General features: G+C 57.2%; 53 protein-coding genes, 2 tRNA genes and 1 riboswitch (1 of these 56 running past the window's edge). Of the genes, 21 read left to right on the plus strand and 34 right to left on the minus strand.

Going from position 1 to position 57515, the window contains the following annotated elements:
- Together BLP93_RS16610 and BLP93_RS06765 are read right to left on the minus strand one after the other, a co-directional pair.
- Positions 1-192, minus strand: a 192-nt coding sequence (locus BLP93_RS16610) for a transposase (RefSeq protein ID WP_482156188.1), incomplete at its 3' end; no start/stop codon positions are given.
- A gap of 258 nt (positions 193-450) precedes the next feature.
- A complete protein-coding gene (locus BLP93_RS06765; RefSeq protein ID WP_092119031.1) occupies positions 451-1425 on the minus strand; it encodes a BMP family lipoprotein in 975 nt (324 codons plus the stop codon).
- Positions 1426-1460: 35 nt separating this feature from the next.
- On the opposite strand from BLP93_RS06765, the gene BLP93_RS06770 reads away from it, so the two are divergent.
- Together BLP93_RS06770 and BLP93_RS16615 are read left to right on the plus strand one after the other, a co-directional pair.
- Complete coding sequence (locus tag BLP93_RS06770) at positions 1461-1829, plus strand: hypothetical protein (protein WP_092119034.1); 369 nt, start codon at positions 1461-1463, stop codon at positions 1827-1829.
- A gap of 927 nt (positions 1830-2756) precedes the next feature.
- Positions 2757-3062 (plus strand): hypothetical protein, encoded by a 306-nt coding sequence (locus BLP93_RS16615; RefSeq protein ID WP_139162940.1) that lies wholly within the window; start codon positions 2757-2759, stop codon positions 3060-3062.
- Between the two features lie 713 nt (positions 3063-3775).
- Here BLP93_RS16615 and BLP93_RS06780 read toward each other — a convergent pair.
- From BLP93_RS06780 to BLP93_RS06790, 4 genes are all read right to left on the minus strand, one after another.
- Positions 3776-4039, minus strand: coding sequence for a hypothetical protein (locus tag BLP93_RS06780; RefSeq protein ID WP_139162941.1), 264 nt, complete (start codon positions 4037-4039; stop codon positions 3776-3778).
- A gap of 16 nt (positions 4040-4055) precedes the next feature.
- Positions 4056-4415 (minus strand): hypothetical protein, encoded by a 360-nt coding sequence (locus BLP93_RS16620; protein WP_139162942.1) that lies wholly within the window; start codon positions 4413-4415, stop codon positions 4056-4058.
- 76 nt (positions 4416-4491) lie between these two features.
- Positions 4492-4848 carry a hypothetical protein gene (locus tag BLP93_RS06785; protein WP_139162943.1) on the minus strand — a complete coding sequence of 119 codons (357 nt, stop codon included), beginning with the start codon at positions 4846-4848 and terminating at the stop codon, positions 4492-4494.
- Between the two features lie 150 nt (positions 4849-4998).
- The gene (locus tag BLP93_RS06790; RefSeq protein ID WP_139162944.1) at positions 4999-5367 is read right to left on the minus strand and encodes a hypothetical protein; all 369 of its coding nucleotides are present in this window, start codon (positions 5365-5367) and stop codon (positions 4999-5001) included.
- 67 nt (positions 5368-5434) lie between these two features.
- Between BLP93_RS06790 and BLP93_RS17010 the strand changes: the two genes are divergently transcribed.
- Positions 5435-5740 (plus strand): hypothetical protein, encoded by a 306-nt coding sequence (locus tag BLP93_RS17010; protein ID WP_161946218.1) that lies wholly within the window; start codon positions 5435-5437, stop codon positions 5738-5740.
- 11 nt (positions 5741-5751) lie between these two features.
- On the opposite strand, the gene BLP93_RS06800 is transcribed toward BLP93_RS17010, so the two are convergent.
- The 5 genes from BLP93_RS06800 to BLP93_RS06820 form a co-directional block, all read right to left on the minus strand.
- The gene (locus tag BLP93_RS06800) at positions 5752-6942 is read right to left on the minus strand and encodes an ABC transporter permease (RefSeq protein ID WP_092119052.1); all 1191 of its coding nucleotides are present in this window, start codon (positions 6940-6942) and stop codon (positions 5752-5754) included.
- Complete coding sequence (locus tag BLP93_RS06805) at positions 6939-7637, minus strand: ABC transporter ATP-binding protein (RefSeq protein WP_244148669.1); 699 nt, start codon at positions 7635-7637, stop codon at positions 6939-6941. The genes BLP93_RS06800 and BLP93_RS06805 overlap by 4 nt, the downstream gene beginning before the upstream one ends.
- A 2-nt stretch (positions 7638-7639) precedes the next feature.
- Positions 7640-9385, minus strand: a complete 1746-nt coding sequence (locus tag BLP93_RS06810; protein ID WP_092119058.1) for a PAS domain S-box protein — start codon at positions 9383-9385, stop codon at positions 7640-7642.
- 332 nt (positions 9386-9717) lie between these two features.
- Positions 9718-11406, minus strand: coding sequence for a TolC family protein (locus BLP93_RS06815; RefSeq protein WP_092119062.1), 1689 nt, complete (start codon positions 11404-11406; stop codon positions 9718-9720).
- A gap of 774 nt (positions 11407-12180) precedes the next feature.
- Positions 12181-12269, minus strand: a tRNA-Leu gene (locus BLP93_RS06820).
- Positions 12270-12434: 165 nt separating this feature from the next.
- Between BLP93_RS06820 and fdhD the strand changes: the two genes are divergently transcribed.
- On the plus strand, positions 12435-13220 hold the full coding sequence (gene fdhD, locus BLP93_RS06825; protein WP_092119065.1) for a formate dehydrogenase accessory sulfurtransferase FdhD: 786 nt from the start codon (positions 12435-12437) through the stop codon (positions 13218-13220).
- 308 nt (positions 13221-13528) lie between these two features.
- Here fdhD and BLP93_RS06830 read toward each other — a convergent pair whose 3' ends face one another.
- From BLP93_RS06830 to lysS, 9 genes are all read right to left on the minus strand, one after another.
- The gene (locus BLP93_RS06830) at positions 13529-14347 is read right to left on the minus strand and encodes an LpxI family protein (RefSeq protein WP_244148670.1); all 819 of its coding nucleotides are present in this window, start codon (positions 14345-14347) and stop codon (positions 13529-13531) included.
- Positions 14348-14377: 30 nt separating this feature from the next.
- The gene (lpxA, locus tag BLP93_RS06835) at positions 14378-15199 is read right to left on the minus strand and encodes an acyl-ACP--UDP-N-acetylglucosamine O-acyltransferase (protein ID WP_092119070.1); all 822 of its coding nucleotides are present in this window, start codon (positions 15197-15199) and stop codon (positions 14378-14380) included.
- On the minus strand, positions 15199-15666 hold the full coding sequence (gene fabZ, locus BLP93_RS06840; RefSeq protein WP_092119074.1) for a 3-hydroxyacyl-ACP dehydratase FabZ: 468 nt from the start codon (positions 15664-15666) through the stop codon (positions 15199-15201). Before fabZ ends, lpxA begins: the two co-directional genes overlap by 1 nt.
- On the minus strand, positions 15653-16699 hold the full coding sequence (gene lpxD / locus BLP93_RS06845; RefSeq protein WP_092119077.1) for a UDP-3-O-(3-hydroxymyristoyl)glucosamine N-acyltransferase: 1047 nt from the start codon (positions 16697-16699) through the stop codon (positions 15653-15655). The genes fabZ and lpxD overlap by 14 nt, the downstream gene beginning before the upstream one ends.
- A gap of 7 nt (positions 16700-16706) precedes the next feature.
- A complete protein-coding gene (locus BLP93_RS06850) occupies positions 16707-17225 on the minus strand; it encodes an OmpH/Skp family outer membrane protein (RefSeq protein WP_092119080.1) in 519 nt (172 codons plus the stop codon).
- A gap of 170 nt (positions 17226-17395) precedes the next feature.
- Positions 17396-20083 carry an outer membrane protein assembly factor BamA gene (bamA, locus tag BLP93_RS06855; protein WP_092119083.1) on the minus strand — a complete coding sequence of 896 codons (2688 nt, stop codon included), beginning with the start codon at positions 20081-20083 and terminating at the stop codon, positions 17396-17398.
- A gap of 23 nt (positions 20084-20106) precedes the next feature.
- Positions 20107-20790, minus strand: a complete 684-nt coding sequence (locus BLP93_RS06860; RefSeq protein WP_092119086.1) for an ABC transporter ATP-binding protein — start codon at positions 20788-20790, stop codon at positions 20107-20109.
- Positions 20783-22012 carry a lipoprotein-releasing ABC transporter permease subunit gene (locus tag BLP93_RS06865; RefSeq protein ID WP_092119089.1) on the minus strand — a complete coding sequence of 410 codons (1230 nt, stop codon included), beginning with the start codon at positions 22010-22012 and terminating at the stop codon, positions 20783-20785. The genes BLP93_RS06860 and BLP93_RS06865 overlap by 8 nt, the downstream gene beginning before the upstream one ends.
- Positions 22009-23538, minus strand: a complete 1530-nt coding sequence (gene lysS, locus BLP93_RS06870) for a lysine--tRNA ligase (RefSeq protein WP_092119092.1) — start codon at positions 23536-23538, stop codon at positions 22009-22011. The genes BLP93_RS06865 and lysS overlap by 4 nt, the downstream gene beginning before the upstream one ends.
- Before the next feature lie 559 nt (positions 23539-24097).
- On the opposite strand from lysS, the gene upp reads away from it, so the two are divergent.
- The 4 genes from upp (at position 24098) to BLP93_RS06890 (ending at position 27278) form a co-directional block, all read left to right on the plus strand.
- Complete coding sequence (gene upp, locus BLP93_RS06875) at positions 24098-24724, plus strand: uracil phosphoribosyltransferase (RefSeq protein ID WP_092119486.1); 627 nt, start codon at positions 24098-24100, stop codon at positions 24722-24724.
- Positions 24725-25063: 339 nt separating this feature from the next.
- Complete coding sequence (locus BLP93_RS06880) at positions 25064-26305, plus strand: uracil-xanthine permease family protein (protein WP_092119095.1); 1242 nt, start codon at positions 25064-25066, stop codon at positions 26303-26305.
- 43 nt (positions 26306-26348) lie between these two features.
- A complete protein-coding gene (locus tag BLP93_RS06885) occupies positions 26349-27029 on the plus strand; it encodes a TorD/DmsD family molecular chaperone (RefSeq protein ID WP_092119098.1) in 681 nt (226 codons plus the stop codon).
- Positions 27030-27202: 173 nt separating this feature from the next.
- A tRNA-Asn gene (locus BLP93_RS06890) sits at positions 27203-27278 on the plus strand.
- A 70-nt stretch (positions 27279-27348) separates the two neighbouring features.
- Here the strand turns inward: BLP93_RS06890 and BLP93_RS06895 are convergent.
- The 5 genes from BLP93_RS06895 to thiS all read right to left on the minus strand — a co-directional run bounded on the left by BLP93_RS06895 (position 27349) and on the right by thiS (position 33452).
- The gene (locus BLP93_RS06895; protein ID WP_092119101.1) at positions 27349-30465 is read right to left on the minus strand and encodes a PAS domain S-box protein; all 3117 of its coding nucleotides are present in this window, start codon (positions 30463-30465) and stop codon (positions 27349-27351) included.
- Positions 30466-30716: 251 nt separating this feature from the next.
- Positions 30717-31334, minus strand: coding sequence for a sulfur carrier protein ThiS adenylyltransferase ThiF (thiF, locus tag BLP93_RS06900; protein WP_092119104.1), 618 nt, complete (start codon positions 31332-31334; stop codon positions 30717-30719).
- Entirely contained in the window at positions 31331-32449 is a 1119-nt protein-coding gene (thiH, locus tag BLP93_RS06905; protein ID WP_092119107.1) for a 2-iminoacetate synthase ThiH, read from the minus strand. The genes thiF and thiH overlap by 4 nt, the downstream gene beginning before the upstream one ends.
- Positions 32446-33252 (minus strand): thiazole synthase, encoded by an 807-nt coding sequence (locus tag BLP93_RS06910; RefSeq protein ID WP_092119110.1) that lies wholly within the window; start codon positions 33250-33252, stop codon positions 32446-32448. The genes thiH and BLP93_RS06910 overlap by 4 nt, the downstream gene beginning before the upstream one ends.
- Entirely contained in the window at positions 33252-33452 is a 201-nt protein-coding gene (gene thiS, locus BLP93_RS06915) for a sulfur carrier protein ThiS (protein ID WP_092119113.1), read from the minus strand. The genes BLP93_RS06910 and thiS overlap by 1 nt, the downstream gene beginning before the upstream one ends.
- A 309-nt stretch (positions 33453-33761) precedes the next feature.
- Positions 33762-33864: riboswitch (TPP riboswitch) on the minus strand.
- Between the two features lie 18 nt (positions 33865-33882).
- Between thiS and BLP93_RS16625 the strand changes: the two genes are divergently transcribed.
- The 13 genes from BLP93_RS16625 (at position 33883) to BLP93_RS06975 (ending at position 45879) form a co-directional block, all read left to right on the plus strand.
- A complete protein-coding gene (locus tag BLP93_RS16625; RefSeq protein ID WP_139162945.1) occupies positions 33883-34065 on the plus strand; it encodes a hypothetical protein in 183 nt (60 codons plus the stop codon).
- 165 nt (positions 34066-34230) lie between these two features.
- Positions 34231-35043, plus strand: a complete 813-nt coding sequence (rpsB, locus tag BLP93_RS06920) for a 30S ribosomal protein S2 (protein ID WP_092119116.1) — start codon at positions 34231-34233, stop codon at positions 35041-35043.
- Entirely contained in the window at positions 35044-35646 is a 603-nt protein-coding gene (gene tsf, locus BLP93_RS06925; RefSeq protein WP_092119119.1) for a translation elongation factor Ts, read from the plus strand.
- Positions 35647-35659: 13 nt separating this feature from the next.
- Positions 35660-36379 (plus strand): UMP kinase, encoded by a 720-nt coding sequence (gene pyrH, locus BLP93_RS06930; protein WP_092119122.1) that lies wholly within the window; start codon positions 35660-35662, stop codon positions 36377-36379.
- A gap of 2 nt (positions 36380-36381) precedes the next feature.
- Positions 36382-36936 (plus strand): ribosome recycling factor, encoded by a 555-nt coding sequence (frr, locus tag BLP93_RS06935; protein WP_092119125.1) that lies wholly within the window; start codon positions 36382-36384, stop codon positions 36934-36936.
- Between the two features lie 6 nt (positions 36937-36942).
- Entirely contained in the window at positions 36943-37668 is a 726-nt protein-coding gene (uppS, locus tag BLP93_RS06940; protein WP_092119128.1) for a polyprenyl diphosphate synthase, read from the plus strand.
- Positions 37665-38465: a phosphatidate cytidylyltransferase gene (locus BLP93_RS06945; RefSeq protein ID WP_092119131.1), complete on the plus strand. Its 801-nt coding sequence runs from the start codon at positions 37665-37667 to the stop codon at positions 38463-38465. Before uppS ends, BLP93_RS06945 begins: the two co-directional genes overlap by 4 nt.
- Positions 38466-38534: 69 nt before the next feature.
- Positions 38535-39764, plus strand: coding sequence for a 1-deoxy-D-xylulose-5-phosphate reductoisomerase (gene dxr / locus BLP93_RS06950; RefSeq protein WP_092119133.1), 1230 nt, complete (start codon positions 38535-38537; stop codon positions 39762-39764).
- A gap of 172 nt (positions 39765-39936) precedes the next feature.
- Complete coding sequence (rseP, locus tag BLP93_RS06955) at positions 39937-41001, plus strand: RIP metalloprotease RseP (protein WP_092119136.1); 1065 nt, start codon at positions 39937-39939, stop codon at positions 40999-41001.
- Between the two features lie 16 nt (positions 41002-41017).
- The gene (tsaB, locus tag BLP93_RS06960) at positions 41018-41791 is read left to right on the plus strand and encodes a tRNA (adenosine(37)-N6)-threonylcarbamoyltransferase complex dimerization subunit type 1 TsaB (protein ID WP_161946219.1); all 774 of its coding nucleotides are present in this window, start codon (positions 41018-41020) and stop codon (positions 41789-41791) included.
- Positions 41788-44025, plus strand: coding sequence for a DUF3536 domain-containing protein (locus BLP93_RS06965; protein WP_092119141.1), 2238 nt, complete (start codon positions 41788-41790; stop codon positions 44023-44025). Before tsaB ends, BLP93_RS06965 begins: the two co-directional genes overlap by 4 nt.
- Positions 44026-44036: 11 nt before the next feature.
- A complete protein-coding gene (locus tag BLP93_RS06970) occupies positions 44037-44525 on the plus strand; it encodes a hypothetical protein (protein ID WP_092119144.1) in 489 nt (162 codons plus the stop codon).
- A 265-nt stretch (positions 44526-44790) separates the two neighbouring features.
- Positions 44791-45879 (plus strand): FAD:protein FMN transferase, encoded by a 1089-nt coding sequence (locus BLP93_RS06975; RefSeq protein WP_092119147.1) that lies wholly within the window; start codon positions 44791-44793, stop codon positions 45877-45879.
- 649 nt (positions 45880-46528) lie between these two features.
- Here BLP93_RS06975 and BLP93_RS06980 read toward each other — a convergent pair.
- The 9 genes from BLP93_RS06980 to BLP93_RS07025 form a co-directional block, all read right to left on the minus strand.
- Complete coding sequence (locus tag BLP93_RS06980; protein WP_161946220.1) at positions 46529-47170, minus strand: PEP-CTERM sorting domain-containing protein; 642 nt, start codon at positions 47168-47170, stop codon at positions 46529-46531.
- 287 nt (positions 47171-47457) lie between these two features.
- A complete protein-coding gene (locus BLP93_RS06985; protein ID WP_139162946.1) occupies positions 47458-48033 on the minus strand; it encodes a PEP-CTERM sorting domain-containing protein in 576 nt (191 codons plus the stop codon).
- A 916-nt stretch (positions 48034-48949) separates the two neighbouring features.
- Positions 48950-49411 (minus strand): hypothetical protein, encoded by a 462-nt coding sequence (locus BLP93_RS06990; protein WP_092119157.1) that lies wholly within the window; start codon positions 49409-49411, stop codon positions 48950-48952.
- Positions 49412-49510: 99 nt separating this feature from the next.
- Positions 49511-51298 (minus strand): LytR C-terminal domain-containing protein, encoded by a 1788-nt coding sequence (locus BLP93_RS06995; RefSeq protein ID WP_161946221.1) that lies wholly within the window; start codon positions 51296-51298, stop codon positions 49511-49513.
- A gap of 637 nt (positions 51299-51935) precedes the next feature.
- The gene (locus BLP93_RS07005; RefSeq protein WP_092119165.1) at positions 51936-52835 is read right to left on the minus strand and encodes a tetratricopeptide repeat protein; all 900 of its coding nucleotides are present in this window, start codon (positions 52833-52835) and stop codon (positions 51936-51938) included.
- Positions 52836-53486: 651 nt separating this feature from the next.
- Entirely contained in the window at positions 53487-54371 is an 885-nt protein-coding gene (locus tag BLP93_RS07010) for a type II secretion system F family protein (protein ID WP_161946222.1), read from the minus strand.
- Positions 54372-54503: 132 nt separating this feature from the next.
- Complete coding sequence (locus BLP93_RS07015) at positions 54504-55484, minus strand: type II secretion system F family protein (protein WP_161946223.1); 981 nt, start codon at positions 55482-55484, stop codon at positions 54504-54506.
- Between the two features lie 277 nt (positions 55485-55761).
- Entirely contained in the window at positions 55762-57147 is a 1386-nt protein-coding gene (locus BLP93_RS07020) for a TadA family conjugal transfer-associated ATPase (protein ID WP_092119174.1), read from the minus strand.
- Between the two features lie 287 nt (positions 57148-57434).
- Positions 57435-57515 carry the 3' portion of a CpaE/TadZ family protein gene (locus BLP93_RS07025; RefSeq protein WP_092119177.1) on the minus strand. The gene runs 1071 nt beyond the window's last position, so the window shows 81 of its 1152 coding nt (coding positions 1072-1152); its start codon lies off the right edge, out of view; its stop codon occupies positions 57435-57437.

Below are 57515 nucleotides of genomic sequence, written 5' to 3' on the forward strand. Positions count from 1 at the left end.
CAACCCGACCATGAGCCGGATTGGTTTTGCTGGGCGCCCTTTCTCGCTGTAGTAAACCGTAAACTCATCATCGAAGTGCTGCCAAGGGATCTGTTTAGCCAGTTGAAGCAGAGAATGATGGGGATTGAGTTGTTTCAACAAATCCGGATAGAGGAAGTTGCCTTGATTACAATTTTTCTTTTTCGCCTTCATAGTCACTCCAAAATCAGTGATTTTTCGACCGGCTTATTACAGAAATACTGCAGTAACTGGTTGAAAATGTACTACGAAATAGAAAAAATGTCAAACAATTTTAAATAGTTGATCTATTTTCAGGGCAGACTAGTTACAAAATGACCAGCGAATGCTTCTTGCCGGTCCGGTAGATAAGGCCCCTGTCAATGAAATTGATTTCCTAAATGTTCTCTTGGTCCGCACCATGTTTCGATGTTTCGAAGCCGGGTGGAATAATTACCGGGTCGGATCAATGACGACGATCTCGCCGGAGATGATTTCCGCCTTGGCCGACTCCACGGCATCAAGCGCATCCTGGGGGATGATGTCGCGGGTGTATTGAAAATCCGAGGTGCCGACTCCGCCTTCGGCCACGCCGAAATGACGCTCTCCCGGCTGGAGATTCCCTTCCACCAGGCTTCGGATGGTTTCATAAACAGCCACGTCAACGCGCTTGACCATGCTGGTTAACACCGTGCCTGGAGCCAGATGGTCCTGCTCGGAATCCACCCCGACAGCATGGAATCCATTTTCCTGGGCAGCGGATATGACTCCAATTCCTGTTGCTCCACTGGCATGGTAGACGATATCGGCCCCACGTTCGTTCTGCGAGATGGCCAATTGTTTGCCCAATGCCGGGGCGCGAAAACTTCCCGCATAGTCAACCAGCACTCGAGCATCCGGATTGACGAAGCCGACTCCTTGTTCGAATCCGCTTTGAAATTTACGAATGAGCGGGACCTCCATTCCTCCGACAAAACCAACGATATTGCTATTTGTCATCTTTCCCGCGAGTACGCCCACCAGAAATGAGCCGTCGTGCTCCATGAAAGTCACTGAGCTGACATTCGGGGCAGATACCACGCTGTCGACAATGGCAAAGTTAATGTGTGGGAAATCTTGGGCAACCTGTGTCAAGGCAGCTTCATGTTGAAACCCGACTGCGAAAACCAGATCGTAATCTTCCATGGCAAATGCTTTCAGGTGGTCTTCCAAGTTTTCAACATCCTTGGGCTCGATAAACTGGAAGGAGATGCCCATGTCTTTCTTGGCCTTCTGCAATCCACGCAGAGCAGCATCATTAAATGTCAAATCGCCCAAACCTCCTGTGGAGAAGACGATCCCTACTCTTTGTTCAGCTGATGCGGTAAACGTCATGGTTAGCAATCCAAGCAGAACGAGAAACATCAAACAACCTGACCTCCGGAACATACAAGCCACCTTTGTGTTATTGCTGTTGAGTCACAATGTTTTTGCAAAGCCTGTCGAAGAACATATTTTCCCCGGCGTTACAAGCAATTCTCTTGGCCGACAAATTACATGGCGGTTGCCGCAAACAATCTGTCGGAAATTCCGACAGGTTCACGAATAGGAGCAACCTTCAGTTGTTGCAAAAATTGCAACAACTGCCATGGCTTGGAAAATCGTACAGAAAAAAGACAGCGGGAAGAAAAGCTGTGACTGACGAGACATCCGGCCTTCCTTCGCGCCGGAAGCGCTATGCCGACTGGCTGGCGAACGTCAAGGGGTGCATTGTCGCCGCACGCAACCGTGCGGCCTTGGAGGGACGATGCGGGCGGCAGTCTGCTGCCCAATTGCCGTGGTTCCACAGGTAGAGCTCAAGGCCATAGGTGAATTGGCGAACGAGTCCTGGGAATGGAATACTAAAGTCTGATTTCACAAGGGAACCGCTTGTTTCGCTCAGGACTCAAAGGTCGCCAAGAAATCTTTTGGTAAGCAGGAAAGAGCTGCTTTCCAAAAGATTTTCGCTCCCTGCCGGGAAATAGTGCCCTCAGGCATGAAACCTTTTGGCGGCTGCATCTTTCCAGCAGGAGCCAAAATTCGTTCTTCTTTGCGACCCCCGTGCCATGAGCGAAGCGGGCGGTTCACATCCAAGGTTCCTCTCTTCCAAATGTCGAAGTCTGATATCACAGAGTCAGGAGTGGGCCTGACTTGGCAATGCCTCCTTTCCTCCGTCATCCTCCTGCTCTCCTACGGACATGATCCAATGCAACGCATGCGACGAATCGCGGGTCAGGGCCAGCTTTGGTTGCATCCATTTCCAGCGTGGTCTAAGCGAATACCAGTCCTGATTCGATTGCCAGGACGGCAAATCGGAAATGTGGCGCAGCCACAGCCCGCAGGGGCCGGACACAGGACGTGTCCGGATAGTTCTGCGCCTTGTCATCAGGTTTTTTGAACAGCCTACGGATTCGGACTTTATCAACACGCAGCGACGCTTCTGCTTCTGAAAGACAGGAAGACCACCCGTGAAGTGTTCGGCACGTACATCCATACGGGTGTATCCGCTAGGAGCGGGAACAGCCGGTGCGATACATCAGCATCCAGAATGCTCTGACACTAAAGTTGGCAGTGCCAATAAAATTGGCACAACCACTAAGGCTTAATCTGGTTGGTACTGTTCTGTAACAATATTAAATCCTAGTGTTTTTCTCATGGTGTAAAATGTGCTAATTATGCTTCAAGGCAGGCACATCCATATTGATTTAAACCTGAAATCTGTTTCAAAAAAGGAGATTGCGATGCAAAAGATAATGGTGAATATTTTGGCCGCAGTTATCATTTTAAGTGTTTTTGTTGCATCAGCGACAGCTTCTACAGGACTGGAAGCGGCTTACAACAGATGTTTAGAAAACTGTGTCGAACTTGATAAGGCAGTTTGTGAGCAGTGTTGTGAAAAGGCTTTTGAGCCTGTAGTTATAAACTGTCGAATGAAATTCATAAACTGTTTGAAATATTGTAAAAATGACAAGAGGTGCGAGAATAATTGTTATTATAAAGTGCAATCTTGCGGAACCGGCGCAAAAGGCGAGCATGTCTGTCCGTAAAATGGGCAGGTACTTTACCTTGTTCTGTGAATTTTTACAAAAAGGCAAAGCAATGCGTAAACTGTTTTCGTCTGCGTTCCTTGGCTTGGCTTTGTCAATTCTGGCCTGTTCCTCATCTCACGCCAATAGCGGCACCTACATTGACTGCATCCATGGCTGTCCCATTTTAATCATTTGCAGTAATTGTTGCAACGAAACATTTAGTGATGTATTGACAAAATGTAATGCGAATCAAAATCGATGTGAAGCCTTGTGTCCGCCAAATACCTCAAAATGCCTTAACCCAAATGTCTTTGGGATCGAAACGTGTTTGCAGCAAGCTTCAAAAAATTTAAAATGCCCACAATGGAAAAGTGTAGCACGGCCACAGGCTGTGTTAACAAGATCTGCAGCCTCAGAATGCAGATTCTGCTACGAAGATGACAGATGAAAGTTTAGAAATCCAAAAATAATTGTCCATCAATAAAGCCTGTCGAATAACCGACAGGCTTTTTTGGTATCCAAAAACAAAATGAGATCCAAAGTTAATAGTTTGTATTCCAAGTCTCATTTCTTGATGTTCAAAATCTATTCTTTGAAATCCCAAATTTTGCCGATTAAAAAATATTGGATCGACATGGCATTGGAAAAGCCATTCAAAGTCACCAGATAAACTTCATTTTATTAATTCAGGCCAATGGTTGCGGATCGTTTTGTGGAATATCTCAAGTAGGTCAAGCGACACGCCAATCATTCGCATCGACTTGAGCATTTTTTTGCTGCATGTTCACCGACCATGCAGCCCACCACAGCTTGCGCACGGCAAAGGCCCAGCGGGGCATCGTCAAATCAGCGCCGCCCAGGGCGAAGGCCACGCCAGCCAGCAAAGGGCCGAGCAAGGTCGCAGCCGGGAACGAAGCCCAGTGCAACCCCACGGCCAACGCGACGGATCCAAGAAAAAAGGCGGCCCACAAGCCGACGGGGCTGAAGCGAAACATTACCGCTACATCACTGCTAATCATTGAGGCATAGCGGCAGGGAACTTCCGCTCATTTTGCCGCAGTTCCAGCCCGAATCCGGGTAATATCCGCACGAGTTTCCCGTAGTTACGTGACCGCTGACTCCCGGAGGAATATAGCTGGAGAGACCGTCACGGGAGATGTCCCTTGTCACCGCGCCTTTGCTGCCACCGACAAAACCGTTTCCGCAGTTGCCATATGAGGGTACGAACAGAATCCAGTATTTAATACCTTTACACCTACAGGCATAATTCTCGTCAGCCAATGCAGGCGTGACCGCTGTAAAGACCAGGGCGCAGACGATGATCAGCGCACAGGCAACTTTTTTTGGATCCGTTTTCCACATTGTACTCATGATCGTTCCTCTTTGGTTGGATGGTGAGATATTGACTTGATAATGAATGTTTCATGCCTTGCAAAAAACCATAATTTTAAAAGGGTACAATGCCGCTCGTTGTGCCGCCTGCCCTCATGCCTCCCATTTTCGTGCCAGAACTCTGACTCGGCATTGTATAGGTAACCATGACCATGCCATTATAGATACCGACAGTATTTATCGTGTAACCATAGCTTCTTAAACAGCCCGGAATCTCATAAGCAATATCAATGGTCGAGTTGGGTATTGTGTTTCTGTATCCCCAGGCATTCAGGTTGGTTCTCATGCAGCTCAGTCCGGAATCGGCATCGGCCTTTGGCACAGTGACCACACAGAACAGGACAATCGAGGCAAAGAGGACACCTGAAGCAAAACAAAAGATACCGTTAATCAGTTTTTTTTCTCCCATCATTTCCTCCGGTTCAGTGATTGAACCACCACTTCTGAATTGTTTGAATGCCCTGGGTAGCTCCCCAGGACTGAAACACGATGTCACGCCATGATGCTTCTCATTCGATCGCGAGGCGATGCCGGAGAATGTCTATCAAATATCGAAATGACTCTAACGGTCATCCTCATGACAAAACCTGCACTCTGATGTCTTCGTCAAACCCGGCTGCGGGCCGCCGGTCTTCCAGTGCGGGCAGTCGAAATCCCGGGAACCTTGCCCCAGGCAGTCATTCCTGTCGCGCATGCAGATGTTCAAGCAGTCCATGGCGCCCGGAGGGCACAGGGCCTCGCACTGGTCCCGTTTCGCGTCGCAGGCCCCCAGGATGCTCCTGAACGTCTCGTTGCAGCAGCTGGTGCAGACGATCAGGTCGGGGCAGCCGTGGATGCAGTCGATGTAGGTGCCGGTGGCGGCATGAAGGTTGGGCGTTGCCATAAACAACAGGGCCAGGGCCATGGAAGCGGTCAATGACAATTTTCGCATTTCCTCTCTCCTCGTGAACGTTAGGTATTGGATTTATGCCGATAAAATCCCTGATAGAGCACTATACATGCCAGAGAAGAACTTGCACTATTCCGGGATGTTGCCAAATTCGCCAACCGTCAAGGCGACATTTTGTCGCGCCAACTTTCCTGGCGCTGCCAATATTGGTGGCTGGCTTGAGGGATGTCAGGAAGAACCCCCGCAGGGCCGCACAAATAGGATCACGGCAGAGCAGGCCGCGGAAACCCTGGTGATCCTCCATGCTGAGAGAGGATCTGTGGCTGTCGGTAGGTTTGAAATTGTTCTGGCACAGTCCATCAAGGCACGTGTAGGATTAAAACTGGCACCCAATGAGGTACCCTTTTCGGACTAACGCCCACGTAGTTACTCGGCTCGCAAGGCCTGGATGGGATTGAGGGCCGCGGCCTGGCGGGCCGGGTAGTAGCCGAAGAAGATGCCCACGGCAGCGGAAACGCCGACGCCCAGGAGCAGGGCTCCGTGAACGAGTTCGAACTGCCATCCGGAGTAATGGGCGATGCCGTAGGAAGCGCCGACGCCGATGAGGATGCCGAGAATTCCGCCCACCAGAGAGAGCAGCACGGACTCGATCAGGAATTGCCACTGAATGTCCCGCTTCTGCGCGCCCAAAGCTCGGCGGATACCGATCTCCCGGCGGCGTTCGCTGACCGAGACCAGCATTACGTTCATCACGCCCACCCCGCCCACGACCAGGGAGATGCTGCCGATGGCGCCCAGGAGCAGGGTGAACATCCGGGACTGGCGCTCCATATGCTCAATGATCTGTTCCGGGCTGGTCACCCGAATCTGTTTCGGCCGGGCCAGACCGGCAAAGTACGCCTGCACTTCCGCTGTGGCCTGGCTGGCCGTGACGCCCGGTTCCAGCCGGGCCATGACCGTGCGGATGGCGTTTTGCGGTGAGATGCGCAGAACCGTGGTGATGGGCAGCATCAACCCCTCGCTGGCCTCGTAGGGCCGCATCGCGCCCATGGCCGCCGGGTGCAGGATTCCGGCAACGGTCAGTTTGCGATTGTCGAAATAGAGGTGTTCTCCCACATCCACGGCTATGCCCTGGCCCATCAGCCGTTGGGCGAGGTTTCCGCCGAGCACGGCATGGGACATGAGCACGTCCAGGTCCGAGATGAACCGGCCCTGGTCCAGTTCCAGCTTGTTCAGGTCGACAAAGGATTCTGTCACGCCCAGCAGCGGAATGGAAACCCGCTGGCCCTCCCGGCGCAGCTCGCCAAAGGCCGAAGCGTACGGAGCCACGGTCCGGATCGTCGTCAACCGCTCCGGCAAGGCCAGGGCCTCTTCCAAACTGAAGCCGGTCGGTTCTCCGCTCCGGTCTCCGCGTCCCTGCTCCATCTGGATGGAGATGATGTCCGTGCCCATTTCCATGAACTGACGCAGGGTTTCGCGTTGGGCCAGAGCTCCGGTGGAGACCAGGGCGATCACCGAGCCGATGCCGATGACAATGCCAAGCAGAGCCAGGATGGAGCGCTGCTTGGCGGCGATCAGGGACCGGGAGGCTTCCCGGAGGTTGGCTTTGAGCATCATGGCGTGGCCCTCGCGTGGGCGCCGCTTTCCGCGATCACCCCGTCCTTCATCCGAACCACCCGCCGGCACTGGGCCGCGATGTGCGGATCGTGAGTGATCAGGATCGTTGTAATGTTCCGGCTAGCGTTAAGATCCAGAAACAGGTTCATGATGTCCTGGCCCACCCTTGTATCCAGGGCTCCGGTGGGTTCGTCGGCCAGGATGATGGACGGCGATCCGGCCAGGGCTCGGGCAATTGCCACTCGCTGCTGCTGGCCGCCGGACAGCTCCGTTGGCTTGTGTCCGGCCCGCTCGGCCATTCCCACCCGCTCCAGCATTTCCCGGGCGATCCGCTTTTGCTCCCGCTCGCCCATGCCCCGGTAAATCAGGGGCAGACAGACGTTTTCCAGGGCGGTGAGCCGCCCCAGCAGATTGAACTGCTGAAAGACGAAGCCGATCTTTTGGTTGCGGATGGTGGACAGCTCCCGGTCCGACAGAGAGGAAGTTTCCCGACCTTCCATCAAATAGCGGCCCGAGGTAGGCTGATCCAGAAAGCCGATCACGTTCATCAGTGTGGATTTGCCGCACCCGGACGTGCCCATGATGGACACCAGCTCCCCGGCCCCGACCTCCAGGTCCACCCCCTTGAGCACCTCCACCTGCACAGGCCCCAGGGTGAAGGACTTGCGGATGTTTTCCAGCTTGAACAGGATCATGCTCACCACCCCACCAACCGGTCCTCAACCTGCAGTCCGGCGAGAATCTCCACGGCGTTCAGCGTGGTCATGCCGGTCTGGACTTCCCGTTCCTCAATCTGGTCGTCGTCCAGGAGCACCCGGACCAAAGACTGGCCGCGCTGGGGGCGAACCAGGTGCAGGGGCAGGAGCAGGGCAGCGGGGTTGTCGTGAACCAGAACCTCCAGGTCCGCGCTCATGCCCACGCGGATCACCTCTTCAGCTTCCGGCCCCAGTTCCGGGATGGTGATCTGGACGTCGAAAGTGGGCGCCTGATGCCCGCTGCCGCCTGTGGCCTGGGCCGAAATGTGGGCCACCAGGCCGGACAGGGTCAACCCCGGAAAAGCGTCGCCCCGGGCCGTGACCTTCTGGCCCGCGATGAGCTTGCCGATGTCCACCTCGTCCACCTTGGTCAGCACCCGCAGCCCGCTCAGATCGCCCAGGGCCAGCAGGGCGGCCCCGGCCGTGACCCGGGCTCCGCGGTCCAGGGAGAGCTTCTTGTCTTCCTCCACCGTGGGCCGGACCACCACGCCGGAGGCCGGAGCCAGCACCCGAGCCCGGGCCATCTGGTTTTCCAGCTCCGCAAGGCGCAACTCGGCGTTTTCCAGCTCCATGCGGGCGATCATCACGTTGTCCGAATTGGCCTTGTCCCGGGTGGAGGCCAGGTCTTCCCGGCTGGCAATCAGATCCGTGGTCGAGGACTGGACCTGCTGTCTGGTGGTGTCCAGTTCGTTGGCCGGAATCAGCCCCCGGGAAAAGAGCAGCTCGCTTTCTTCCAGCTTGCGGCGGTCGGTTTCCAGCTTGTTTTCGGCCCGTTCCACGCTGCGCCGAGCCCGAGCCATATCCTGGCCGCTGTCCCAGTCCCGCAGCTCGGCATACTTCTGCACGGCCTTGATCCGGGCGCCCCGGGCCTCGCGCAGCTTGACCTCCAGCTCGGATGCGTCCAGCACCAGCAACAGGTCGCCTTGGCGCACCCGCTGGCCGAAAATGAAGTGGTTTTCGAGAATCCGGGCGTCGAAGGGCGCGGTGACGACGATTTCCTCCACCGGCTGGAGCCGGCCTGACAGGGAAATGGTGGCCGTCAGGGGCTGGGTCCGCACCGTATGCACCTGGCGGGTCGGAGCGTTGGAGACAGAGGCCGAGGCGGTCAGTCCGGGCAGGGACTTGAGGGCGGTAAAACCCTGGAAATGAACAACCCCCAGGCTGACGAAAAAGAGGATCACGGCAAGGGTGGCCAGAATGCGCACCACATGGGCCCGTTTCAGGGCCTGGGTCAGCCGGGTATTGGATTCTTCCAGGTCGCCGTAGGCCAGGGCCAGCTTGCGGTTGTTTTCCCGTTCTTGTTCCTGGAGTGTCTTCAGGGCCGTGATGTCTGAGAAGACCAGGATCACGCCCCGGGCTTGGTCGTCCACTGCGCCGCACAGATAGGACGAGGTCAGGGAGAGGGTGGCCCGCGTCCCGCCGGGACGGATGAAGTCCACGGTCTCCCGCCGGCCCACGACCTTTTCGAAGATCGCGTCCAGCACGACCTGGTTGAACTCGTCGTTGGCCTCGTCCATACCCATAAAAACTTCGGCAAAGGTCCGGTCGCACACACGGTCCCGGTCCAGGTTGAGGATCTCAGCGGCAGCCGGGTTGAACAGGGTGATCCGGCCTTGAAAATCCAGGGCCATCACCCCGTCGCGCATGTTTTCCAGAATATTAAGGTGCAAATGGTCCGCGGGGTTCATGACGGATCCTTTTCAGGTTTAGAGACTCGGTAGATGCGGCACGACATTTCGAGCAATGTGGGAACGAATCAGCTCGCAGTACGCTTAAGTGAACCGCCCGCTTCGCTCAGGACGCAAAGGCCGCCAAGAAGAGATTTTTGCCTTCCACCGGAAAATGCGGAAGGCAAAAGGCTCACCGCCTAACGGCAATATTTGATCCCTCCCGCAGGGAGGAGACAATGTTTTGGAAAGCAGCTTCTTCCCCTGCTTTCCAAAAGTGTTTTCTTTGCGAACTTGGCGACTTAAGCGAAGCGGGCGGTTTACAATTTTAAAAGTCACGCTCCACCTTTCCGTTAGCGGTCCAGCAACCAGACCTTGCCGCCAAGATACTGTTCTTCCAAGTCGGCGCGCTCCGCGATAAAGGCGATGCCCCAGGTGTCCAGGGTCGTGGCCAGAAGAGCGTCCAGCTCGGTCAGGGAATTCTGGTAATTGATGATGGAGTCGTTGAGGCTGTTGCGGGCGTTGCGCAGCCGGTCCTGCTCGATGATGAAGCTGGTGTTGGACATCTGACCCAGCTGGTATTTCAGTTCGCTGAAATGATAGGTCTGTTCGGAGAGCTCGTAGGTGCGCCGGGCCAGCTCGACCTGCTTCAGACGTGATTCCACGGTAAGAACCCGCTGTCGCACCAAATTTTCCAGATTTTCCCGGTTGGTAACCAGCGCCATTTCCGCCCGGCGCAGGGCGATGCGCGCCGCGAGCAGGGGCTGTTCCCGGTCGTACTTGGGGTCGCCGTAGATGGGCAGGGGAATTTTTAGGGCTACGCCCACCCGCCATTCATCCTGGCGAAAATCCGGCTCCGGGTGCCGGCGGCGCCAGCCGTCGGTATAGGCGCCTTCCAGGTCCAGGTCCCAGCGCCGCTGGTTCAGAACGTCCTCCAGGTTCATCCGGGCCAACTCCAGGGCGTTGTGGGCGGAGAGGAATGCCTGGTTGCGCTCCAATGCCAGCTTCAGGCTGTTCTCGAAATCCGGGGTCACGACATGCAGTTCGATGGGTTCGGTCAGGGCGATGGCCGTGCCGCTGTCCAACTCCAGGCGGCGGACTAGGTTCAGTTGGGCGGTATCCAGCTCCTGCCGGGCTGTTTCCAAATCCAGCTCCTTCTGGGCCAGATCGGCTTCGGCCTGCAAGCTTTCGTTGGCCGCGCGGCGGCCGGCGGCGATAAGCACCCGGGTATCCTCCAGGTGCTTGTTGGCCTTGGCCAATGCGTCCTCGGCCAGTTCCAGGCGCTGCCTAGCCCGCATCATGGCCCGGTAATCCGTGATCACCCCGTTCACCGTGCCGATCAGTGTGTCCCGTAACGCACGAACGTCGTCTTCTTCCTGCATCGCGGCCCGGACCAGGGAAGCCGTGTTGTAGCGGATGCCGCCGCTTCTGAGCAGAGGCTGACGAAATCCCACGGACCAGCCCGTCAGGCCGGTCTCCCGGCTGCCGATGTCGCCGTAGCGATTCCGGGTCCCGGTGAACGTGTTGTCCCAGGCAAAGGACAGCTCAGCTCCGGTGGGCACTTTCTGGGTCACGGTGGTGACGACTCCGGCATCCACGGTTTCGGTCCGCGACCGTTCCGCATCCGGTCCGCCCGCGACGTACCGGCTGGAGGAGCCGACGATAGAGGCGTCCGCCTTGGGCTCTATTTTGAGATTCGGGTGGAACTTGGACAGATCTCTGCCCAAAGAGAATTTCTGGAGGATCCGGCCCAGATAGGCGCTTTCGATCTCCCGGTTCCGGCGCAGGGCCAGATGGACGGCCTCGGTCAGGTTCAGCTCCAGAACCTCGGGCAAACCGGGTTCCATGGTCAGCGGCAGGACGTATTCCGTACCCTGGTCCGGAGTCTGGTCTCCGGCCGCTTGCCGGGTTTGAAGCAGAGCCTTCAATTGGTCCTGGCCAGGCGACCGACTCCAGGCAGACGTCGCGCCAGCCCAGGTCCAAACAGCCAGGATGAACAGTACGAACGCAAGAACGGATTTACAAAGTGGTCGGTAAGGCATGCTCTTCACGCTTCATGCGTCAGTTTCATTCTCTGTTGTTATCTGCATATGCCCACGGAATTCAGCAGGCAATTCGTTTCATGGACGGTTCCCGTTGGAGACAGTATCTATTGCAAACTCTCCCACTATAGCAACACTTTTTGATACATAAGACGCCAAAAGATCCGTGGCGGAAGATGTTGATGAAGGAAAGACTTAGAAGTGTCACGCTCTAGAGCGTCAGGCTGGTGTACGAACCTGAGTAACCGGTATGTCCGCGAGCGTCCTGCTGAACCAATAGATAAACGGCTAAACAGCTCTTTCAGGCCTCGGTTGGCCTGGATTGTGCCCGCTATGCAAGCGCCGTGAAAGCAGTCAACTACAGACGGTCATATCTCAATGATAACTTGTGTTCTTATTTATTCGCAGAGCTAAAGACGTTCGCATGGAAAACGGGGAGCAGGGGGAGCTTGCTCTTGGTTAGGACGGACTGGGGTTGGGAGCAAAATTGTTTTCTGAAATTTCCTAAGAAACCACACAGGACTCTGTATGGAACGTTATTAAGGCGGTTCCAGCTAAATGGTAAAGAGCCACCAGTGGCGGCCTCTGCTGCGCCTGCATGCCGTGGGTGGACGGAAAGTGAGTCCTAGCCGATTCTGGTGGGCGATCTTCTCTAGGACTGGCTATGTTGTGGAAGGGGGGAGATGGCGGGAGGGTGGCTCACAAAAAATAGCTTTCTACTCATATAGCGACGCTTACGCAGATTGAATGCAATTCATCGGAATCTTTGTAAAATGGTGCCCGGGGCCGGAATCGAACCGGCACGCCCATCTCTGAGCGAGGGATTTTAAGTCCCTTGTGTCTACCAGTTCCACCACCCGGGCACACTACGGTTCATTAGCCTTTCGAGCTTTGTCTCGTCAATCATCGCCGACCTTATACACGGGTATGGCGACACATTCGCTCTTTCGTCGGGGAGGGGAATCTGTTATGTGGCATGATCATTTTCTGTTTCCTCCCCATTCTGCAATATGGAGAATTTCGTTGACATGAATACCGAACCGTCGATCATAACTACGTCCACGATCATTCTTACTCCCCTGGGGCAGGAAGGGGCTTTGGAGCGGGTGCTTCTCGAGCAGCCCGTTGAAGTCGCGCTGAATGAGCGGGTGATTGGTTCGGCCATGGTTCTGGCGGAGAATCTGGAGGAGTTCGGGGCTGGGTTTTTGTTCGGCCAGGGGTACGTCTCCTCTCCCGAGGAGATCGTGGAAGTGGTGCTTTGCGATCAGGGCAGGGTCACGGTGTATGCCCGGGTGGATGACAAGACCGAGCCGGAAACCATCGTGACGTCCGGATGCGGGGGGACGGGTCGGATCAGCCGCAGGATGCTGGAAGAGGATTTTCCGGAGGCCTCCGGAAATTGCATCAATTTTGTCCAGATCGGCGACCTGATCCGGGGAACCCTGAATAACTCGACCCTGTCACAGGACACCCACTGCGTTCATGCCTGCGGATATTGGGCTGATGGGCGTTATTTGGGATGCTTCGAGGATGTCGGCAGGCACAATGCCGTGGACAAAGTCATCGGGGCCATTCTTCTGGGGCGGTTTCCCACTGGAGGGGCCATCTACACCACAGGCCGCCTGACGTCGGACATGGTCCTGAAATGCGCCCGCATCGGCATTCCCATCGTCCTTTCCCGCTCGTCGCCCTCGTCGCTTGGACTGGAAATCGCTAAAAGGGCTGGCCTAACCTTGGCAGGATATGCGCGGCCGAATCGGTTGAACGTCTTCCATGCGCCCTGGCGCATCACGAACAACGGCACCGGGGAGTGACGTTGCGCTTTTGTGATTTTACCGATCCATCGCGCTTGAGCCGGAAAAGCTTGAATTTAAGCAACTAATCAGCTGAGGTCCGTCTTGCCTTGATTTTTCGGCCTCGCAGACTACTTCGCCGGCTTCGTAACATCAAACCATTGCGTGAATAAACAGCATTTGGAGCTTCAAGTGCTTGGCAATGGTTTGATGAACGAATCCTGGCTCACTCAAACATGCGAGACCGCAAAATCAAGACAAGCCGGACCAATCCCGCGTACTTTCAGAATATGCTGAATAGTTTACAAATTTAATCTCAGACCAGAAAATTATGATCGTAATCCCACGATGCTGATGCCGGCCTTGTCGGCCAGGGTGAGGCTTTCTTCGAGGTGGATGAAGAGGCTGCGGGCGGCTTCCAGGGCCAGACAGGATGCCTTGGCCTCGATCATGGTTTGGATGGTTTTGGGGCCGACGGCCGGGAGATCCAGACGGGCATCCTGGATGGGCTTGAAGAGTTTGATCACCACGCAGCCCGGGCCGACCAACTCCCCGGCACGGAGAATCGTGGCATCCGTGCCTTCCAGGCCTTCCACGGCCACGGTGGTCCGCTTGCGGACGACGATGCATTGTCCGATGTCCAGCGCCCCGATCTGACGGGCCATGGGCCATCCGAAATCAATGTCCGCCTGCTCCTCGGAAGTTGGGCCGCGCCGGGTCAGTACTCCTTCCGGAGAACGCAGATGGGGCAGGAAGTCCATCGCGGATACCACGGACATCCCTTCGCTTTCCAATTCGCCTGTTATTGCCCGAAGCAGAACGTCGTCCTGTGTATTCTTGACTTTCCAGAGCAGCTTGGCAGCCCGCCAGTCCGGCCGCAGATCAACAGCCCGGGCCTTGTGGATTTTGCCCGCCATCACGATCCGGCTTACGCCCTGTTTCTTGCAGAACGCAATCAACTTCCCCAGCTGGCCCAGGTTCTGCCATTGCCAGGCATCCATGCTATCGGCCAGCGAGGGATCCGTTTCTCCCGCAAATCCAACGCCCACGACCCGCAACCCCATGCTTCGGGCGCCTTCAAGCACCAGCTGAGGCAAGTGTCCTCCGCCGGCGATGATGGCCATTGTCTCGTTGGGTATTGCTGTCATGTTCCGGAGCTGATCCTGATACGCTCCGGCCTAGTAGACCGGGATATCCTGCCCGTTCACGGCCAGTTGATTGTCCGCTGAGACGCCGCGGACCGTGAACTGCAGGAAATCGATGAGAAAACCAACTTCAGAAGATTCGGGGTAGGCGGCCTGTACTTCCGCAATGGCGTCCTGGCGTTTTTTTCCAGAGCGCCAGATGATCTTGTACGCTTTTTCGATCTGGCTCACGGCCTGGCTGGAGAAGCCCTGGCGCTTCAGACCGATGACGTTGGGGCCATACAATTTGGCCGGAGTGCCCGTGGCGATCATGTACGGAGGGATGTCCAGACTGATGCCGGCCTTTCCGCCGATAAAGGCGTAAGCCCCGATCCTGGCGAACTGGTGCACGGCGCACAAACCACCAAGCACGGCCTTGGTCCCGACATGGACATGGCCGCCCAAGGTCGCGGCATTCGCCATGATCACCTTGTCATCCACCACGCAATCGTGGGCCACGTGGGCATAGGCCATAAACAGGCAATCCGAGCTGACGCGGGTTACGCCGCCGGCGTCCACGGTTCCCCGGTGCATGGTGCAGTACTCTCGGATCAGGTTGCGGTCGCCGACTTCAAGGCGCGTTGGTTCGCCCTTGTATTTGACGTGCTGGGGATCGCCGCCGAGAAAGCTGAAGGAATGGACATGGTTGTCCGCGCCAAGGCTGGTGTGGGCATGAATTCTCGAATGTGCGTCAATTCGCGTTCTGTCGCCGATGGAGACGTCCGCCTCGATGATGCAGTATGGCCCGATCTGGACGTCCTGTCCCAGCTGCGCCCCCGGATCCACCAGAGCTGTGGAATGAATCTGCGTTGCCATTATGCTCGCTCCAGATCGACAAAGGCGCCGCTCAACGTAGCCTCGGCCACCAAATTTCCGTTGACATGGGCTGTACCGGTCATTTTCCAGACGTTCATCTTGTTGCGGACATGGTTCATATCCAGCAACAGTTGATCTCCGGGAACGACCTGGCGGCGAAACTTGACCTTTTCCAGGCCGGTAAAGACAAAGAGCTTGTCCTTCAGTTCCCCGGCCGGCCGGCTTTTCAACAGGAGCAGCCCGGCGGTCTGGGCCAGTGATTCGACGATGAGCACTCCGGGCATCAGGGGGTAATCCGGAAAATGACCCTGAAAGTGCGGTTCGTTGAAGGTGACGTTCTTGATGGCCTGTATGCTCTTGTTCGGAATGAATTCCAGAATTCTGTCCACAAGAAGGAACGGATAGCGGTGCGGAAGCAGATCCATGATGCCGCGAATATCAATCAGCGAAGGGTCACTGTTGTTCATTTTCTTCCTCAGACAATTGCGTTTTTAACAATGCCAATTCCTTTTCCAACGCGGCCAGGCGTTTTCCCATCTCCGGGAGACGATTCCAGGACGCGGCAATACGCATGAACTTTTTAGCTTCCACGGCCGGACTGCCCAGGTAATCCCGGCCGCCCTGCAGGGAACGGTTCACTCCGGACTTGGCGCCGACGCGGCAGTCGTCTCCCAACTGCAGATGGTCGGCAATGCCAACCTGGCCGGCCAGTGTGACCCTGTTCCCGAGTTTGGAACTGCCCGCCACCCCGACCTGGGAAACCAGGATGCAGTGCGCGCCGACTTCGACGTTGTGCCCGATCTGGACCAGGTTATCTATTTTCGTGCCGGCGCCGATATGCGTGGTCCCAAGTGTGGCCCGGTCTATGGCGGCGTTGGCGCCGATTTCCACCTGATCGTCGATCCGCAGATTGCCGACCTGCGGCATCTTTTCCAAGCCCGTAGCGCAGGGAGTATACCCAAATCCGTCGCTGCCGAGCACGGTGCCGGGGTGAACGATTACGTCGTTGCCGATGGAGGTTCCGGACATCAGAACAACGTTGGGATACAAAACGACACGCTCGCCGATCCGGCAGTTCTCGCCCACGTAGACGCCGCTGAACAGCGTGCTGCCTTTGCCGACCTGGGCATCCTTGCCGATAAAGACAAAGGGATACACCGTCACGGAATCATCCACCGATGACTCCGGGTGGATGTACGCCATGTCGCTTTGTCCGGTCAGACAACCCTGGGGCGTTGCGAAAAGTCGCAACGCCCGGGTGAAGTCGAGGTAGGGATTGGTGCTGATCAGAGCGGAACCAACGCCGTCGAGATACTCCTGTTGCAGGATGACCGCACCGGCCCTGGAGGTTTTCAGCAAGGGGGCGTATTTCGCCCCTGCCAGAAAACTCAGGTCTTGGGGGCCGGCCTTTTCCAGACCGGCAACCCCTTGAATGACGGTGTCTGACCCATGCATGGGCAGGCCGAGCCGGCTGGCCAGTTCGGAGAGAGTGTGCCCCATGGCCGGGCTACTTCGCCTGCCAGGCTTTGTTCAGCTCCTGAATGATGGGCTGGGTGATGATCACGGACTCGTCCGCATAAACAAGCCCTGCCGCGGTTCCGTCAATGATCATGCTGAAGTTGTTCGCCTTGCCGTATCTGTCGATTACGCTCAGCAGCAATTCCAGAATCGGCTCGCTGAGACGATCCTCTTCGGATTTCATCTTCACCTGAAACGCCTGGAACTGATCCTGGAAATCGCGAACGACCCGGCGGTATTCCAATTCCTTGTCCTGCTTCGCCTCCTGGCTCAAGACCATGCTCTGGCGCTGCAGTTCGTCGCGCAATTTGGTGATGGCCTCGTTCTGCTTGTCCAGTTCGGTTTTCATGGACTCGAAGCGGGTGCGCAACTCCTGCATGGCTTGCTGGCCGGGAACCGAATCCGAGATGACGGTCTGCATGTCCACGATGCCGATTTTTGTCTGAGCCCAGGACACGCCGGGCAAAAACAGCGTGATGCAAAGAAGGGCACTCAAAAATAAACGCATAAATACTCCTTGCTGTGATTTGTTGAATATGTTCGGGTTGAAGATAACGTTTCAAATAAATGTCGCGCTACGCGATTTGCTTCTCCGCCATGGACCAGTCCTCCATTATAATCGTGATGGGACACGATGTACATCATGGCGGATAAGGCGAGACGACGGACAATGTGGAGCTAGAAAATCTGGCCGATGGAGAATTCAACCCCGCTGCGCTTTTCTCCATCCAGGCGATCCAGTCCGTATCCATACTCCAGGCGCAACGGTCCCAGGGGGGAATACCAGCGGATGCCCGTGCCGACGCTCTTGTAGAGCTTGGAGCCGAAGGTTTCATCGTCGTCCCAGACGTTGCCGGCATCGAAGAAGAGCAGTCCGACCAAGCCCAAGTCCTTGTTCAGGGGGAAAAGATACTCGAAGTTGGTGAAAAATTGCTTCGTGCCGCCGATGCGGTCGTTCGTCGCCGGATCCCGCGGGGAGATCTCCCAACCCGGATATCCTCGGACGCTGTCGATGCCCCCCAGGTAGAACCGCTCGAAAACAGGTGCTTCCTTGCCATCGTTGTCAAACAGGACTCCGACTTGGCCGCGCCAATGGAAGACGGTGTCCCAGAAGAGCGGGTAATAGAAATGAGAGTCGTAAATAGTCTTGATGAAATCGTCGTCGCCCTGCAGCAAACCTCCGGAGTATTGTATAGAGGCAGTATTCACGGTCCCGCGAGAGGGGTTGAAAATGCGGTCCGTCGTGTCTCGGGAAATGGCGGCATAGGTGGAACTTGCCCATTTCGTGCCTTCAGCGTCACGTATCTGTCGTGCGGCATGTTCCCGCACATCGGAGATCGTGTAGCGCTCCAGTCGGTAATTCCAGAACAACTTGGTATATTCGCCCAGTGGGTAGGATAGCCGGAACCGACCCCCCACGGCTTTGCGTTCGTAATCCTTATAATCCCGAGTCCAATAATAGAGGTCCGAGCCGACGCCGAGCAGCGTATCCCTCCAGGCCGGATTGGTCAGGCTGATGTCGTAGGCCGTGCTCCGGCCGCTGAAGGTTCCCCGGAAGGCTAGGTTGTAGGCCCTGCCGAGAAGGTTCCGTTCCTGGACCGTGGCGGAGAAGAAAACCTTGTCCAGGCTGGAATAGCCCGCGCCGGCGCTGAGCATGCCGGTGGGTTTTTCTTTCACCGTGACCTTCAGGTCCAGCTCGCTGGGGTTGGGCGTCGCCAGGGTCTCGATGTCCACAAGCTCGAAAAAGTCCAGTCGAACCAAGCGTTCATTGGACCGGGCCAGCTGGCTTCCGCTGAAAAGATCGCCGTCGCCGAGCCGCATTTCCCGACGGATGACGTTGTCCCGGGTCTTGGTATTGCCCTCGATCATCACGCGACGAATGTAGACCAGCGAGCCTTTGTCCAGGACGTACACCACGTTGACCAGCAGTTCGTCCCGTTGGATGTCCAGCTGGGCGTCGCTCTGGGCAAATGCATAGCCGTATTCCGTATAGTGGTCGGCCAACCGCTGCAGGTCCTGACGCAGGACCGAACGGTCGAAAAAGGCGTTTTTGGCCTGGAGGTCGTCCAGGTTGATCAGGTTCATCAATTGCTCTTCCGGCTCCAGCAGATCGCCACGGAAGGCAATGGTTCCCACCTTGTATCGCGGCCCTTCCTCCACCTTGAACGTGATCCGGATGCCTTCCTCCAGGTATTCCACTTCTGGCTGACCTACCCGGGCGTCGAGAAAGCCGCGGTTGGCATAGTAGGCTTCCAGGGCCGCGGCGTCGCGCTCCAGGAGTTCTTCGCGCAGGATTCCCGTGCCGGTCAGCCAGGAGAACAGGCCGCGTTCGCCGAGGACCAGCTCGTTTTTCAGTTCACGTTCGCTCAGGGAATGCGCGCCTTCGATCCGTATGTCACGAATGAACAGTCTGTTGCCCTCGTCGATGGTGATGTTCAGCCTCGCCTGGCGCGGGTCGGTCTGCTCCAGGGAATAGTCCACCTGGGCGAGGTAATATCCTTTCTGGCGGTACAGTTCCCGGATCTTGCCCAGATCGTCGGACAAGATGCGGGGGTTGATGATGCTGCCCGTCCGGGTAGTGATGGCCTTCAGGATGTCGCCTTCCTTGATCTCCTTGGCGCCGAGAACGCTGATGGCCTGAATCCGCGGGCGCTCGGCCACCACGAAAGTCAGGACCTTGCCTTCAGGACCATCCTCGACCCGGATGGAGATGTCGTCGAAAAAGCCCAGGTCAAACAGGCGGCGTACATCCTCGTTGACCACTTGCGGATCGTAAATGTCGCCCCGCTGACTGCGGATGCGCAGCAGCACGACATCGGAGCCGAGAGTCTGATTGCCTTCCACTTCGATCCGGGCGATGGTTTCAACCTGGCGCAGTTCACGGGTGATCCGCTCAACCAGTTCGTCCACTGCCGGAAGCAGGTTGATCAACCCTTCTCGGACAACGAAAAAAGATTTGGCGGGACGCAGGCCGAAGGCTTCCACCATCCGCACGTCCAGGCTGATGTTCTCGCCGATCTGGTTGAAGCTGCCGTAGATGCTGTGCGCGGACGCGGAGAGCAGCGCCAGGTCCCGGGCCGAGGCCAGGTCGAGCTCGGTCAGCTCCTGGGCTCTGAGCAGCTGGATGGTCTGATCCCCGGGATGGACCTCGAAGCCGTTGTCGCGCAGACGATCCCGCAACAGCTCCGGCAGGCTTTCCTGGAGATATTCCAAATCGGGTGCGGCATTAATCTCGAAGGGGAGCACGACCAGCTTGATGGCCTGCCCGGATTGAGCGTGGGCAAAACGCTGCTCACCCGGGAGCAGGAAGCTGAACAGACATGCACAGATCAACATCAGCGCAAACGGACGGAAATTGGAGGTCATAACATTCCTCGCACAGTGCGGGTTTACAAGGAAAAAAGTTCGCCGCCACGCAGTTCGTACTGATGCCGCATGGCCAGGGCCAGATCTCGATTATGGGTCACAACGACCAGACTTGTTCCCAGGGTCTGGTTCAGGTGCATCAGTATTTGTTTGACGCTGCTGCCGGCTTCTTCATCCAAATTGCCCGTGGGCTCGTCCGCCAGAAGAACCCGGGGCTTGAGCAGCAGAGCCCGGGCAATAGCCGCGCGCTGGCGTTCGCCGCCGGAAAGGGTGGTCACCCGGTGATGTTTCCGGTCCCCGAGTCCGACCATCTCCAGGGCGTCCGAGGCTTCCCGGCGCGACCAACCGTGGGAGCGGCCGGCGATCAATCCGGGCAGGGCCACGTTTTCCAGCGTGGTAAACTCCGGCAAGAGATGATGAAACTGAAAGACAAAGCCGATGCTCAGGTTGCGCAGGCAGTCCTTTTCAGACTGATTCATCCGGCTGAGATCTTTTCCGAGAAAGAGAACTTTTCCGCCAGTGGGTTGGTCCAGCGTGCCCAGGATGTGCAGCAAGGTGGATTTTCCGGAACCGGAAGCCCCGATAATGGCAGCTGATTCGCCGGGCCGCAGGGAAAAGTCGATCCGTTTCAGGATGGTTAGTTGCTCGACCGCACTCCGGACCGTCTTGCTCAACCCCTGCACCTCGTACAACAGCGCGTCACTCATAGCGCAGAGCCTCGGCAGGTTGCAACCGGGACGCTTGGCGCGCCGGATAGAGCGTGGCCAGGAAACACATGCCCATGGCCGCCGCGGCGATGATCGTCAGGTCCGACCATTGCAACTGCACGGGCAGATGGTCCAGGTAATAGACGTCCATGGGCAGTTGGATGAACTGGTACCGTTGCAGCAGATAGGAAAGCAGCAGGCCGATGGCGAAGCCCAAGGACGTGCCCAGAACTCCGATCACGGTGCCCAGAAAGATGAAAATTCGGCCGATCCGCTTTGGGCCCGCGCCCATGGAGGCCAGGATCGCAATGTCCCGCGTTTTTTCCATGACCAGCATGACTAAGGTCGTGATGATGCTGAAGGAACCCACCAGAACAATCATTACCAGAATGACGAACATGGCCGTTTTCTCAAGTTTCAAGGCGGCAAACAGGTTCTGATTCATTTCCATCCAGGTGCGCACGTGCAACGGAAAGCCGCCCAAGGCGTCTGCCAAGTCGCTCGCGACGCGCGGGGCCGCGTACACGTCGTGCAGCCTAACCTCCAGCCCGGTGACCAGATCCTCGCGAAACCCCATCACGGATTGCGCGGCGGGTATGGTTACGTAGGCCAGGGACGAGTCGTATTCATACATTCCGGTGCGGAAAATGCCGCGCACGACGAAGTTTTTGACGCTGGGAGAGAAGCCGGCGGCTGTACGTTGTCCGGCCGGAGAGAGGAGATTCACGGGCGAGCCGACACGCAGCCCCAAGCGGCCGGCCAACTCGGCGCCGATGAAGATGCCGTAGCCTTCGGGGACGTCAACAAGATCCCGGACATCGCCCATGATCAGGTCGTCGGAAAGGGTGATCACGTTGTGGGAAAGCTCCGGATCGATACCACGCAGGACCACGCCCTTCACTCCAAAACTGGTGCTGAGCATCACTTCCGAATACATGAAGGGCATTGCTCCGGCCACGCCGGATATCTGAGCGGCCTGGCGGGTCAGGGGCTCGTAGTCACGGATCGTGCCTTCCAGACTGGTGACGACGATGTGGGCGTTGACGCCCAGAATCTTGTCCCGGAGCTCATTGCTGAAGCCGTTCATCACGCCCAAAACGACAATCAAAGAGGCGACGCCGAGGGCGACGCCGAGAATGGAGATCCAGGAAATGACGGAAATAAAGGCGTGATTGCGCTTGGTCAGCAGGTAGCGCAGGGCGATGAAGCGCTCAAATCTCATGGTCCCGGGCTGACCTCCGGACGCAGCAGCGGAAACAGGATCACTTCGCGGATGGAGGGACTGTCCGTGAGCAGCATGACCAGCCGGTCGATGCCGACGCCCTGGCCCGCGGCCGGGGGCATGCCGTACTCCAGGGCCCGAATGTAGTCGTCGTCCATGAAGTGGGCTTCCTCATCGCCGGCTTCCTTCTCCTTGACCTGTTCCTCGAAGCGGGAGCGCTGGTCCATGGGGTCGTTGAGTTCGGAAAACGCATTGGCGATTTCCCGGCCGGCGATGAAGAGTTCAAAACGGTCCGTGACGTCCGGATTGTCGTCGTTGCGCCGGGAGAGGGGCGAAATGTCCGTGGGGTAGTGGTAGATGAAATGGGGTTGAATCAGTTTGGGCTCCACCAGCAGATCAAAAAGCTTGGCCTGGAGTTTGCCGAGCTTTTCACCGATATGGGCTTTTTCGCCCAGCTTGAAGACCAGATTCTTGGCCTGATCGTAATCCTGGTACTGGGCCGGCTCGAGCCCCCCCAAGGTCTCCAATGACTCATGGAAGGTCAACCGCTGCCAGGGGCCGCCGAGATTGATGGATTCCCCCTGATAGGCGACCACCTCGTTGCCGGTGACCTCTCGGGCCAGGGCGGCGAACATCTGCTCGGTCAGGTTCATCAGATCCTGATAGGTGGCGTAGGCCCAGTAGAACTCCAGCATGGTGAATTCCGGGTTGTGCTGGGTGGAAATGCCTTCGTTGCGAAAGTTGCGGTTGATTTCGTAAACCCGTTCAAACCCGCCCACAAGCAGTCGCTTCAGGTACAATTCCGGCGCGATCCGCAAGTAGAGCTTCATGTCCAGGGCTTTGTGGTGGGTGGTGAAGGGGCGGGCCGTGGCGCCGCCCGGGATGGGCTGCATCATCGGCGTTTCCACTTCCATGAAGCCCTGGGCGTCCAGAAAGGTACGCAAAAAGCGCACGATCTGGGTTCGGCGCTGAAAGATTTCCCGGGTCCTGGGGTTGACCATCAGATCAACGTAACGTTGTCGGTAGCGGACTTCCACATCCTTCAGGCCATGATACTTCTCGGGCAGAGGGCGCAAGGATTTGCTCACCAGGTCCACGCTGTCGGCCTTGATGGTCAGCTCTCCGGTCTTGGTGCGGAACAAGCCGCCGACAACTCCGACAATGTCGCCGATGTCGAACTTCTTGAACAGGGCATATTTCTCAGCGCCGATGACGTCGCGCTGGACAAAGATCTGCATCTGGTCCGTGGCATCCTGGACATGCAGAAACGCCGCCTTGCCGAAGGAACGCTGGCTCATCACCCGCCCGGCCACGGCAAAGGATTGATTCAGATCGGCGAGTTGTTCCTCGTCATGGTCGTGGTAGGCGGTCTTGATATGTGCCAGGTCGGCGTTCTTGGTGAAGAAATTGGGATAGAGGTCGACCCCGGCTGCCTGGAGCTGCGTGAATTTTTCACGGCGCTGTTTTTGGAGCTGGCTGAGGCTGGGAGTTTGCTCGGTAGTCAAGATGATTCCTTGGGTCTTCATGGGGATTGGCCATGAAAGGTGTATTCGGGAGAATGTGATCGGTGTCCGGGATTTCCTTCCCGTGTTGGTTCCGCTTGGTGACGCAATGCCCTGGGAATGAGCAGGGACTTGATCGCGCAACCTGTCGCGGCTCGGGTGACGGCTTAAGCCATGGCAATGGAACTGGGCGAAACCGCAACGCCTTTGCGTATGCCAACTTCAAGGCTTTCGTCAAGAATGCTCCCTCTGCGAAATGCATGGCGACAATAATCAACTTGACCGGGGAATTCAATGCGGTTTAGAAATCCAAGATTTTTTGCAACTACTCAAGCACAGCTTCATTACGGGTAATGTAATGGCCCGGCTTGTCTCGTTTTTTCCGACATCGCATGTTTGACTGAGCAGGATTCGTTCATTGAAACCATTGCAGGGACGACTGAAGCACCAATGCTGTTTGTCCGAGCAGTGGGTTGACGTATAACTCCGTCGAAGGTGTTGCGAAGCGGAATTATACGACAAGTTGGACCGCAGATGAAGTAGTTGCCGATTTTTTACAACCATTCAGCTCAGGGGGGTGTTTGTGTCCGTTCATGTGGTTCGCCATCCACTGGTGCAGCATAAACTTGGGGTCATGCGTCAGCACGACATCAGCACGAAAAACTTTCGGGAACTGGCGTCGGAATTGGCCAGGTTGTTGACTTATGAGGCCACGAAAGATCTGGAGACCGAGCCCGAGACGGTCCAGGGCTGGAGCGGTTCGGTTCAGGTTGAACGGATCAAGGGCAAGAAAGTCACCGTGGTGCCCATCCTGCGGGCGGGACTGGGCATGCTGGACGGCGTCCTGGACATGATTCCGGGGGCCAAGGTCAGCGTGATCGGCATCTACCGGGATGAAGAAACCTTGGACCCGGTGCGGTATTACGTCAAGATCGCGGGAAACATCGAGCAGCGCATGGCCCTGATCCTGGACCCGATGCTGGCCACGGGCGGTACTTTGCTGGCCACCATTGACCTGCTCAAGGAGGCCGGGTGCCGCAAGATCAAGGGCGTTTTTCTTGTGGCTGCGCCCGAAGGACTGGAGCGGGTCGAAAAAGCCCATCCGGACGTGGAGATCTATCTGGCCTCCGTGGACGAGCGGCTTAATGCCCAGGGATATATTCTTCCCGGTCTTGGGGATGCCGGAGACAAGATTTTCGGCACAAAGTAGTTTCTTCGAAAACGGTACGGGTTCGTAACTACTCAGCTGCATTCCGGCTTGTCTCGATTTTTCGGCCTCGCAACTCCTTCGCCGGCTTCGTAACATTGAACCATTGCTCGAATAAACATCAATTGGTGCTTCAGGCGTTTGGCAATGGTTCACTGAACGAATCCCGGCTCAGTCAGACAGGCGATGCCAAAATCGAGACAAGCCGGAACACTCCGGTTTTTAATGAAAAGCTGAATATTTACAATGATTCAAGGAAAAGGACCTGCTCCTGGCGATATCTGATGGAGCACACGGATGGTATTGGCAACAACAGCGGGAGACATCCCGTGAGGAGAAACAATGTCGACTATTTCCACGCCGGAGTACAAATTTCGTTTCAGGGACAGCCTGCTGGGCATGCAGATGCTGTTCATCGCCTTTGGCGCTTTGGTGCTCGTGCCGCTGCTCACTGGACTCGATCCCAACGTGGCATTGTTCACCGCCGGTGTCGGAACACTGCTCTTTCAGGTCATCACCAAGGGCAAGGTGCCGGTGTTTCTGGCCTCGTCCTTTGCCTTCATCCCGGCAATCATGTTCGGGGTGCAGACCTGGGGCATTCCGGCGACCATGTCGGGATTGGCAGCGGCCGGCGTGGTGTACGTGCTCCTGGGGATGTTCATCCGCTGGCAGGGGCCGGCGATTCTGGAGCGCGTCCTGCCGCCGGTGGTGTACGCACCGGTGATTATGGTCATCGGGCTGATCCTGGCCCCGGTGGCGGTGCACATGGCCATGGGGCGCACAGGCGACGGGTCGATCCAGTTGGTCAGTGAAAACCTGGCCATGTTCATCGCCCTGGCATCCCTGACCGCGACGATCGTGGCCACTCTTCTGGGCAAGGGAATACTGCGGCTGGTGCCGATCATGATCGGCATTTTGGTCGGCTATGTGTTGAGCCTGCTGTACGGCATCGTGGACTTTACGCCGGTACGGGAAGCCCCGTGGCTGGCCGTGCCCAGCTTCGTTCTTCCGGAGTGGAACTGGCAGGCCATCATCTTTATCGTACCCATTGCCATTGCCCCGGCCATCGAGCATTTCGGGGACATTCTCGCCGTGAGCAGCCTGACGGGCAAGAATTACGTCAAGGATCCGGGCATCCACCGCACCATGACGGGCGACGGCCTGGCCACGACCCTGGCCTCATGCCTGGGTGGGCCGCCGAATACGACCTATTCCGAAGTCACCGGCGGAGTGGCGCTGACCAAGGCCTTCAATCCTGCCATCATGACCTGGGCCGCCATCTCCGCGATCATCCTGGCCTTCGTGGGCAAGCTCGGGGCGTTGTTGCAGACCATACCCGTACCCGTGATGGGCGGCATCCTCGTGCTGCTGTTCGGTGCGATTCTCGTGGTCGGTCTGAACACCCTGGTGCGCGCCAAACATGATCTTATGGAGCCCAGAAACATGATCATTATTTCGGTGATCGTGGTGTTCGGCATGGGCGGCATGGCTTTCGAGACCGGGGAGTTCATGCTCAAGGGAATCGGCCTGGCCGCCGTAGCGGGAATCGTGTTGAACCTGATCCTGCCTGAGCGCAGATTATAGATGCCGGAGTTCTGTTCGGACAGTAACCGGATACGTAGAGCTTATGAATAACATTGATTCGGATCTGGAACTCAAGTCGTTGCTTTGGGGGCTGGAAGCGGTGTCCTGGATTTTTCGGGGGGCGGATGGCGGTCAATGGCGGAGCGCGGGCCAGGATTGCCTGCCTGGATTGGCCGGCGTACTTCTCTTCCTTGAATCTCGCGGTCTTGTCGAAAATGACGTCCTGGACAAGGCCGAAGGAATCCATGCAATGGTCGCGGGGGTCGCCGCGGAGCCGACGATGGACCCCGAAGACCTGGAGGCTGAGTATGTACGGTTGTTCGTGAACCGCCTGGGAGGGTTGGGAGTTCCGCTGTGTCAGTCCAGCTACGGCGAGGACGGCCTGCTCATGGGGGCGGCGGCTGAAGACATGCGCCGCCGTCTGGGCCGGGCCGGACTTCAGGTTTCGGACGCCCTGCCGCCGGATCACATCAGCATCGAGATCGGTTGCCTGATGTCGCTGCTTTCGAGCCGCTTTGCCTCGGACCACCCCCGGATTCCGCACGATGATTCGGCCTCGTTGTTCGCCGTTCAGGTTCTCCTGCCGTGGGTCGGTGAGCTGGAGGCCCGGATGAGACAAGCCGAGGCCCATGACCTGTTTCAGGTGGCCGCCGCAACACTGACGGCCATGGTTCGCCATATCTCCGCTCAGGGAGATCATTTTCCGGTGGAACAGCAGGCTTGAACGCAGGAGCCTAAGGTTGAATTTCGCGACCATTGCACGTGCTCAGGCGAGTAGTCAGGCGCAGTTCAATAAACTCTTTTACTTCAGTCTGTTGAACTCGTTTCGCTGAGATTTGAAAAAGGCTCTTGACGAGAGCAGGAAGATTGAATAGTTACTTTCCTTTCGCCGCGCACTCCCTGGTAGCTCAATCGGCAGAGCGGGTGGCTGTTAACCACTAGGTTGGCGGTTCAAATCCGTCCCGGGGAGCCATAAAAATCAAGAGGTTAGATGAAAGTCTAACCTCTTTTTTTTACGTCTATTGGCTGACTCAATCAAACAGTCAGCTTTCATGATCATCCAGCACCCGCCGCACTATGGTCGCCATTTCCTTCATCTGATACGGCTTTCCGAGGAAGCCCTTGGCCCCGGATGCCATGGTGTCTCTGCCTTGGCCATTCGCCGAATATCCGCTGGAAATGACAACTTTGACGGCGGGATCGAATCGCAACAGTTCCTTGAGGCATTTGTGCCCTCCCATGCCGGGCATGTTCAGGTCCAGCAGAACCAGGTCGATGGGAGAATTTGGCTCTTGGTACATCTCCAATGCCTGTTCTCCGTTGACGGCCATTCGAACGCTGTAGCCCAGCATTTTCAGGGCTTCCCAAGTCAATTCACGAATTTGAGGGTCGTCATCCACCACCAGGATGGTTTCGCTGCCGCCCTCGATGGATGATTCCTGTGAATCTTCCTCAGTCAAATCTTCGTCCCCTCGCTCGGCAGGCCAGAAGACCTTGAACGTCGTGCCGTTGCCCGGTTCGCTGTAGCATTGAATATGCCCGCCATGGCTCTTGACGATGCCGTAAACCGAGGCCAGACCCAGGCCGGTGCCCTTGCCGACTTCCTTGGTGGTGTAGAAGGGGTCGAAGACATGCTCCAAAACCTCCTTGTCCATGCCGGAGCCCGTGTCCGTGACGGTCAGGAGCACATGAGGCCCAGCGGAAGCGCCCGGATGGAGCCTAATAAAAGCCTCGTCCAGAACCGTGTTGCTTGTCTCCACCATCAGCTTTCCGCCTTCGGGCATGGCGTCCACGGCATTGCCCGCCAGGTTGAGCAGGATCTGTTCGATTTGCACCGAGTCGGCCAGAAGCGGCCAGACGGACGGATCAAGATGCAGTTCCAGGGCGATCATCTTCGGGATGGTTCGCTCAAGAATGCGAACCGCTTCTTGCACTTCATGGTTCAGATTTACCCGCGCCTTGCGCGATTCGGCCTTGCGGCCGAAAAGCAGCAGTTGTCGCACCAATTGGGCCGCGTGGTTTATGGACTTGGCCACGTTCTGCAGCCGGGTCGCGTCAGGATGATCCGACGGCTTGCCCTGCAGGAGCAGTTCGATGTTGCCGCCCATGGCCTGGAGCAGGTTGTTGAAGTCATGGGCCACGCCCCCGGCCAGAATGCCGAGGGATTCCATTTTCTGGGCCTGGAGCAAGGCTTGCTCGGTCTGCTTGAGTTCAGTCAAGTCAACATCGATGCAGATCAACTCGGGGCTGCTCCCAGGTATTTGGAATATGGCATGGCTGGTGAAGACCGGCACCCGTGATCCGTCCTTGCGCTTGAGGATCAGTTCCGCGGCGGGAGCGGGAATACCGGTTTCGGTCATCTTCTTTATTTCCCCAACAACTTCAGGTCGCATCTCTGCCGGAATGATCAGGTCACAGAGATTCTTTCCCAGAGCCTCATTCGGCGTATAACCGTAAATTGTCTCAGCTGCCTTGTTCCAAAAGAGGATCGTGCCGTCCATCCCATACCCCTGAACCGCAACCGTAGGGACATGTTCGAACAAGTTCCGAAAACGTGCTTCACTCTCGCGTAGCGCATCCTCGGCTCGTTTGCGCTCGGTGATGTCTTGATGGGTGCCTATCATGCGAATTGCCCGGCCTGATGCATCCCTGGACGCCGCACGGCCACGTCCCAAAATCCATTTCCAGGCTCCATCCCTGGATTGCATGCGGAATTCGACGGCAAATGACTCAATACGGTTTTCAATACAATCGAAGTTCCTTTTAAAGGCTTCCTCCCTGTCGTCGGGGTGGATCAGGTCGAGCCATGAATTCACATGTGTCGGAATATCAGTGGACTCATAACCGAGCATCCTGGCATACCCAGGACTATAGTAGACTTGGTCGGTTTGAATATCCCAATCCCAGACTCCGTCGTTGGTGGCATCCATGCTTAATCTGAATCGTTCCTCGCTCTCCCGCAGTGCCTCCTCGGCCTGATACCGAGAGGTGATGTCATGGTTGACGATAATGGCTGCTTCAACTTTTCCCTGCTTATCCAACACAGGAGCGGAATAGTTGAGAATGATTTTCTTTTTGCCGTCAAAGGCTTCAATTTCCAGAAGTTCGTCGACAATGGTTTCGCCTTTGTTCACGGTGTGCACCAGGGCCCAATCATTCGGCGCGATTTCTTCTCCAGAGGGCAGACGTTTGGCATTGAAAACGCCGTACTCTTGCTGGTCGACATTGGGTTCTGCCCCCCAAATAGCCACCCCTGCCGGGTTTCCTTGCATAAGCTTCCCGTTCTTGTCCGCGATCCATAGGCCGACGGGCAGGATTTCAAACACTTTTCTGAACAGGTTCTCGCTTCTGCGCAAAGCTTCTTCGGTCTGCTTCAGATTGGTGATGTCCACATGGCATCCCACCATGCGGACCGGAGTCCCGTCAGTGGCCCACTCGATGACCCGCCCTGCACAGATGACCCAGACGGTGGAATCGTCCCTGTGCCGATAGCGAACCACATTGTAGAAAGGTTCCCGGCCCCTGCTTTTGACGTGTCGATCAAAAATTTCAAGCACAGCAGGAAGGTCTTCGGGAAAGATGATTTTCTGCCAGGCTTCCGGCGAACTCTCCATTTCATGATCTTCGTAACCGAACATGCGCTTGAAGGCCGGACTCAAGTACTCGGTGTTCTCCACCAGATTCCAGTCCCAGTAACCAGAGAGGGTTGATTCCAGGATGTCCTTGAGGATTGTTTCGCTTTTCAGCAAGCCCTTCTCGGCTCGCTTGCGATCCGTTATATCCGTCGTAAATCCTTGATACGCAATGATATGCCCATCCTTATCCCTGACAGCTCGCGCATTTCTTGAAGCCCAGAACTCGGTTCCGTCCCGGCGACGGAACCGGCTCTCATGGTTGATCACCTCGCCGTGCGTTTCCAGCAGCCGGGTAAACAGCTTTCGATCTTCCGCATCGACGTAGATTTGCCTGGAAATATCCGTGGTGGAAGCAATCAGTTCCTCGGGCGAATCGTAGCCTAACATTCCGGCCAATGCTGGATTGGCTGAAATGTAGCGGCCATCAGGCGTGGATGTGAATATGCCGATAGGCGCAAGATCAATAAATTCCTGGAGGTCAGCGCCTATTATTTGGTGATTGGTTGCTGATGTCGTTGTGAGCAAGACGACTCCATGGTTGAGAAATCAATCATGTTTTGGTGGTGGGTATTAAGGCAAGCCGGATCAATCCCTGTAGGTTAGATATACAGAATAGTTTAGGAAACCATAAACAAATATACGGAATCAAATCAAGCATTCAGCAAAGGTCCGGTTTGCCTTGATTATGTGGCCTCGCAAACCCCACGTCGGGCAGGTGAAGTCAGGATCGCCGGAAGACGACTGAGCGGGCAGGCGGCACTGCCCCAATGCGCGGATCAGGATGGTGTCGGCGTGAGATGCCACGTCAGGATGGCGTCAGCCTGTCTGGCCGCAGCCAGGGCCACGATGGGAGCCTGGGGAAGGTTGGTAAGGCAACAGGTGGAGGTTTCGTCGCCCACGAGGAGGAAGCCGGGGCGGACCATGCGGGTGCGGATTCTGTCCGGATCGCCGTATCCGGCAACTCCTGACGCGGCGACGAACAGTTCTTTCACCGGAACCATGGACTCGGCCAGCAGTTTCTTGGCGCCCGGATCGTCCACGCATTCCGCCACAGCGGTGCACCGGGCAAACAATTCATGGACATTCCGGCCGGTGATTCGCGTTTCGAACAGGTCAAGCTCCAGATTGGGATTGATCCGCAGGAGGTTGGCGGCCAGGGCCGCCACCTTGGGCTGGCCGATCTGGTCCGGAAAGAAGAACTGCCGGTTCAGGTTGGAGGCTTCCACCCGGTCGAAGTCCACCAGCACGAAGCGCTTGAACCCGGCGCGGACCAGAAAATGCGCGCAATTGGAACCCAGACCTCCGGCCCCGGCCAGGCCGATGCGCGCCTGTTGCAGCCGTTCCAGGGCTTGGGTGCCGATGTGCCCGGCAATACCTTGCTCCGTGAAGTTCACGCCGCCTTCCTGTCCAGCGGTTGCCAGTCCTTGAAAACCGGCTGAAAACCTTTGCCGCGGAGCATGGCGGCGATCTCCTCCACAGTGCGGGGGTCATTGACTTCAAACTGGGGCGTTCCGGCATTGCTCGAGCCATGTCCGCCCACGGACGTGGACACTCCCGCGGAAAGCCGGGTCACGCCCAGGGGGAGGAGGTTTTCCCGCAGCCGCGCGGACTCCCTGGTGGACAGGGTGATGGACGCCCGGGGCAGATACAGGCGCTGGGCCAGGAGGATCTGGGTCAAATCGCGATCCGAAACGGGCCGGTCCGGCTGCCAGTCGCCTGCATGGGGGCGCATTCGCGGCAGAGAAACCCCGATTTCCGTGCCGGGATAGCGATCCTGGAGCCAGCGCGCGTGCATGGCCGTCCAGAAGGCGTCGACGCGCCAGTCGCCAAGCCCGTACAGGGCGCTGATCCCCACCCAGCGCATGCCGGCCAGGCAGCCGCGTTCCGGCGCGTCCAGGCGGAATGCGTAGTCGCGTTTCGGGCCGCTGAGATGAACCTGTTCGTACAGTGCCGGATCGTAGGTCTCCTGGTAGATGGTCAGCCCCTCGGCCCCGGCCGCGATGAGCCGGGCGTATTCCGAAGTGGTCAGGGCATATACCTCCAGGACAAGGCTGGGGAAGAACTCCCGCAGCACTCCCAGGGCTTTTTCCAGATAATCCAAGGGCGCTTTGCGGGGGGCATCCCCGGTGAGCATGAGGATCTGCTTCAGGCCCGTGGCCGCGATGTCCCGGGCCTCGGAGCGGATCTCCTCCAGGGACAGCTGCCGGCGGGTGTTGACCTGTCCGGAGTTGAACCCGCAGTACACGCAGCGATTGGTGCAGTGGTCCGAGATGTACAGCGGGATGAAGAGCTGTACGGACCGGCCGAAGTGGCGCAACGTGACTCCGGCAGCCTCTTGGGCCAGGGCCTCGAGCAAGGTCCCCGCTGCAGGAGAGAGCAGGGCCAGCAGATCATCGGGACCGAGCCGGTCGCGGCCCAGCGCCCGAATCACGTCCTGCTCCGTGCAGGCCTCTGCGGCCGCGGGCACGTCCAGGCCCCGGTACTGATCGAGCAGGGTGTGGAAGCTCATGGGCGTGGGGGGGCGGCGTCTTCGACGGACGGCTGATCCAGAAAGCCCGTCAGGGGGGAGGACGGAGCGGCGCGTAGGCGCTGGGCTCCCGGTCCGGCCAGATATCCCTGGCGTCCGGCCCGCACCGCGTCCGCGAAGGCTCTGGCCATGGCCACCGGGTCATTGGCCGTGGCAATGGCCGTGTTCACCAGCACCGCATCCGCGCCCATCTCCATGGCTTCGCAGGCATGGGAGGGACGGCCCAGGCCGGCGTCCACGATGATCGGCAGGTCGATCTCCTCGATCAGGATGCGGATCATCTCCTTGGTCCGTAGGCCGCGATTGGTGCCGATGGGCGCACCCAGGGGCATCACCGCCGCGGCCCCGGCCTTGACCAGGTCTCGGGCCACGTACAGGTCCGCGTTGACATAGGGCAGGACCACGAATCCCTCCTTGGCCAGGATCTCCGTGGCCCGGACCGTGGCGTAGCCGTCCGGAAGCAGATGGTTGTTGTCCGAGATGACCTCGATCTTGATCCAGTTGCCGCACCCCATGGCCCGGGCCAGCCGCGCGATGCGCACGGCTTCGTCCGCGGTGCGCGCGCCGGAGGTGTTGGGCAAAAGCCGCATCCGGGAGGGGATATAATCCATGACGTTGCCCGTGGCGGAGTCCAGATCCACCCGGCGCAGGGCCACGGTGATCACTTCCGATCCCGAGGCTTCGCAGACCGCGGGAATGACGGCGTCGTCGCCGTACTTGCCCGTGCCGATGAACAACCGGCTGTGCAGGGTTTCCGTGTCGATGCGCAGATCTTCGCTGGACATCACCCACCTCCCACGAAACGCAGCAGTTCCAGATGGTCGCCTTCTCGAAGCGTTGTCTCGGAAAATTGCTCTCCAGGTATGATCTCCCGGTTCAACTCCGCGACCACGACGGCCGGATCAAGCCCCTTGCTCGTGATCAGCTCCTGGAGCGTCAGGGGGGCTGTCAGGTGTTCGTTTATTCCGTTGATGAGGATGTGCATCGTTGGTTCCAGATGTGGCTTTGCGTTTATGCGCGTTTAGACTGAAAAATCAAACAGTAACATTCAGATCAACCCTGCGAAAACGGACTGGATACCCGCCTTCGCGGGTATGACTGATTCGGAAGCGGCATGGCAAAACAAGTCATTCCCGCGGAGGCGGGAATCCAGTGCAAGGATGATGCTTTGCACCAGGATGTGCTGAATGGCTTCCAGAAATTTACACAATCAACCAAAAGCAGTGTAATCAAAAAAAACGCCTTTTCGGAGCCGGGAGGCAGCTGGTCCGAAAAGGCGGTCTTGTTTCAAAAATGCGGTGCATGGCTGCTTTCCTCCGACGGCATGATCCGTGTCAGGTTCCAAGGGTCGGGACGGGTTGTCCCCTCTCAGCCTCGCGGCTCCCCCAGCTATTGGGAACCGTAGTGGAAAGCAGTTGGAGTGTAAAGGATACGAACGCCCCCACGACTTCCCCATCGCAATCGAAATCGCCATCGCCATCGAAATCGCAATCGCAAGAAATATTCGCCATTGGTGCAGCGCCATCTTCATCGCAGACATGAAGATCGATTTCGATTCCGATTGCGATTTCGATTTCGAGATGGATGGGGAGTGGTGATCGGGGGGGAAGGTTTTGCTTGCCAGGGAGGGAATTATGGCCTAATTAAACACGGTTCAAAATTCGCACATCCTTCGTATGGCCCGAGGGTCTCTCGTCCGGGACGAGAGTGAGCGGGCGCGTGAACGGAGGGTGGAGGAAAAACCCAATTCGAGGAGTATTATCATGGCGTATGTGACAATGAAGCAAATGTTGGAGACCGGCGTGCACTTCGGTCACCAGACCCGACGCTGGAATCCCAAAATGCGGCCCTATATTTTCGGTGCGCGCAACGGAATCCACATCATCGACCTGCAGCAGACCGTGCGCATGTTCCATAAGGCGCATGACTTCATTGCGGAGACCGTTGCCCAGGGCGGCAAGGTCATGTTTGTCGGCACCAAGCCCCAGGCCCGGGAGATCATCAAGCAGGAAGCCGCGCGGGCCGGCATGTATTCCGTAACCCATCGCTGGATGGGCGGTACCATGACCAACTTCCAGACCATCCGCAGCAGCATTGATCGTTTGAAGAAGCTGGAGACCATGTTCGAAGACGGAACCATCAACCGTTTCGTCAAGAAGGAAATCGTGCGCATGCAGCGCGACGTGGAGAAGTTGAATCTGGCGCTGGGCGGCATCAAGGATATGGACGGCCTGCCCCAGGCAGCCTTCATCATCGATCCGAACCGGGAGCAGATCGCTGTCCAGGAGTGCCGTAGGCTGAACATCCCCGTGGTCGGCGTCGTGGACACCAACTGCGACCCGGATCTGATCGACTTCATCATTCCCGGCAACGACGACGCCATCCGCGCCATCAAGCTGTTCTCTGCAAGTATCGCTGATGCCTGTATCGAGGGAGCCGCCAGGATGCGCGACGCTGCCGGCGCGGAGCAGAAAATAGAAGACGAACAACGCGCTGACGAAGGCGCCGAGCAGAAGGCGGCCGATGCGACGATCAGCACAGATGAAAGAATACTTGACGCTACGGAGGAGAAGTAAATGGCAATTTCCGCAAGTTTGGTAAAGGAGCTGCGCGAGCGAACCGGCGCGGGCATGATGGACTGCAAGAAGGCGCTGGAAGAGTGCGGCTGCGACCAGGAGAAGTCCCTGCTCTGGCTGCGTGAAAAAGGCTTGTCCAAGGCCCAGAAGAAGTCCGGCAGGGCGACTTCCCAGGGCTATATCGGTTCATACATCCACTCCAACGGCAAGATCGGGGTCATGGTCGAGTTGAAATGCGAAACCGACTTCGTGGCCAAGAACGAGAAATTCCTGGAACTGGCCAAGGATCTGGCCATGCAGGTGGCTGCCACTTCGCCGCTGTGCGTTGCGCCCGAGGACATTGATCCCGAGGTTCTGGAACGCGAACGGCAGATCTTCACCCAGCAGACCAAGGATGAAGGCAAGCCGGACAACATCATTCCGAAGATCGTGGAAGGCCGGATGAAGAAGTTTGCCCAGGAAGTCTGCCTTTTGGAACAGGCCTTCATCAAGGATGATTCCCGTAAAATAAAGGATCTGATCACCGAGACCATCGCCGTGCTCGGGGAAAACATCCAGGTCGGCCGGATCGTTCGTCTGGCCCTGGGCGAGGAGGCGGCCTAGCTGCCGAAACGTCATGCAACTTAAATACCCCAGGGTACTCCTCAAAATCAGCGGCGAGGCCCTGGCCGGGCCCAAGCCGTTCGGAATCGACCCCGAGACCATTGACACGTTTTGTCAGGAGATCGTGGACGTTGCCGACTTGGGCATCGAATTGTCATTGGTGATCGGCGGAGGGAACATTTTTCGAGGACTCTCCGCCGCTTCCCAGGGCATGGACCGGGCCGGCGCCGACTACATGGGCATGCTGGCCACGGTGATCAACTCCCTGGCTGTTCAGGACGGGCTTGAAAAGCTGGGGCTGACCACCCGCGTGATGACCGCCTTCCCCATGCAGCAGGTCGCCGAGCCCTACATCCGTCGCCGGGCCATCCGGCACCTGGAAAAAAAACGGGTGGTGATCTGCGCTGCGGGAACCGGAAATCCGTTTTTCACCACGGATACCGCGGCCGTGTTGCGGGGAGCCGAACTCAAGGTTCAGGCGATTCTCAAGGCCACCAAGGTGGATGGAGTCTACGACAAGGATCCCAAACAGCATCAAGACGCCCGGTTGTTCACCCACATCTCCTACATCGACGTGTTGAAAAAGCGCCTGCAGGTCATGGATTCCACGGCGATTTCCCTGGCCATGGACAATAATCTGCCCATCATCGTGTTCAACTTGTTCACCGCGGGCAACATCAAGCGGGTCGCATTGGGAGAAGACACGGGAACGCTGGTCACAGGAGGAGAATAAGCATGGCTTCCGTATTGAACGACAACAGAGAGCGCATGGAGAAAACCCTGCAAAGCCTGGACAAGGAATTCAAGCGACTGCGCACCGGACGGGCTTCCTCGGCCCTGCTGGAAGGCATCCGCGTCGATTACTACGGCACACCGACTCCCTTGGAGCAGATGGCCTCCATATCCATTCCGGACAGTCGGACCATCGCCATTCAGCCCTGGGACCGAGCCGCCTTCAAGGATATCGACAGAGCCATCCTCAAGTCCGACCTGGGATTGAACCCGGTCAACGACGGAAAAAACATCCGGATCAACATCCCTCCGCTGACCGAAGAACGGCGCAAGGAACTGGTCAAGATTGCCAAGAAGTTCACCGAGGAGGCTAAAGTCGGCATTCGCAACATCCGCCGCGATGCCAACGACACCCTGAAGAAGCAGGAAAAAAACAAGGAAATCACCGAGGACGAACTGCGCAAGATCCAGGATGACGTCCAGAAACTGACGGACGAGTACATCGCCAAGGCTGACGAGGTTTTTGCGGCCAAGGAAAAGGAAATCATGGAGATTTGAACTGGTTTGTCTTCACTTCCTCAACATATCGCCATCATCATGGACGGCAACGGGCGCTGGGCCGAGCAGCACGGGCTGCCCCGCAATGAAGGGCACAAGGCCGGAACCCAGGCAGCCCGCAAGGTCGTCACCCATTGCCGTAAGCTCGGCATACCGCACCTGACGTTCTATACTTTTTCAAAGGAAAACTGGTCCCGCCCCCGCGAGGAGATATCGTTTCTCTTCGACTTGCTCCAGGCGTATCTCAAGGACGAGATGGACTCCCTGCTGGAGCGCGATATCCGGTTGCAGGTCCTGGGCGAGTGGTCCGACCTGCCCTTTTCCCTGCGCCAGATCCTGCGCCATGTCTGCTCCCGGAGCAGCCACTGCAGGTCCATGGTCGTCAACCTGGCCCTGAACTATTCCGGCCGGGAGGAGATCCTGCGGGCCTGCAGAAAACTCATGGATCAGGGGCTTGGCCCGGAGCAGCTTACCGAAAGCCATTTTGCCGCGCAGCTGGATACGGCCGGCCAGCCCGATCCGGACCTGATTATCCGGACCAGCGGCGAGCAGCGCCTGAGCAATTTTCTGCTCTACCAAGCGGCCTACAGCGAATTGTACTTCACGCCGGTCTTCTGGCCGGATTTTGACGAATCCCACCTGCAGACGGCCCTGGATGTATATGCCGGGCGGTCGCGCCGTTTCGGGGGCCTGGAGGCGCCGACAGCGGAAACCTCCTCGAGCAAAACATGACCCTGACTTCTCACCAAAAGCGACTGTTGACCGCGCTGCTGCCCCTGCCCCTGCTGCTGTGGGTGCTTTATGCGGGCGGATGGCCGCTGCTGTTGCTGGTGATCGTGCTTTCCGCCCTGGGACAGTGGGAATTCTACGCCATGTTCTGGCAAAAGGAACAGCTCGCGAACAAGTTTTTTGGGATCGCGGCGGGCTCGATTTTTTTGCTCGGCGTCTTTCTTTCTCCGGCCGCCGCGCCGATTCTCCTGGCGGTATTTTTTTGCCTGTCCGGGGTCCTTTTTGTCTCGACCTACGCCGGAGCGCCGGATTCCACCCGCTACCAGGACGCGCAGATCCTGTTCCTCGGCGTCTGCTATCTTCCCCTGCTGTTGCATTTCGCCCTGGCCCTGCCATGGCCGGCGCTGCTTCTGGTGGTGGCCGCGGCCTTCATCTCCGATACGGGCGCCTATTATGCCGGATCGATGTGGGGCAGGCGCCACGTCTGGCCGGCCATCAGTCCGAAGAAGACCTGGATGGGCAGCGCGGGCGGAATGACCGCCTGCATCCTGTCCACCGTGATCATCGGTCTGATCTGGGGAACAGCCGGCGTCCCGGCCCTGGTGCTCCTGGGAGTAGTCCTGAATGTGGCATCCCAGTTTGGCGACTTTTTCGAATCCGCGCTGAAACGTTCCCGGGCCATCAAGGATTCAGGAGCCCTGTTGCCAGGTCACGGCGGCGTCCTGGACCGCATCGACAGCCTGCTTTTCGCGCTTCCCGCGTATGCCGCGCTCAGTTACCTCCATCCGTTTTTCGGATAGCAGATGATCGGGCCTCTTGCGGCACAATAATTCCTTTTTCGTCAACAACTTATTCTGAAGTCTGCATTCATGCCCATGCCCAATGGTTTCAACTACATCAGCGCCGTTCCCGGATCCGGATCTTCAATCGCAGCGGACAATCCCCGGCGGCTCGTCATCCTGGGCAGTACCGGTTCCATCGGACAAAGCGCCCTGGGCGTGATCCGCGAGCATCCGGAGCGGTTCCGGATGCTCGGCCTGGCCGGCGGGCGCAACATCCGCCTTCTGGCGGAACAGGCCCGGCAGTGGCGACCAGGGATGCTGGCCGTACTGGACGCTTCCCTGGCCCGGGAACTCGCGGAACTGTTGCCCCCGGACTATTCCCCTGAAATCGTCCACGGCAAGGAGGGCTACGAATCCCTGGCCACGCTTCCTGAAGCGGAGCTGGTGATTTCCGCCCAGGTCGGAGCCGCGGGCCTTCCGGCGACCCTGGCCGCGGCCCGGGCCGGCAAGGTTATTGCCCTGGCCAACAAGGAATCCCTGGTTCTGGCCGGAAACATGATCCGCGAAGCCTGCCGTCAATCCGGGGCCATGATCCTGCCCGTGGATTCCGAGCACAACGCCGTGTTCCAGTCCTTGCGCGGCGAAAAATCATCCAGTCTGAAGCAGATCATTTTGACCGCGTCCGGCGGCCCGTTCCGGGATCTGGACGCGGCCGACCTGGCCGGGGTGACGGTGCGCCAAGCCCTGGCGCACCCCAACTGGTCCATGGGCGCGAAAATCAGCGTGGATTCGGCCACCTTGATGAACAAAGGGCTGGAGGTCATCGAGGCCTGCCTGCTGTTCGGAGTGGAGCTGGAGCGCGTTGCCGTGCTGATCCACCCCCAGAGCATCGTTCATTCCCTGGTGGAGTTCGAGGATCGTTCCCTGCTGGCCCACATGGGCCCGGCGGACATGCGGGTGCCCATTTCCTACTGTCTCGGCTTTCCCGATCGTTTGGGCCTGCAAAGCCTCGCCCCCCTGGATCTGCTCCAGGCCGCGACCCTGTCCTTTTCCGCGCCACGGTCAACGCTGTTTCCCTGCCTGGATCTGGCAAGACAGGCTTTTGCTTCCGGCCCGAGCCACCTGGTGGTGCTGAATGCGGCCAACGAAACCGCGGTGGATCTCTTCCTGAAGGAAAAACTGTCCTTCATGAACATCCCCGCGCTGATCCGCCACTGCCTGGACGAACATCCCGGAGAACCCATGGATTCCCTGGAGTCCATCCTGGACCTCAGCGCCCGGACCCAATCCCGCGCCCAGAACTGGGCCGTCAGGTAAAGAAGTTGCATGGCGGAGATTCGTTCTTATCTGTTGCAGTTGAATTAAAATCGAAACCGAAAAAGCGATAAATTAAATCGTTCGATTACGATTTCGATTTCGATAAGAATTAAAAACTTGTGATGTGCTATTTTAGCCAGACATTAAACTAACCCAACGAGACGAGATAAGAATGCAGAGTGTTATTGCCATTGTTCTTGTGCTTGGGGTGCTGATATTTTTTCATGAGCTGGGTCATTTCATCGTGGCTCGATTGTTCAAAATCGGCGTTCCCGTTTTTTCTCTTGGCTTCGGGCCGAAGCTGTTCAGTTTCGTCTCCGGTGGAACGGAATATCGGCTTTCCGCTGTTCCCTTGGGCGGATACGTCAAACTGGCCGGCGAGAGTGCCCAGGAAGATCTTCCTTCGGACATTCCCCCGGAAAGCAGTTTCAGCCTGCGCCCGCCGTGGCAGCGCATTCTGGTGGTTGGAGCAGGGCCGGTTTTCAACTTTGTCCTGGCGATTTTCATCTACTGGGGGCTGTTCTGGTATCACGGCCAGCAGGAACTGTTGCCCGTGGTGGGCCAGGTGCAGGAGAACAGCGCCGCCGAAGCCGCCGAACTGCAATCCGGAGACAGGGTCCTGACCATCAACGGTCAGGAGATCCAGTACTGGCGTCACCTTTCCGACCGGATTCAGGAGTCTGAAGGCCAAGCCATGCACCTTACGGTCCTGCGCGACGATCAGGTCGTGCAGCTGACGGCCGAGCCCCAGGTGGCGACCCGCCAGAACATTTTCGGCGAAGATATCCGGGTGGCCATGCTTGGAATCACCGCCGCCGGGGAGACCCAGTCCATTGCAATGGGACCGGGAACGGCCCTGATCGCCGGAGCGGAACAGACCTGGGAAATCGTCACCCTGACCGTCCAGGGCATTATCAAGCTCGTCGGCCGGATCATTCCCGCGGACAATATCGGTGGGCCGATTCTCATCGCCCAACTGGTCAGCGAACAGGCCGCCGAGGGGTTGACCAACCTGCTGGCCCTGACCGCCCTGATCAGCATCAATCTCGGCCTGCTGAACCTGCTTCCCGTTCCCGTGCTGGATGGCGGGCACATCCTGTTCTACACCATCGAAACCATCACCGGAAAGCCGCTCAACCCCAGGGCGCAGGAAATCGCCTACAAGTTCGGCCTCGCCTTTCTGATCGCGCTGATGACCTTTGCCGTGTTCAATGACATCACACGCTTCTTCAAGTGACCATGCCCCTGAAGACATGAAGGACAAGCTCCTCCTGGTGCTTAACGGCGCCGAGGAGCGCGTCCAGATCGTCCTGGCCCGCGGAGGCAGCCTGGTCCTGCATCAGGAATGGGCTGCTCCGGCCCGGGTGATGCGCTTCCTGGTTCCGGCCCTGGAACATGCTCTAAGCATGTTGGAGCTGCGGATGCGGGACGTCTCCGGCATTGCCTGCGTGCGCGGGCCGGGAAACTTCACCGGGTTGCGACTGTGCCTGGCCACCACCTACGGGTTGGCCATGGGTGCCGGACTGCCCATGGCCGGGCTGGACTACATGCCCGCCCTGGCCGCCGGCCCCGGGCCGATGCTCCACGGCCGGCTGGCCGTGCTCACCCATGCCCGCTCCAACCAGGTCAATTGCCAGCTGTTCCGGGTTCCGGACATGACCCCGCTCAGCCAGCCCGAAACCCTGGCCCTGGATGATCCTTCCTCTCTTGAACCCCTTTTGGATTCGGCCGCGGATACCGCCGCGGGCCCGCTCCATGTCCTGGGCAGCGGCGTTCGTCGCAATCTGGCGGCACTGCAAGCCTTGCTTCCCCAAGCCCGTTTTCTTGATTCCTCCTGGGACAATCCCCGGCCGGAAGTCCTGATTCGGCAGACCCTTGCGGTCCGGTTCTCCTTTGATCCGGTTGAACCGCTGTATCTGCGGCCCTGCGACGCCGAGGAGAATCTGGAGGTTTTCGCGGCCAAGCGGGGCATCAGTCCCCTGGAGGCTCGGGATCGGCTCCGCGTGGCCATGGAGGGCGAGACATGAGCCAGACGCGAAAGCTTTGCATTCACGGGCACTTCTATCAACCGCCGCGCATGGATCCCTGGATGCGGGAACTGCTGCCCGAGGGCAGCGCGGGTCCGGGACTGAACTGGAACCGCCGCATTCTCCAGGAATCCTATGCTCCCCTGGCCTGGGCCCGGCGTCGGGACGACCATGGCCGGATCACGGACATCGTCAACTGCTATTCCTGGATCAGCTTCAATTTCGGTCCGACTTTGTTGTCCTGGCTGGAACAGGACGATCCCCAGTGCTACGCCCGGATTCTGGAGGCCGACCGCATCAGTCTGGAGCGCTGGGGTCATGGCAACGCCCTGGCCCAGTGCTATCACCACATGATCATGCCCCTGGCCTCGGAACTGGACAAGGATGTCCAGCTGGCCTGGACCGCGGCGGATTTTCAGGCCCGCTACGGTCGCATGCCCGAGGGATTGTGGCTGTCCGAGGCCGCGGTGGACACGCCGACTCTGGAGGCCGTGGCCCGGGCCGGATTCCGGTTCGTGATCCTGGCGCCGCGTCAGGCCCTGGCCGTGGCGGATCTGGACGGCGCGAACCACTGCCACGTCGACGAATCCACCCTGGACATCCGCGAGCCCTATGCCGCCCGGCTTCCTTCCGGCCAAAGCCTTGCCGTATTTTTCTACCACGGCCCTCTTTCCCAGGCCGTGGCCTTCGAGCGCCTGCTCGAGGACGGAGAGCGGTTCCGGCAGCGCGTCAATCAGGCCGCCGGAAGCGGTTTGCTCTCCCTGGCCACGGATGGGGAAACCTACGGTCACCACTTTCCTTTCGGCGAAATGGCTTTGGCCTATTTCCTGGAACAAGTCGTGCATGGAAGGGACGGGCTGGAGCTGACCAATTACGGCGCGTACCTGGCGGCCAATGCGCCCCGGCGGCGGGTCTATCTGAAGGAACCTTCCTCCTGGAGCTGCATCCACGGCGTGGAGCGCTGGCGTGCGGACTGCGGATGCACCGACGGCGGCCATCCCGGCTGGAATCAGCACTGGCGCGAACCGTTGCGCCGGGCATTGACCGGGAACAAGCAGCGGGTGGACGAATTGTTTTTCCATGCGGGCCGACACTGTTTCACTGATCCGCGCCGGGCTTTGCTGGAGTACGGTCGCGTTCTGGCCGGCGGCCTGGATCGCCGCGCTTTTCTGGAGCAGCACGCCCTGCCCGGTCTTGCGCCGGAAGCGGAGCGCAGGGCCTTCGACCTGCTGGCCATGCAGGAATGGGCCATGTGCTCCCTGGCCAGTTGTGCCTGGTTTTTCGACGAAATCAGCCGCGTGGAGCCCTTGAACGCCATGGCCTACGCCTTGCGGTCCATGGAGCTGGCCAGGGCCTGCGGCGGCGAAGACTGGACGGACTCCTTCACGGCCGTGCTGGCGGAAATTCGCTCCAATCTTCCCGAAAAGGGCAGCGGCGCGGATTTGTGGCGCAGCCATGTCCTGCCCAGGTCAATGAACCCGGCCACGTGGACCCTGCTCGGTTTGTTGCTGAGCCAAGCCCGCGACCGCAAGCCGGAGCAGGGCAGGCTGCGGCTTAAGTTTCGTGCTGCTGATCTGGAACTGCATGTCCAGGAGGCCGACGAAACGCAATGGCGGGGTCGCGGGCTGCTCACCGGCGCTGAAAACGGTCCGCCCAAGGAATTCACGTGGCGTTGGACCTTCGGGGAAACGCCGGGCGGCAATGCGGACGCGGTGCATGTCGTCGTGGAGGGTCAGGGGAAATTCTCCTGCACGGTTGCTGATCTGGCCTGGAACAAGCGGCAGTTGATCACCCTGGCCTGGCTGGACCGCCAGGCCGAGAACTGGTGGAACGGCCAGCTGGATTTCGCGTCCAGGGCCGCGGTTCATTTCCTGGAGTGGCAGGAAGACCAGCACCATCCCAACCGGGAGGAAGTCTGGCGGCTGCATCTGCCCGGACTGGCCTGGGCCTTTATCATGTCCGTCGCCCCCTTTGCAGGGGATGCGGAGCTTCGCCTCTTTCTCCAGCGCAACTGGCAACCGAACGAGGAGTTCGATGCCCGGCTCAGCGTCCATCTCCAGGCTCTGCTTGCCGGTGATGATCCGGACTGGCCTGCCCTGGACCGGATCGCCGGGCGCATCCGGGCCCTTGGTCTGCCGATGAACCTCTGGCCCGTGGAAAACCGGCTCTGGGATATGCGGCACCTTCCAGAGGACAAGACGCTGGCCCCGCAGTTCGGATTTCAAGAGATGTGAGGCGAATCGTCATGTCGGAAAAGCTGTTCAAAGCCCATCATGCCCTGCCGTGGCTCTTAGTCATCGCCCTGGCCGTGATCTGCCTGACCTTCTACGGCAAGCTGCACCAGTCCCGTGAGGCCCTACGCCTTTGCGAAGCGCAAAGCCATGATCTGCGCGAACAGCTCGACGTGGCCAACATGGCTCCGCTTCTTTCCATCCAGCGTGAAGTTCAGCCCAGCCTGAGCGAATTCGAACTGCGCCGCCTGCAGCGCAAGGGGCTTGCGAATCCCGTTTTCGAGCTGATCCAGGATCTGGCCTCCCGTCCCGAACTGATTCCGGCCGAAGCCTTTTTCGGCGGCACCATGCACATCAATACCGCGGAAACCTACGTCCTCACGGATCGCTGGGTGCTGGCCGGTTTCGAGGACGGCCACGTCCGCGGCAATCTGTGGATGGAGTACGACGTGGATCAGGTCGGCAGGATAACCTGGCGAGTTCTGGGCTGGTACATGAATTAGTTTACATCCGGTTCGATTTCATCCGGCTGGGGCAGACAGAAATATTGAACCGCTCGCTTCGCTTAAGGCGCAGAGGACGCAAAGGGGAAAACCTTTTTGAAAGCAGGGAAAGAGCTGCTTTCAAAAAGGTTGCCTCACCCCTTGCGGGGTGATGTTTGGATATCGCCGTTAGGCGTGGAGTCTTTATCTTTCCAGCGGAAGACAAAACTTCTTCTCTGCGACCCCTGCGTCTTGAGCGAAGCGGGCGGTTCAACTTAAATTTTCTATGCCGATCAATCCTCCGGTTCACGACAGGACAGCGCTCCTGACTCGCATTCCTCTTCTCTCCCTTTCGTTGATCATCGTTCTGGCCATGTTGTTGGCCATGTCCACCGCTTGCCGGCAACCTACGGAGCATGTTTTCAGGGGCATGACCATGGGCACGGTGTACACCGTTCGCGTGGCCGGTGTTTCGTCCCGTGCCGTCTCCGGCCTGGAGTCGGAGATCCGAGGTCGTCTGGAGGAAATCAACGCGAGCATGTCCTTGTATCGCCCGGACAGCGTGATCTCTCGGTTTAACGCCCTGGAGTCCTCTCAATCCATGACCGTGGGCGGGGATTTCTGGAATGTGCTCCGGGCATCGGTGCTGGTTCACGAGTTGACGGACGGGGCGTTCGATCCCACGGTCAAGCCGTTGCTGGATCTGTGGGGTTTCGGTCCCGGATCGTCCTTTGCGATTGGTCAGCCTCCGGACATGGACCAAGTCCGTGAGACCCTGGAAGCCGTGGGGCTGCACTTGATCGACAGTTCCGAGCCGAGGGAGCCAAGAAAGCTCCATCCCCGGGTACAACTGGATTTCGGCGGGGTCGCCAAGGGATATGCCGTGGATGCACTGGCCGAGGTGCTGCGGCAAAGGAATCTGGCGGATTTCCTGGTGGACATCGGTGGGGATGTTTTGGTTTCCGGGCGCAACGCGGGAGGGGAGCCGTGGCGGATTGGTCTGAGTCAGCCGGATCGGGATATGGTTGGGAATGAGGTGCTGTTGGTGCTGCGCCCGAAAAACGCTGCCGTGCTGACCAGCGGGGACTACCGGCAGTACTTTCACCATGACGGGCGCTACTTCAGCCATGTTATTGATCCACGCACCGGCCACCCTCTGGACAACGGCGTGGCCAGCGTCACGGTCATCGCCGAAAGTGCCGTCTACGCCGACGCCCTGGCCACCGGTCTGATGGTTATGGGAGCGGATGCCGGTCTTGAGTTGGTGGAATCTCTGCCGGATGTGGAAGCTCTGTTTCTAATCAGGGTGTCCGAGGATCAGGTCGTGGATCGTCGCAGTTCAGGGTTCAACAAGGTAGCTGGGATGGAGATGTAATAAGAATTATCTCTCGCCCGCTCGAAGACTCGCTCGAGTCGCGGAGCTCGCTGAGGGGGAAGAATTTGTAAAGCAGGAGAAAGATCTGCTTTACAAAAGCTCCCCGGCCTATGGCCGATACAACCTCTCTTCCCCTCCGCGCCTCTGTGCCTCTAGGCCCGCTTTGGGGCCGGGCGAGAGCTATTCTTTTTCTTTGTTCTCTCGCCCGCTCGAAGACTCGCTTGAGTCGCGGAGCTCGCTGAGAGGGAAAGAATTTTAAAGCAGGAGAGAGATCTGCTTCCCACAATGCTCCCCGGCCTACGGCCAATACAATCTCTCTTCCCCTCCGCGCCTCTGTGCCTCTAGGCCCGCTTTGGGGCCGGGCGAGAGCTATTCTTTTTCTTTGTTCTCTCGCCCGCTCGAAGACTCGCTTGAGTCGCGGAGATCGCTGAGGGAAAGAATTTGTAATGCAGGAGAAAGATCTGCTTTCCAAAGCTCCCCGGCCTACGGCCAAATTACTTCTCTTCCCTCCGCGTCTCCGCGCCTCTAGGCCCGCCGCGGGCCGGGCGAGAGCTATTCTTTTTCATTTTTTTCTTCTTCGGTTTTTCAAACAACAAAACCCTCCGCCTCGATGAGACGGAGGGTGCGATATACATCAGCCTTTGATGAATCAGCCGTTCCTGCGGCGGCGAACGTACAGTCCCATACCTGCCAAGCCGAGAGCCAACAGGGCGATGGTCCCCGGCTCCGGTACAGGATTCACGGGATCGCCAGGAGGAGTGGCCAGCGTTGTTCCGGGAACAAATGGGTTGCCGTTGCCCGAGAACCTGGCGAGGAACCACGGCTCTCCGGCCTTGAAGAAGTCCTGTTCCGTCAACTTAGAAAATCCCGTGCCGGTGAGCAGGAACTTGAATGTCGCCGTGGATCCGACTCCCAGTCCCTGGGACGGATTGCCGCTTCCTTGAAGATTCTTGTTGGTAGATGCGCCAAGACTGAAGTTGTTATAGGCGGCTCCGTTGATGCTCCCGTACAAGGGATTCAGGTCATGGGTGAATTCCGTGCCGGTGAGATTATACTGCAGTTCCTCCGGAACGACGAAGGCAAAACCGGTCAGGTACCCGCCGTTGTCTTCCTGGGAGATGTTTTTCAAACTGACTTCAATTATCGCGGATTCATCGCTTTGCACAAGAAATGAGAAATCCCCCGTGAACGATCCGAACCCCACGCTTCCATAGATGGGAATAGCGTGAGCGGTCATCGATGAAGCCAAGTAAATGGCAAAGGCCGCAAAGGTAAAAAGGATTTTTTTCATGATGATCTCCATATAGGTTAGGTTGAATGCTGATCTTATAAAGGATTAGCAAACATCGTGCCGCTGGTATTTATAAAAGATGTAAGTATTAAAGCATATTGTGTATTATTGTTTTGTCCGGGACAGCCGGATACTGAAAAGTAGAATTGTCTTCGACAGAAGCTCCACTGAGATGCTGCCTTTTTTTGAGCCGTTGCTGTTTTGATGGCAGTACTTCGGCCATGTCGAGCAAAAAAGGCGGGGAGTGAATCCCCGCCTTTTGGCGTTAGCAGCATGTGCTTTATCGGTCAGTTTGAAAATTTCCTTCGCATAAATGCCAGTCCTGCCAAACCGAAGCCAAGGAGAAGCATCGTGCCCGGTTCCGGGATGGGATCAGCCTGGAAACCTCTCACGAAGGACATTTCCGGGGGGGTGCCGCTGTTGCCGGCGAAATCCAGGTAGCCGACGTTCCAGATGCCGGAAAGGGCAGCGGGAACATACTGGTGCAGTGAAAAGCTTTGCGCTCCCTTGACCACCAGCATGTCCACGTACTTCATGTTCGGCAACTGGTTTTGCACAACATTCCAGCTTCCGGCCAGGCCGCCCTCGGAGGGTGATAAAGCGAGTTCAAGCTTTTCCACATACAGGAAGCCCGAGTTGTAAAAGAACTCCAAGGCGGTTGGATCGCCGTAGTTGTCCCAGGAACCCGTGCCGAGGTACGTACCAAGTCCGGCCCCATGGTCATCGGTGCCGTAGTCGAAACCGCCCTCTGGCTGCCAATATGGCCGAATTTCCAGATCACTGATGCTGTAGGCCATCCCCTTTGCCACGAAACCAACCATGAACAGACATACCGTCATTAGGATGAATATTGTTTTTCTCATGACATTACCTCCTGTTTGAATGACAACGAGAGAAACATTGGACGATATGCGTTGAGCAAGAAGTCGGCCAAGACACGACCCATTTCTCGCAGTCAAGAGTAATTGTCTGAGATATAATGTTTTTTTGTTTGGAGACAGGTCGGGATCAATGGTTTTCGAGACAAGTTGGATGCATCGGAGATGATCGCAGTAAAGTTTTCCGGCAGTCATGATTAAGCTTGCTCGGGAAATACCGCAAGAATTCGATTGGTTAAGGATTTTTGCTATAAAGAAATGATGTAAAGAAAAGCGACATTCGAAAAGAAATTCGACTAAGAAAATAGAGCTGCTGTATCGGAAAAAAAATATAACCAGGATGATTCATTCCGTACTCAGTAGGGACATCCCCTTTCGGGTGTCCTTGAGGGATGAATGCGTTGCCCGATGATGGACGCCACTTGGTGAAGCTGAATGCCTCTGGGACCGTCGCACCCCAGTGCGGCGCGTATTATGAAATATTTGTGTCGCACTTGGTGACAGTGATCCATGTGACAAAAGGCCGCACCGGGGTGCGGCGATCCCGGGCCGAGAGGCTCCGCACTGGGCGGAATTCATGAGTTGAGTGCAACCATCAATGATTGCACTCAACTTCTTTGTGAAGAGGCTCGCCTGGGCTTAGAAATTCACCGGATATTGGGCGGATAGGTGATCGGCTCCGGCGGTGACCGTGACCGTGACCGGTTGGGTGCTCCGGAGGTGGATCTCTGCGATGCCGTGGCGACTGGTGCGCCATTAGGGGGCAACGAATTATCCGCCGGTGCTGTAGACCAGACAACGACGTTTTCCAGGGTGTCTCTCTGGGGCCGGTGACCCAGCACCTGGGTGATTCTTGTATCGGCCGTGGGGCCGGTTTCGATGTTGTATAGGCGGATGTTCTCTACAATGACACCAGAATAGATGCGGTGATTGTTCCGGTGCCCACCATGTCCTGCCAGGGCACATCGTCTCGCTGGTGCGCCGCGGTGGCTGTGGCAGTGACCGTGGCGCTGGGAATGGAGCCGAGCACAAGGTAAATGTCCGCGATGCCGTTGGCATTGGTTTCAATGGATGGACCGTTGGGGGAATTGATGCATTCCATGGTAAAATCTTCGGGATCCACCTCTACCTCTTCACACAACTGGCCAGCACTGGTGCTGAAGCTGACGAGCACGCCTTGCATCGTCTGATTATTCTTGTTCAGAACCGTGGCTCTGACAATCTTCGTGGAAATGGGCAGGAAATCAGATGAAAAGGAGTCCATTCGTATCTCGCCGGGACCAGGACCGTCACCGCCACCGCACCCGGGCATCGCCAAAAAAGTCACCACCATCAACGCAACAAGCCACCATCCTCGTTTCATGCCATTCCTCCTTGTATTTGATTATGTAATGGTTGATCCAATGCCGTTCAGCCTGGGTGCGGCGCTCCCAGGGGACAGCATTTTGTCATCGATTGCCCATCATGGACGCACGGGGGAATCCGGCCCTCGGCTGATCAGCGTGCCTTGACCGGAAGCGGCGTGATGGGTTGCGTCTTCGTCTTGTCTGCGCTTGAGAACCGCCATCTGGTGCTGATCCAGATCCTTGCCGACAACTACCCGGATGCGTGATGCGCTATTGCCCAGGAGGGCTTCTTCCTTCAGGAGGTACTCGCCCGGAAATTGGCGGGACAGCAGTTCCGCGGCCGGGAGATAGCCGATTCCGTAGTGGATGATCGTGCGGGGATGATCGAAGTGGTCGGCGTTCTTTTTGCGGATCACCCGGAAGCCGTTTTCTTCCAGGTACGAGCCGACCTGGTGCGCCATGCGGCTGATGCCGTTGCCGTTAAGCACTTCCACGGGAACGGCTTTCAGAAAATCATGCTGATTGGTTGGTCGGTGCGGGGCGAAAGGAACGCTGGCTGAAGCGTGTCGGGTGGCGGATTGAACCTCAGGCTCGGCCTGGGGCTTAAGCTGGGATTCGATTTCGAGAGTTGAGTCGTTCTTGGCCGCGGGAACTTCCAGTGCGAGAAGCGTTTCGGCCATGGCTGTGACCACGGTTGCTGGAGCCGGCTTCTGTTCGGTGACAGGGGCCGGTTTGGGTGCTGGGGTGGGAAGGATTGGAGACGGCTTTTTGAAAATTGCTTCGGGCGTCCCTGGTTGTTCCGTCGGAGGAACGGGGGCGGGAATTGCTCGGGGATGTAATGGGAGCGGGGCGGGATCGCTTTGTTGTTCCGTGGGGTGTTCGGGCTGGTGGTCAAGCGGACTATTGGTTTGAGGAACAGTTTGCTGTTCGGTGTGGTGATCGCTGTTAGACGGCGTCCCGCCGGATTCGGACAAAGGTTGTTCTGCCGGTGGTGCGGGATTCGGGCTGCGCGAATCAGCGACAACGACGATCTCGTGGGGTTTCTTGAATTGTTCCGGATGGGGAGGTCTTTCAAATTCGAGAGGTCGTTCAGGTTCAAAGGTTTTCGTTGGTTCTTCCAGCCCTCGTGGTTCCAGAAGCTCCGGGTCGTCCGGTGTCTTGCCCGGCTGTTCCGGAAGCGGCTTGCGGATCCAGTGGCGCGATTCGGGATCGGATTGGGCGGTTTCCGTTTGTTCTTCGATTTGGATTTCGATCAAGGGATTTGGGTCGGCATGGGGGGCGGGATGTTCCGCGTGATCAATTGAACCGACAGGTTCGGAAGCTGGGGGAGGAACGGCCGCTTTCGGAACATTTAAGATTTGCTCCGTCGGCTTGATGGGGCCGGGCATAACGCCGTCCGCATGGGCGTCACCCTGGAATTTGGCCAGGGCTTCCTCGAAGAGACCTTTCTGAGCATAGGCCATGCCTAGATTGTTCAGAAAGATCTTGTTGCTCTCGTCCAGAGTCACGGCTTTATGGAACGCCTCAACAGCCGCCGTGTAGTTGCCCTGGAGAAAGTAGGAGTAGCCGAGATTGTTGTAGATGTAGTCCTGATCCGGATCCAGGCTCAGGGCCTGCTTGTACAGCCCCACGGCCTGTTCATAGTTTTCCAGCTTGTCGCAGGATACGGCCATGGCATTGAGGGCCTTGATGTGATCGGGTTCCAGCAGGAGCACCTTGGCGAATTCATCCACGGCCAGTTTGTGCTGCCCGCGAGCCTGGAAATAGAGGCCCTGCCGGAAATGCATTTGCGGATTGCGGATGAAGGGCCGGGCCGAGGCTACGAGCCGGCGCAGTTCCTGGTCGGTCATCGTCGTGCGGTGCTGCGTTCCCCAGGGCTGGGAATCATGGTTCCTGTCCCACAATGCGCATCCCGACAAGGAGACAAATCCCGCTGCAATGCAGAGGGGAATGCCAATCTGTTTCCAATGCTTCCGCCACCCATTTCCCATAATTTGCCCATCCTTTTTTCAATCAATTGAACTGCTCGCTTCGATCTATTGAAAGTACGATGAATTTGAACCGCTCCCTTCGCTTAAGGCGCAGAGGACGCGAAGAAGAAGTTTTGCCTTCCGCTGGAAAGATGCGGAAGCCAAAAAGACTCCACGCCTGGCGGCGAAATTATAAACATCACCCCGGCAGGGTGAGGCAACCTTTTTGAAAGCAGCTCTTTCCCTGCTTTCAAAAAAATGTTTCCCCTTGGCGTCCCCTGCGCCTTGAGCGAAGCGGGCGGTTCAACATTCCTGTCTGCACCAGCCGGGTGAAATAGAACCGCCCACTCCCGTTGGTCGTTCAAGGCGCAGAGGACGCTGAGAAGAAGTTTTGTCTTCCGCTGGAAAGATGCGGAAGCCAAAAAGACTCCACGCCTGGCGGCGAAATTATAAACATCACCCCGGCAGGGGTGAGGCAACATTTTTGAAAGCAGCTCTTTCCCTGCTTTCAAAAAAATGTTTCCCCTTGGCGACCCCTGCGTCTCTAGCGAAGCGGGCGGTTCAACAATTCTTACTGCCCCTTCCCCAAACCCAACCTCGCTCGCTTCAGATTCTCCCCAGCCATGACATAAAACCCTGGTTCGAGTTCGATGGCTTTTTCGAAGGTGCGGACGGCGTCCGCGTAGCGGTTCTTGTTCAGGTAGACGCTGCCCAGATTGTTGTAGGCCTGAGCTTCGGTGCCGCCTTTGCGGAAGGCTTCCAGGGCGGCTTGGTAGTGTCCCAGGTTGGAGAGGGCCAGGCCGAGGTTGTTGTAGACGCGGTGGTTCTGGAAATTGTGCTCCAGGGCTTTGTTGAATGCCGCCACGGCCTTTTCGAAATTCCGGGCCATGGTCAAGGAAACGCCCAGATTGTTGTACAGGGAGCCGTCGCCGGGCTGCAGGGTGATGGCTTTTTGGTGCTCGATCAGGGCCAGGGCGGTTTCGCCCCGGCGGTCGTGGATCATGCCCAGGTAGGCACGAGATCGCCACAGGTCCGGGTTCAGACGCAGGGCTTGTTGCAGACTGAGCAAGGCCTGATCGAGGTTCCCGGCCTGGAAATAGGCCCGCCCCATTCCTTCATGGGCTAGTTCAAAATCGGGATTCTTGGCCAATACGCGCTGGAATTCGCTGATGGCTTCCTGGTTGTGTTCCCCATGCACAAAGACCAGACCCCGTTTGTACCTCGCGCTGAGGTTGTTCGGGTCTTGCTCCAGGGCGCGGTCGTACTGAAACAGCGCCATCTGCAGGTTGTTTCCGGCCAGCAGGGCGTCGCCCAAGCGTTCGTGCTCGCGACTGGTAATGTTCAGCCCGTCATCCCGGGTCAGCGAGCCCGGTTGTTTGGCCGTACAGGAAATCATTCCCACGCAGAGGAACAGCAATGCCGCGGCTAATCGTATTGAAAGCCCGAACCTTCCAGCCCTGTCGTCTCTCATGATTCGATCCTTCACCCGTCGTTGGCGCGGCCCGCCGGAATGGCCGCTGTTGGTTGATTATGAACGTGTATGATGCGCGGTTAGACCGCGTTTTCGACGTCCGCCTTTGGGCATCCGCAAGGGGAGCCCCTACGGGTCCGTGAAAGCGCGGCGGTTTATCTATGTGGACATCAAATATGCTCGATACCTCATTCTCGTAGGGCGCGCCGTGCCACTACAGATCCAGCTTGAGGCGACGGGGTGTACTTCTGGCCGACAAATTCCCGCGACTGCTATTACTCGTAGGGGCTTACCCTTGCGGTCGCCCTCGGGTGGTCGTTGTGGCGCGCTTTCGTGATTGAAACGCCAAATATCGGTCTGTCGCCTTTTTTATGTTTGCCTTACCTTTCCGTAATATTGCTGAATGCATTTTTAATACCGTCTTCACCTTAGCGATCCGGGTGGGGTTCCCTTACGAGAATATAGAATTGCGGAGTATCATGAGGGGTCGTTTGGAACGTCTTGGGTGTTGTCGTGAGGATATGTTGCGGTGGGATAGGAAATGTGGGTTGTTCTTGGTTTTTGAAGTCAGCCTCAGGGCTCCGTGAAGGGTGCCCTGAGGGGATGTCGTGTCGGATTTGTGTTGCGTGTAACGTTGCATATGGCGTTGCGTTACATATTCTGAAAAAAATGCGAGATTCGGATGACTGCCGGCCCCAGAATAACGATGAACATGGTAGGAAAAATGAAGATCATTAATGGAAACAGAAGTTTGATGGGGAGCTTGCCAGCTTTTGCTTCGGCACGCTGCATGCGTTCCGTGCGCATACTGTTAGAGAAGACTTCCAGGGCTTGGCTGACGCTGGTGCCGAACTTGTCGGTCTGCAACAGCAGGGTGACCATGTTCTGCATCTGTTCGAGATCCGTGCGCATGGCCAGATTCTTTAGAGCTTGTTGGCGTTGCATCCCTGCTCGCATTTCCAGGGTGAAAAGGTGCAGTTCGTCGCTGAGTTCCTTGCAGGTGAACCGGGTTTCCTGGGCAACCCTGCTGATGGCCGAATCCAGCCCCATGCCGGCCTGCACGCAGACCACCAGCAGGTCCAGGGCGTCCGGAAATCCGTCAAGAATGATCTGACGGCGTTTCTGTGTCTTGTCCAACAGCCAGAGATCGGGGATATAGAATCCGCCAATGGCTAAGGTTGTGATGAATATCATTGACATGGTTGTGGAGATGGTCACCTCGGGCATGAGTGCCCGGAATAGAACGTATTGCAGAGGCATCAGGACGGTAAAAGCCAGTTTGGCTCCAAAAAAAGCAGCGGGTGCGCCTTCGGAACGAATTCCAGCTTTGAGGAACTTTGGTCGCATGGCAGCATGTTCAACTAAAGTGTCCTTGCCCATTCTATGACCCAACAGGCCGAGAATTCCCAGCATCTTGTTTTCAAAACCAGGCGCCCCCAGGGCCGTAGTCTTAAAAGCGGCGGCAGTATTCAAGCTTGAGGATTGGATTTTTTCCATCACAGCCCGACGTTGGGAAGCAATGCGTATATACTGCATGATTCCGACTGTCAGGAGAAGAACTGTCATGAAAAACATTAAGGCAAGTATAAGTGGAAGGAATTCTGCTGGCATGTCGGATTTCTCCTTGGTTATTCATGCTGATTTGAGAAAGGTGAACATCTTTAATTATTATACCTTGATCTCCACCATCTTGCGCATGAAGAAATATCCAAGAACCATCATTATCAATGCATATGCGATCATAATTTGACCGATAGTTTCTTCAATCAATAATTTCATATAGTCCGGACTGAGCAACAAAAGTCCTCCAGCTACTACAAATGGAAGCCCCATAAGAACCCACATGGACATGATGCCTTCCGCGGACAAAACCTTAACCTTCCCATAAAAGGCAAATCGCTCCCGTATTATGGCCGCAGTATTTTCAATGATTTGTGCCAGATTACCACCGGTTTCCCGCTGCAGGATCACCGCAACTACGAAGAAGTTCAGATCCTGGCAATCCACGCGCTCGGTCATCTTACGCAGGGCATCGGGAACAGCCACTCCAAAGTTGATTTCGTCCAAGGTAACCTCGAATTCCGGCCCCAGGGGATCCTCGAATTCGTCTGCTGCCAGCTTCAGACCAGTGCTGAAGGCATGACCTGCCCTCAGCGACCTGGCCACCAAGTTCAGGGCCTCTGGCAATTGCTTCTGGAATTTGGCCATTCTTCTTTTTTTCATCCGCCTGAGGTACAGGAAAGGGCTTATTCCAAAGAGCAGGGCAACAGGCAGTGCGATGATAAATCCATAGTTCAGGGAAATTACGGCCAAGTATGCGGAAAGTCCCAGAAGCGCGGACAGTATGATGTAGAACCCGACGGAATATTTGGCATTAGCCTGATACAGCAGCTTGTGGAATTGGTTTGCAAAGGTGAAATGCCGGAGCAGATCGTTCAGTGATTTGATGTCGCTGAAGACTTTTTTTCGCAGGATGTCCGGCGCAACGTCTGCTGAGTCGACATTCTTTTGCTGAAAGGTGATTTTGCGCAGCTGTTTGCGAATCCTGGCTCTGTCCGGATTTTTTATCGTCCGGTATGCAAAGAGCATTATCTCGATGGTAATGATCGAAATGAGGAAGATGAATATGGCGACCATGTAGATGTTCATTGCGTGTCCTTCCTGAGCATTTTGCATTAAAGAATTGAACCGCTCGCTTCGCTTAAGGCACAGAGGACGCCAAGAAGATTTTTGGCTTCCGCTGGAAAGATGCGTAAGCCAAAAAGGCTCTACGCCTGGCGGCGATTTCAAAATCACCCCATTAGGGGTGAGGCAACCTTTTTGAAAGCAGCTCTTTCCCTGCTTTCAAAAAATGTTTTCCCTTTGCGTTCCCTGCGTCTCAAGCGAAGCGGGCGGTTCAAATTCTTCTTACATTCCACCCACCAGCCTAAACCTCATAAACCACATCAGGATTAAATATCTCCCGGTTCACCTCCATCCCGTGCTGGACGAACTTGTCCACGAAACGGGGCCGGACGCCTTGGAACCGGAAATGGCCCTTGATCTTGCCATCTGGCTCCACTCCCGTGGAATTGAAGGAGAAGAGTTCCTGGGTAGTGATCACGTTGCCTTCCATGCCGGTGATTTCCTGCACGCTGGTGATCTTGCGGGTGCCGTCGGAGAGCCGGGAAACCTGGATGATGATATGGATGGCCGAGGCGATGAAGCGCCGCATGAATTCAATGGGAATGTCCAGGTTGGCCATGGAAACCATGCTTTCGATACGCATCAGGGCGTCCCGGGGCGTATTGGCGTGGACCGTGGTCAGGGAGCCGTCGTGGCCGGTGTTCATGGCCTGGAGCATGTCGAAGGCTTCAGATCCGCGCACCTCGCCGACGATGATTCGGTCCGGCCGCATCCGCAGGCAGTTGCGCACCAGGTCTCTGGAGGTGACCTCGCCCTTGCCTTCGATGTTCGGAGGTCTGGTTTCCAGGCGGACGATATGATCCTGCTTGAGTTGCAGTTCCGCGGCGTCTTCCACGGTCACAATGCGCTCATTGGACGGGATGAACTGGGAGAGGCAGTTCAGGAGCGTTGTCTTGCCGCTGCCCGTTCCGCCGGAAATGATGATGTTCAGACGGCAGTGGACGACTCCCTTGAGGATTTCGCCGATGCCGGGAGTGAGGGCCTTGAGCATGATCAGGTCGTCCAGCATCAAGGGATCACGGCCGAAGCGGCGGATGGAGAGCACCGGACCGTCGATGGCCAGTGGCGGGATGATCACGTTGACCCGGGAGCCGTCGGCCAAGCGGGCGTCCACCATGGGCGAGGATTCGTCGATGCGTCGGCCCACGGAGGAAACGATCTTGTCCACGATTTTCATCAGATGGGCGTCATCCTTGAAGGTGGATTCGGAAAGTTCCAGCTTGCCGTAGCGCTCCACGTAGATCTGCTTGTGGGTGTTCACCAGAATGTCGGCAATGGTGTCGTCCTTGAGAAACGGCTCCAGAGGTCCCAAGCCCATGACCTCGTCCTCGATGTCTGAAACCAGCCGCTCCCGTTCAGCCAAGTTCAGGGGAACCTGCCCGCCGTCTTCCTCCAGAATTCGCTGCACCAGGGATCGGATCTGGGTCTTGAGAATATTCTTATCCAGGGAATCCATCAGTGTCAGGTCCACCATTTCCAGTAACCGGGAGTGGATTCTGTTCTTGAGTTGAAAGAACTCGTCGGACAAGTGTTTGGCCTGAATGCGCTTTTGCGGAGTCGGTTTCTTATCAACAAGCTTGAGCGCTGGTTTAGGCGCTTCTTCGACTTTTCTCTTGCTGAACAACATGCGTCACCTCGTGCAGTTGAAATTTAAACCGTGAAACGATTGTACCGCCCGCTTCGCTCAAGGCGCAGAGGCCGCAAAGGGGGAAACATTTTTGGAAAGCAGGGAGAGAGCTGCTTTTCAAAAGGATTGCCTCTCCCTGGCGGGAGGCAAAACATCGCCGTCAGGCGTGAAGCCCTTTTTGGCTACCGCATCTTTCCAGCGGCAGCCAAATTCTTTTTCTTGGCGTCCTCTGCGCCTTAAGCGAAGCGAGCGGTTCACACTCTTCTATCGAGCACGCTTTAACTTATTTAGAAAATCCACCATTTCTTCTTGGCCACTTCCTTCTGATCTGTAACGGCAACCAAGTTGTCGGCCAGTTCCTTGAAGCT

It is taken from the genome of Desulfonatronum thiosulfatophilum (genome assembly GCF_900104215.1).
Classification (GTDB): domain Bacteria; phylum Desulfobacterota; class Desulfovibrionia; order Desulfovibrionales; family Desulfonatronaceae; genus Desulfonatronum; species Desulfonatronum thiosulfatophilum.

Excerpts from the sequence above, each read along its gene's own strand:
- lpxD (WP_092119077.1), bottom strand. The coding sequence starts at position 16,699 with ATGGGGCACACTCTCTCCGAACTGGCCAGCCGGCTCGGCCTGCCCATG.
- fabZ (WP_092119074.1), bottom strand. The coding sequence starts at position 15,666 with ATGAACAACAGTGACCCTTCGCTGATTGATATTCGCGGCATCATGGAT.
- BLP93_RS06985 (WP_139162946.1), bottom strand. The coding sequence starts at position 48,033 with ATGAGAAAAACAATATTCATCCTAATGACGGTATGTCTGTTCATGGTT.
- rpsB (WP_092119116.1), top strand. The coding sequence starts at position 34,231 with ATGGCGTATGTGACAATGAAGCAAATGTTGGAGACCGGCGTGCACTTC.
- thiH (WP_092119107.1), bottom strand. The coding sequence starts at position 32,449 with ATGAGCTTCCACACCCTGCTCGATCAGTACCGGGGCCTGGACGTGCCC.
- dxr (WP_092119133.1), top strand. The coding sequence starts at position 38,535 with ATGCCCATGCCCAATGGTTTCAACTACATCAGCGCCGTTCCCGGATCC.
- BLP93_RS06780 (WP_139162941.1), bottom strand. The coding sequence starts at position 4,039 with ATGTTTCGCTTCAGCCCCGTCGGCTTGTGGGCCGCCTTTTTTCTTGGA.
- BLP93_RS06945 (WP_092119131.1), top strand. The coding sequence starts at position 37,665 with ATGACCCTGACTTCTCACCAAAAGCGACTGTTGACCGCGCTGCTGCCC.
- BLP93_RS06885 (WP_092119098.1), top strand. The coding sequence starts at position 26,349 with ATGAATAACATTGATTCGGATCTGGAACTCAAGTCGTTGCTTTGGGGG.
- BLP93_RS16620 (WP_139162942.1), bottom strand. The coding sequence starts at position 4,415 with ATGAGTACAATGTGGAAAACGGATCCAAAAAAAGTTGCCTGTGCGCTG.
- BLP93_RS06790 (WP_139162944.1), bottom strand. The coding sequence starts at position 5,367 with ATGCGAAAATTGTCATTGACCGCTTCCATGGCCCTGGCCCTGTTGTTT.
- BLP93_RS06850 (WP_092119080.1), bottom strand. The coding sequence starts at position 17,225 with ATGCGTTTATTTTTGAGTGCCCTTCTTTGCATCACGCTGTTTTTGCCC.
- BLP93_RS07015 (WP_161946223.1), bottom strand. The coding sequence starts at position 55,484 with ATGAACATCTACATGGTCGCCATATTCATCTTCCTCATTTCGATCATT.
- thiS (WP_092119113.1), bottom strand. The coding sequence starts at position 33,452 with ATGCACATCCTCATCAACGGAATAAACGAACACCTGACAGCCCCCCTG.
- BLP93_RS06970 (WP_092119144.1), top strand. The coding sequence starts at position 44,037 with ATGTCGGAAAAGCTGTTCAAAGCCCATCATGCCCTGCCGTGGCTCTTA.
- rseP (WP_092119136.1), top strand. The coding sequence starts at position 39,937 with ATGCAGAGTGTTATTGCCATTGTTCTTGTGCTTGGGGTGCTGATATTT.
- lysS (WP_092119092.1), bottom strand. The coding sequence starts at position 23,538 with ATGAAGACCCAAGGAATCATCTTGACTACCGAGCAAACTCCCAGCCTC.
- BLP93_RS06770 (WP_092119034.1), top strand. The coding sequence starts at position 1,461 with ATGTTTTTGCAAAGCCTGTCGAAGAACATATTTTCCCCGGCGTTACAA.
- frr (WP_092119125.1), top strand. The coding sequence starts at position 36,382 with ATGGCTTCCGTATTGAACGACAACAGAGAGCGCATGGAGAAAACCCTG.
- lpxA (WP_092119070.1), bottom strand. The coding sequence starts at position 15,199 with ATGGCAACGCAGATTCATTCCACAGCTCTGGTGGATCCGGGGGCGCAG.
- BLP93_RS06880 (WP_092119095.1), top strand. The coding sequence starts at position 25,064 with ATGTCGACTATTTCCACGCCGGAGTACAAATTTCGTTTCAGGGACAGC.
- tsf (WP_092119119.1), top strand. The coding sequence starts at position 35,044 with ATGGCAATTTCCGCAAGTTTGGTAAAGGAGCTGCGCGAGCGAACCGGC.
- BLP93_RS06800 (WP_092119052.1), bottom strand. The coding sequence starts at position 6,942 with ATGATGCTCAAAGCCAACCTCCGGGAAGCCTCCCGGTCCCTGATCGCC.
- BLP93_RS06830 (WP_244148670.1), bottom strand. The coding sequence starts at position 14,347 with ATGACAGCAATACCCAACGAGACAATGGCCATCATCGCCGGCGGAGGA.
- BLP93_RS06990 (WP_092119157.1), bottom strand. The coding sequence starts at position 49,411 with ATGAAACGAGGATGGTGGCTTGTTGCGTTGATGGTGGTGACTTTTTTG.
- fdhD (WP_092119065.1), top strand. The coding sequence starts at position 12,435 with ATGAATACCGAACCGTCGATCATAACTACGTCCACGATCATTCTTACT.
- BLP93_RS06810 (WP_092119058.1), bottom strand. The coding sequence starts at position 9,385 with ATGAACCCCGCGGACCATTTGCACCTTAATATTCTGGAAAACATGCGC.
- BLP93_RS06785 (WP_139162943.1), bottom strand. The coding sequence starts at position 4,848 with ATGATGGGAGAAAAAAAACTGATTAACGGTATCTTTTGTTTTGCTTCA.
- bamA (WP_092119083.1), bottom strand. The coding sequence starts at position 20,083 with ATGACCTCCAATTTCCGTCCGTTTGCGCTGATGTTGATCTGTGCATGT.
- BLP93_RS16615 (WP_139162940.1), top strand. The coding sequence starts at position 2,757 with ATGCAAAAGATAATGGTGAATATTTTGGCCGCAGTTATCATTTTAAGT.
- BLP93_RS17010 (WP_161946218.1), top strand. The coding sequence starts at position 5,435 with ATGCCAGAGAAGAACTTGCACTATTCCGGGATGTTGCCAAATTCGCCA.
- BLP93_RS06860 (WP_092119086.1), bottom strand. The coding sequence starts at position 20,790 with ATGAGTGACGCGCTGTTGTACGAGGTGCAGGGGTTGAGCAAGACGGTC.
- BLP93_RS06965 (WP_092119141.1), top strand. The coding sequence starts at position 41,788 with ATGAGCCAGACGCGAAAGCTTTGCATTCACGGGCACTTCTATCAACCG.
- BLP93_RS06910 (WP_092119110.1), bottom strand. The coding sequence starts at position 33,252 with ATGTCCAGCGAAGATCTGCGCATCGACACGGAAACCCTGCACAGCCGG.
- BLP93_RS06815 (WP_092119062.1), bottom strand. The coding sequence starts at position 11,406 with ATGCCTTACCGACCACTTTGTAAATCCGTTCTTGCGTTCGTACTGTTC.
- BLP93_RS06975 (WP_092119147.1), top strand. The coding sequence starts at position 44,791 with ATGCCGATCAATCCTCCGGTTCACGACAGGACAGCGCTCCTGACTCGC.
- BLP93_RS06980 (WP_161946220.1), bottom strand. The coding sequence starts at position 47,170 with ATGAAAAAAATCCTTTTTACCTTTGCGGCCTTTGCCATTTACTTGGCT.
- BLP93_RS07010 (WP_161946222.1), bottom strand. The coding sequence starts at position 54,371 with ATGCAGTATATACGCATTGCTTCCCAACGTCGGGCTGTGATGGAAAAA.
- BLP93_RS06765 (WP_092119031.1), bottom strand. The coding sequence starts at position 1,425 with ATGTTCCGGAGGTCAGGTTGTTTGATGTTTCTCGTTCTGCTTGGATTG.
- BLP93_RS07020 (WP_092119174.1), bottom strand. The coding sequence starts at position 57,147 with ATGTTGTTCAGCAAGAGAAAAGTCGAAGAAGCGCCTAAACCAGCGCTC.
- pyrH (WP_092119122.1), top strand. The coding sequence starts at position 35,660 with ATGCAACTTAAATACCCCAGGGTACTCCTCAAAATCAGCGGCGAGGCC.
- BLP93_RS07005 (WP_092119165.1), bottom strand. The coding sequence starts at position 52,835 with ATGAGAGACGACAGGGCTGGAAGGTTCGGGCTTTCAATACGATTAGCC.
- tsaB (WP_161946219.1), top strand. The coding sequence starts at position 41,018 with ATGAAGGACAAGCTCCTCCTGGTGCTTAACGGCGCCGAGGAGCGCGTC.
- BLP93_RS06805 (WP_244148669.1), bottom strand. The coding sequence starts at position 7,637 with ATGATCCTGTTCAAGCTGGAAAACATCCGCAAGTCCTTCACCCTGGGG.
- BLP93_RS06865 (WP_092119089.1), bottom strand. The coding sequence starts at position 22,012 with ATGAGATTTGAGCGCTTCATCGCCCTGCGCTACCTGCTGACCAAGCGC.